Below are 55866 nucleotides of genomic sequence, written 5' to 3'. Positions count from 1 at the left end.
CTGAGCACGCCGTCACGAGAGGGGTAACCATGTCGGAGACCGAGGGCGCACAACTCTTCCGGGAAGCCTGGATCGCCGGTGTACACCGCCACTTCCCCGGTGAGCCCAAGCCCGGTTACGTGGCCCCGTGGGACGAGACCCCGCAGTGGGAGCGGGAGGCGGCGGGTGCGGTGGCCGCGCAGGTGCGTCAGTTCGTGAGCCTCAGCGACGGTGCCGCCGCTCGGCTGACCCGCGAGCAGAAGGGCCGTTTCGTCGCCATCTGCTGGACCGCCCAGATGTACAGGCACTTCACCGATCCCAAGCCCGGCTACGTGGCCGACTGGCCGCAACTCCCGGCCTGGCAGCAGGAGACGGACGCGGACATCTTCGAGTCGATCGAGAAGTCGGCGGGCTGACCAGCTTCGGCACCCCCCGCTTCACCCCGCGTGCAGCATCAGCCCGATCCCCACCACCAGCAGGCCCGCCGCCGCGATGCGCGGAGCGCCGAAGCGTTCCTTGAAGAAGAGGGCGCCGATGGCCGCGCCGACGATGATCGAGGATTCGCGGAGGGCGGCGACGGGGGCGAGGGGGGCGCGGGTCTGGGCCCACAGGACGAGGGCGTAGGCGGCGACGGAGAGGACCGCGCCGAGGAGGCCCAGCGTGGCGTACGGCTTGAGTTTGCGGACCATGTCGCCGCGGACGCGGTAGTACATGTACGCGGGGATGAAGACGCCCTGGACCGCCATCAGCCAGGCGATGTAGCCGAGCGGGGTCTCCGCGTGCCGTACGCCGACGCCGTCGAGGACGGTGTACACGGCGATGGTGAGCCCGGTTGCGACGGCGGCGCCGATGGCCTTCCAGTCCGGCCGCCGCCCGCGCAGCCCCCACAGACTCACCCCGGTCAGCCCGACGCAGGACACGGCGACCCCGGCCGCCGCCCACCCGCCGGGCACCTCGTGCGCGAACAGGGCGGCCAGCACGGTCACCACCAGCGGCGCGGTACCGCGTGCGATCGGGTACGCCTGCCCGAAGTCCCCGAGCCGGAAGGAGGTCATGAGCAGCGCGTAGTACGCGACATGCACCCCGGCGGAGACGAGCAGGTACGGCCAGGCGGGCCCGGCCGGCCGGGGCGCGAACAGCGCCATCACCAGACCGACGACCAGACCGCCCCCGGCGATCAGCGTGAACCCGGTCAGCTTGTCGCTGATCCGGTGGGCGATGGCGTTCCACCCGGCGTGGGTGAAGGCGGCCAGCAGGACTGCGGCGGTGACGAGCGGCGTCACCGGTCAGGACCAGTCGTCGTCATACCCGGCACGCTAACCGATCACTGCGTGGCCTGTACAAGGGATTCGGCCGGGGCCGCCCGGCCGTCATCACCCGAACAAACCCGGCCAGTTGCACGGAGTCACTGACCCGGGGGAGGCCACACCCCTAAGCTGCGGAGCATGAATGGGATCGAGGGCGCTCGACTGTTCCGGGAAGCCTGGATCGCGGGGGTCCGCCGCCACTTCCCCGGTGAGCCCGAGCCCGGCTTCGTCACCCCGTGGGAGGACGTGCCCGAGTGGCAGCGGGAGGTCTCCGGAATCGTCGCCTCCCGCATCCAGGGCCTGATGGAACTCAGCGAGGGCAACGCGGCCCGGCTCTCCCGCGAGCAGAAGGGCCGCTTCGTCGCCATCTGCTGGGCCACCGAGGTCAGCGACCAGCTCGACGAACCCGACCCCGCCGAGATCGCCGAATGGCCCGACCTCCCCCTGTGGCACCGGGAGACGGTGGCGGACGTGTTCGAGGCGCTGGAGAAGACTGCGTGACGACGGACGGCCGGTGAGGCAGAAGCCCCACCGGCCGTCCCCGTAAGGCACCGTCAGGCGCGGACCAGTTCGCGGTCCTCGTCCGGGTCGGCCTGCGTCTTCAGGCCCTCGCCCTCGACGTCCACGTTGGGCAGGACGCGGTCGAGCCAGGCGGGGAGCCACCAGGCGCGGCGGCCGAGGAGGGCCAGGACGGCCGGGACGATGGCCATGCGGACGACGAAGGCGTCGAAGAAGACGGCGATGGCCAGACCGAAGCCGATCATCTTGATCATCGCCTCGCTGGACCCGATGAAGCCGGAGAAGACGGCGATCATGATGACGGCGGCGGCGGTGACGACGCGGGCGCTGTAGCGGAAGCCGGTGACGACCGCCTGGCCGGGGTTCTCCCCATGGACGTACGCCTCACGCATCCGGGTCACCAGGAACACCTCGTAGTCCATGGCGAGTCCGAAGACCACGCCGACCATGAAGATCGGCATCATCGACATGACCGGCCCGGTCTGCTCGACGTTCATCAGGCCGGACAGCCAGCCCCACTGGAAGACCGCGACGACCGCGCCGAGGGCGGCGAGCACGCTGAGCAGGAAGCCGAGGGCCGCCTTCAGCGGGACCAGGATCGAGCGGAACACCACGATCAGCAGCAGGAAGGCGAGGCCGACGACCAGCGCGAGGTACGGCAGCAGCGCGTCGTTCAGCTTCTGCGACACGTCGATGTTCATCGCCGTGGCGCCCGTGACCAGCAGCTTCGCGTCCGTCGCGGAGGCGATGGACGCGCTCCTGCCCCGGATCGCGTGCACCAGGTCCTCGGTGGTGGCCGAGGACGGCTGGGACTTCGGTACGACGGTGATGATCGCGGTGTCGCCCGCCTTGTTCGGCGTCGGCGGGGTGACCGTGACGACGTCCTTCAGGCCCTTGATCTCATCGCCGACCTCGGCGAACGCGGCCTTCTTGTCGGCGCTGCCCTTGGCGTCGACGACGACCATCAGCGGGCCGTTGAAGCCGGGGCCGAAGCCGTCGGAGAGCAGGTCGTAGGCGCGGCGCTGGGTGGTGGAGACGGGCTGGGAGCCGTCGTCGGGCAGACCCAGTTCGAGCGAGGCGGCCGGGACGGCGGCGGCGCCGAGGCCGACCACGCCGAGCAGCAGCACCGTGACCGGGCGCCGGACCACGAAACTCGCCCACCGGGTGCCCATGTTGGGACGGCCGGCCTTCTTGGCCGCGCGTCCCCCGCCGAGCAGCTTGCTCTTCTCCCCGGCCGGCTTGACCGTACGGCCCGCGTAGCCGAGCAGCGCCGGGATCATGGTGAGCGCGATCAGCACCGCGATGGCGACCGTGCCCGCGGCGGCCACGCCCATCTTGGTCAGCATCGGGATGTTGACGACGGAGAGCCCGACCAGCGCGATGACGACGGTGAGGCCCGCGAAGACCACCGCCGAGCCCGCCGTACCCACGGCGCGGCCCGCGGCCTCCTCGCGGTCGCGGCCCTCGGCCAGTTCGGCGCGGTAGCGGGAGACGATGAAGAGGGCGTAGTCGATGCCGACCGCGAGGCCGATCATCGTGGCCAGGGTGGAGGTGGTGGAGCCGAGGTCCAGCGGGGTGGCGAGCGCGGTGATCGCGGAGACCCCGATGCCGACGCCGATGATCGCGGTGAGCAGCGGCAGCCCGGCCGCGATGAGCGAGCCGAAGGTGATGACGAGGACGACGGCCGCGATGGCGATGCCGATGACCTCGCTGGACCCGGTCTCGGGCGCGGCGGTGAGCGCGTCGCCGCCGATCTCGACGGTCAGCCCGGCGTCCCGCGCGTGCCCGGCGCTCTCCTTGAGGGCGTCGCGGGAGGAGTCCTCCAGCTCCATCCCGGAGACCTTGTACTTCACCGAGGCGTAGGCGATCGTGCCGTCCCGGCTGACCGCCTTGCCGGTGTACGGGTCGGCGACGGAGGCGACCTCGGAGCCGGAGCCCAGCTCCTTGACCGTCTTCTCGACGGTCGCCTTGTTGGCGGGGTCGGTCATCTTCTGGCCGTCGGGCGCGTGGAAGACGACGCGGGCGGTCGCGCCGTCGGCGCTCATGCCGGGGAAGCGCTGCTCCAGCAGGTCGAAGGCGCGCTGCGCCTCGGTGCCCGGGATGGAGAAGGACGAGTTCCCGGCGGGCGGCGCGGAGGCGGCGCCCACCCCGGCGAGGGTGAGCAGCGCGACCCACAGCAGGGCGACGAAGTGCCGTCGCCGGAAGGCGAATCGGCCGAGTTTGTACAGGTACGTGGCCACGAGGGCGTACTCCCGGTCAGGTCGTGGAGAGCATCTGGGCAGGATGGGTCAGCCCGGCGACGTGAGCGGTGACGTCAGGTGGTGGGCTTGCGGGGAGGGGTCGGTCAGGTGGTGGGGACGCCGAGAGCGGGGAGGATCACGGCGTCGATGTAGGAGCTGAGGAAGCCCTGGGTGGGAGGCTGCTCGTCGATGAGCGCCCGGGTGGCGAAGGCGCCGATCATCATGTGCACCACGAAGGGCAGCGCCGGGTTGTCCGGGGCCACTTCGCCCCGGTCCACGGCACGCCCGAGCATCCGGCTCAGCTCGGTGATCTCGGGCTCGATGACCTGCTCCCGGAAGGCTTGCAGCAGGTCCGGGTTGGTGTGGGTGGCCATGGCCAGGCCCCGCATGAGGGCACTGTTCTGCTCCATGGCGCAGTCGTCCTCGCGGTGCACGATCGCGAGGAAGTCCCCGCGCAGCGAGCCGGTGTCCACGTCGGAGATCCCGCCGGGTTTGCTGTGCCGGATCGCGCGGGCGACCAGTTCGGCCTTGCCGCCCCACTGGCGGTAGAGCGTGGCCTTGCTGGAGCGGGTGCGGGCGGCGACGGCGTCCATGGTGAGGGCGTCGTAGCCGACCTCGCGGAGCAGGTCGAGGACCGCCTCGTACAGCTCGGCAGCACGCTCGGGCGTGAGCCTGCTGCGACGCGCGGTGGCGGCGTCGGTCATCCGCCTCACCCTCTCCCGCTCATCCGGACGACGCGTACGGGACTCCGTACAGGACGACGGTACCCCGGCCGTCTACGAAACGAAACCGTTTCGTACTGCCGCTGGGCGTGTCCTGTGTCACTGGGCGCTGGGCCGCACGAGTTGCTGTGCCCCCCGCGCCGGAAAAGCATGGGTAGGTGAGCTATCTGCGGCTTCCCCACATCAGTGACGATCTGCTGTGCTTCGTGGCCGAGGACGACCTCTGGCTGGCGCCGCTGGACGAACCGGGCCGCCCCTGGCGGCTCACCGCGGACCGCACCAAGGCCGGACACCCCCGTTTCTCGCCCGACGGCAAGCAGATCGCCTTCACGAGCTGGCGCAGCCTGGTGCCCGAGATCCACCTGGTGGACGTGGCCGGCGGCCCGGCGCGGCAGTTGACGTACTGGGGCAGCGCCGACACCCAGGTGTGCGGCTGGACGCCCCCCGACCAGCACGGCAGGAGCGACATCCTGGCCGTCGCCTCGCACGGCCAGCCCTTCTCCTACTTCACCTGGGCCCACAAGGTCGGCACCGACGGCAGCCCCGGCGGGCGGCTGCCCTGGGGCCCGGTCGGGGACATCCAGGTCGCGGACACGGCCGGCGAGCACCAGACCCTCCTCCTCACCGGCACACCCCCGCACGAACCCGCGTCGTGGAAGCGGTACCGGGGCGGCGCGACGGGACGGCTGTGGCTGCAGGGACAGCGGCTGCTGGAGGACATCGACGGCCAGCTCTCCTCCCCGATGTTCGTCGCCGGACGCATCGCCTTCCTCTCCGACCACGAGGGCATCGGCAACCTGTACTCCGTCGCCCCCGACGGCACCGACCTGCGCCGCCACACCGACCACGACGCCTTCTACGCCCGGCACGCCGCGACCGACGGCGAGCGGGTGGTCTACCAGTGCGCCGGTGACATCTGGATCGTGGACGACCTCTCCCCCACCGGCACCCCGCGCAGGCTCGACATCGACCTGGGCGGCGCCGCCCCCGGCCGCCGTCCCTACCAGGTGCCCGCCGCGCACAACGTGGACGGCCTCTCCGTGGACGAGACCGGCCGGGCCAGCGCGGTGACCGTCCGGGGCAGCCTGTACTGGCTCACCCACCGCGACGGCCCGGCCCGCACCATCGCCGACACCCCCGGCGTCCGGGTCCGGCTGCCGGAGATGCTGGGCTCGACCGGGCAGCTCGCCTACATCACCGACGCCGAGGGCGACGACGCGATCGCCATCGCCCAGCTCCCCCGCGCCACCGGCGGCCGCGAGCCCCGGCTGCTCGGCGAGGGCAGGCTCGGCCGGGTACTGGAGCTGGTCTCCGACCCGGAGGGCGAACGGCTGGCGGTCGCCTCGCACGACGGCCGCCTGCTGCTGATCGACGTGGCGGAGGACGAAGAAGGCACAGAAAGCACCGAGGGGCGCGAACCCGGCACCGTCACCGAGCTGATCCGCTCCGACAACGGCCCCGTCCGCGACCTCGCCTTCTCCCCCGACGGCGCCTGGCTCACCTGGTCCCACCCCGGCATCGGCCGCTCGCTGCGCAAGATCAAGCTGGCCCGGATCAAGGACCGCATGGTCGTGGACGTCACCAACGGCCGCTTCGAGGACGAGAACCCGGTCTTCACCAGCGACGGCCGCTATCTCGCCTTCCTCTCCTGGCGCGGCTTCGACCCGGTGTACGACGTGCACACCGGCGACCTGTCCTTCCCGCTCGGCTGCCGCCCCTACCTGGTCCCGCTGAACTCGGCCACGCCCTCCCCCTTCGCGCTCAACCCCGAGGGGCGTCCGGCGGCGGGCGGACTCGATCCGCTGGAGACCGGCTCCGGCGAGGGCGGCACGGTGACCGTGGAGGTGGAGGGACTGGAGAACCGGGTCACGCCGTTCCCGGTGATGTCCTCCAAGTACTCGGCGCTGCGCCCGGTCGCGGGCGGCGGGCTGGTCTGGCTGCGCTGGCCGATCTCCGGTGCGCTGGGCGAGACCTTCGTCAACCCGGCCGACATCAGCGGCCGGCCCACGCTGGAGCACTTCAACCTCAGCAAGGCGAAGAAGACCGAACTGGTCGGCCACCTCGACTGGTTCGAGGTGAGCGGCGACGGCACCCGGCTGGTCGTGGTGGACGAGGGCGACCTGCGCGCGGTGCCCGCCACCGAGCCCGGCGACAGCGACAGCACGGTCTGGATAGACCTGCGCCGCATCCTGCACGAGGTGGACCCGGCCGCCGAGTGGCGCGGGGCCTACGCCGAGGGCGGTCGGCTCATCCGGGACTACTTCTGGGACCCCGGCATGTGCGGGATCGACTGGACCGCGATCCTGGAGCAGTACCGGCCGCTGGTCGAACGGGTCACGTCCCCCGACGAGTTCGCCGACCTGATGCGCGAAGTCCTCGGCGAACTGGGCACGTCGCACGCCTACGTCACCCCGGCCCGCCGCAACGAGGGCCCGCCGCACTACCAGCGCAGGCAGGGCCTGCTCGGCGCCAACTTCGTCTGCCGGGACGGGGCGTGGCTGGTCGCCCGCATCCTGGACGGCGACTCCTCCGACTCCCGCGCCCGCTCCCCGCTGGCCGGCACCGGCATCCGCGAGGGCTCCGTGCTGACCCATGTCAACGGGCGCCCGGTGGACCCGGTGACCGGGCCGTACCCGCTGCTCGCGGGTTCCGGGGGCACCACCGTCGACCTCACCTTCACCCCGCCGGCGGGCGAGCCGGGCCCCGCCCGCCGGGTGGCCGTGGTCCCGCTGACCGACGACCGCTCGCTGCGCTACCAGGACTGGGTGGCCAAACGGCGCGAGGTGGTACGGGAGTTGAGCGGCGGCAAGTGCGGCTATCTGCACATCCCCGACCTGGGCGGCTCCGGCTGGGCGCAGTTCAACCGCGATCTGCGCCTCGAGGTGTCCCGGCCCGCGCTGATCGTGGACGTGCGCGGCAACGCGGGCGGGCACATCAGCGAGCTGGTCATAGAGAAGCTGACCCGGACGATCCTCGGCTGGGACCTGACCCGCGACGCGGAGCCGGTGTCGTACGCCTCCAACGCCCCGCGCGGGCCGGTCGTGGCGCTCGCGGACGAGGCGACCTCCTCCGACGGCGACATGATCACCGCCGCCTTCAAGCTGCTCGGGCTCGGCCCGGTGGTGGGGCAGCGCACCTGGGGCGGGGTCGTCGGCATCACCGGCCGGCACCGGCTCGGGGACGGCACGGTGATCACGGTGCCGATGAACGCGGCCTGGTTCGACGAGTACGGCTGGTCCGTGGAGAACCGGGGCGTCACGCCCGACCTGGAGGCGCTGCGCACCCCGCTGGACTGGGCCGAGGGCCGCTACGCCCAGCTCGACGACGCGGTGGAGCTGGCGCTCGACATGCTCCGGACGACCCCCGCCGCGGTACCGCCCGACTACAGCGACGTACCGGACCGCTCGCGGCCGAAGCTGCCGCCGCGCGAAGAGGGGTGAGAGGGCAAAAAAAGAGGGCGGGACCTCCCGCCACTCTCAACATATAGCGCAAGGGGGGCCTTGCGGCAAGGCCCCCCTCATGCCGCAGAATCGCTCGCCGAGCCCAGAACCTGCGGAAATGAGTGATCCACTACATGTGTGCGCTGCTGTCCGAGCGTGATCCCGCACCGGAGTCCCGCGCGTTCGACCTCCCCGACCGGCTCGCCGCCAAGGCGGACCCGGCACTGATCGCCGCCGACGAGCGGCACTTCGCAAAGATCGCCGCGAGCCTGGAGCAGACCGTCGCCGAGCTGTCCGAGAGCCTGGACGCCCTGCGCCGGGCGCCCGGCGGGGTCGGCCGGGAGGTGCTGGAACGGGACCTGGAGATCCACCGGCTGACCGCCCGGCTGCGCGCCCTGCGCCGCTTCGGCCTCGACCTGTGCCTGGGCCGCATCGTGCACGACGGTGACGGCGAGGACGCGGCGCCGGTCTACATCGGCCGCCTCGGCCTCACCGACAGCACCGGCCGCCGGCTGCTGATCGACTGGCGCTCCCCCGCCGCCGAACCGTTCTTCGCCGCCACCCACGCCCAGCCGATGGGCCTGGCGAGCCGCCGCCGCTACCGCTGGACGCGCGGCCGGATCACCGACTACTGGGACGAGGTGTTCACCGCCGACGGCCTGGAGCACCACGCGGCGCTGGACGACCAGTCCGCGTTCATCGCCACCCTGGGCGCGACCCGCTCCGAGCGGATGCGGGACGTGCTCGCCACCATCCAGGCCGACCAGGACGCCATCATCCGCGCCTCGTCACGCGGCGCCCTCGTGGTGGACGGCGGCCCCGGCACCGGCAAGACCGTCGTCGCCCTGCACCGCTCCGCCTACCTCCTCCACTCCGACCCGCGCCTCGGACACCGCCGGGGCGGCGTCCTGTTCGTCGGCCCGCACCAGCCGTACCTGAACTACGTCGCCGACGTGCTGCCGAGCCTGGGCGAGGAGGGGGTGCGGACCTGCACCGTGCGGGACCTGGTCGCCGAGGGCGCCACGGCGGGCGTCGAGGCGGACCCGGAGGTGGCCCGGCTGAAGTCCTCGGCGGACCTGGTGAAGGGCATCGAGAAGGCGGTGCGCTTCTACGAGACCCCGCCCACCGGCCCCCTGACCGTCAGCACCCCGTGGGGCGAGCTGCACCTGACCGCCGCCGACTGGGCCGAGGCGTTCGAGGCGGCGGAGGCGGGCGTCCCGCACAACGAGGCGCGCGACCTGATCTGGGAGGCGCTCGTCACGATCCTCCACGACCAGCTCGACAAGGAGGTCCCGGCCACGCTCTTCCGCCGGGCCCTGGCCTCCGACGGCGAACTGACCGGCACCCTGCGCCGCGCCTGGCCCCTGCTGGAGGCCGCCGACCTGGTGGGCGACCTGTGGACGGTCCCGGCGTACCTGCGGATGTGCGCCCCCTGGCTCACCCCGGACGAGGTGCGCCTGCTGCGCCGCGCCGACCCGCAGGCGTGGACGCTGTCCGACCTGCCGCTGCTGGACGCGGCCCGGCAGCGGCTCGGGGACCCGGAGACCTCGCGGAAGAAGCGCCGCCAGGCCGCCACCATCGCCGTCGAACGGGAGCGGATGTCCGCCGTCATCGACAGCGTGCTCGCGGCCGACCCGGACGGCGAGGGCGCGGTGACCATGCTGCACGGGCAGGACCTCAAGGACAGCCTGATCGACGAGGGCGCACTGCCGGCCATCGAGGCGGACGCCCTGGCCGGGCCGTTCGCGCACATCGTGGTGGACGAGGCCCAGGAGCTGACCGACGCCGAGTGGCAGATGCTGCTGCTGCGCTGCCCGTCCCGGAGCTTCACCGTCGTGGGCGACCGCGCCCAGGCCCGGCACGGCTTCACCGAGTCGTGGGAGGAGCGGCTCGCGCGGGCCGGTCTCGGCCGGGTGAAGGTGGCCTCGCTGAGCATCAACTACCGCACCCCGGAAGAGGTGATGGCCGAGGCGGAGCCGGTGATCCGCGCCGCCCTCCCGGACGCCAACGTGCCGGTCTCGGTCCGGGCGAGCGGCATCCCGGTCACCTACGGCCCGGTGTCCGACCTGGACGCCGTGCTGCACGACTGGCTGGCGGAGAACGCCGAAGGGACCGCCTGTGTGATCGGCGATCCCGCGTTCAAGGAACGCCCCCGTGTCCGGTCGCTGACACCGGAGCTGGCGAAGGGGCTGGAGTTCGACCTGGTCGTGCTGGTGGACCCGGACGCCTTCGGCGACGGCATCGAGGGCGCGGTGGACCGCTATGTGGCGATGACCCGCGCGACTCAGCGGCTCGTCGTGCTGGGCGCCTAGCCGCGCCGGGGCGGGGCACCCGGACGTACCGGGTGCCCCGCCGCGTGGCTGCCGCCGGATCTACGCCGCGTCAGGCGGTGTGGTCCGGGTCGAAGCGGTCCTCGACGTCCCGCATGCCGCTCTCGGCGCGGTCACGCTGGGGCTGGCCGGCCCGCTCCTGGTGGTCGCGCCCCTGCGGGCCGCGCTGACCGGCCTTCCCGCGGGCCTGGCCGGCCTTCTCCTTGGCCTGCTCCTGCATCTTGCGGGACTTCTCCTGGAACTGGTCCTTCATACCCATGTGGGTTCACATCCCTGGTGAGAACGGTTGCGGCCCCGGTGGGGCCTCGACCAGATTCACACGGGCGAACACCCTCCGCATGTCGATCAGTTACGCTGTGTAGCGCGGGCCGCCTCGTCCGCCGCACCGCCCGCGCCGACCAGCCCGGACCGCATCCCGGTCAGCCGGTCCGCGTACCTGCGCATCTCGCGCTGGCCGACGGTGCCGATGAGCGCGGGGAGGTAGCCGCGTACGCCCTGCATGCCGCGCAGCCACCACTGTCCGTACACGTGGGACGACCGGCGCTCGATGCCGTCCACCAGCCGGTCGACGGCCGGGCCGAGCGGGTAGGTCTTGTTCGACGGCCACGGGAGCCGCTGCCTCAACTCCCGCATCACGTCGTCCTGGTCGGCGCCGCGCACCATGTCGGTGTCGGTCCAGGACAGATAGGCGACGCCCACCCGCACGCCCAGGTAGCCGACTTCGGCGCGCAGGCTGTGCGCGTACGCCTCCACGCCGGACTTGGAGGCGCAGTACGCCGTCATCATCGGCGCCGGGGTGATCGCGGCGAGGGAGGCGATCTGGAGCAGATAGCCGCGGCTCTCGGTGAGCACCGGCAGGAAGGCGCGGGCGGTGACGGCCGAACCGATGAGGTTGACCTCGATCACCCGCCGCCAGGCCTCCGGGTCGGAGTCGGCAAACGGACCGCCGGTCGCCACACCGGCGTTGGCCACCACGATGTCGACCTTGCCGAACCGCTCCTTCACCTCGGCGGCGACCCGGCCCATCGCCTCGTGGTCGGTGACATCGGCGTACCAGTACGCGCTCTCCCCGTACAGCCGCTCGGAGACGGCCTTCAGCTCGTCCTCCTCCAGGCCGACGAGCGCCACCTTGGCGCCGCGCGCGGAGAGTTTGCGGGCGAGCAGCTCGCCCACGCCGCGTGCCGCACCGGTGACGACGGCCACCTGTCCTTCGAGACCGACCCTGCTCATGCGCCCTCCTCCAGGGTGACGGGGACGCTCCCCGTGACGTACGTGGTGACGAGTTCCCGTATCCGGCCGGTCACCGCTTCCGGCGCCTCCACCGGGGTCATGTGCCCGATGCCGAACAGCTCGGTGAAACCGGCGCAGTTGGGCAGTTCCGCCACGAGCATGCGGGCGTGCGACGAGGGGGTGAGCCGGTCGGCGGTGCCGTGCAGCACGACGGTGGGCACGGTCAACTGCCGTACGCCGTGGTCGAGGTCGAGCCGGTCCAGCACCCCGCCCCAGGCGTGCCGGGCGTTGCGCGGACAGGCGTGCACGATCCGGGCGCAGGCGTCGACCAGGTGCGGGGCCGAACCGGGGCCCATGGTCGCGTACTTGAGGATCTTCTTCGCCAGCGGCGTGACCGGGCCGAGGGGCAGGGACGAGCCGAGGATGCGCCCGGTGAGCCAGGTGCGGACACGTCCGGCGGGCAGCGGCACCACGCGCGCCTCGGCGGTGAGCCGTCCGCTGCCGGTGCTGCACAGCAGCGCGGCGGCCGCGTGCTCCCGGAAGCGGGGGCGGCCCGAGGCGGACATGATCGTCATGCCGCCCATGGAGTGGCCGACGATCAGGGCGCGTTCACCGGGCGCCAGGGTGGCCGCGAGCACCGCTTCGAGGTCGTCGGCGAGCGCGTCGGTGGAACAGACGGGGCTGTACGGGCTCAGGCCGTGCCCGCGCTGGTCGTAGGCGATGACCCGGTGGTCGCGGGCCAGCTCCTCGATCTGCGCGGCCCAGAAGGCGGTGGAGCAGGTCCAGCCGTGGGAGAGGACGACCGGGGGCGCGTCCTCGGGGCCGTGCACCTCCACGTGCAGCCGGGCGCCGTTGGTGGAGGCGACTTCCAGGGTGCGGCTCATGCGGTGGCCTCGCTCGGGACGGCGGTCGGCTTCGTCTGCGCGGGCTTGCGCAGCACCTCGTACTCGGTGAGGTCCACGCGGCGGGTGGCCTGGCGGAACTCGCTGGTGGTGCCGGGCCAGACAGTGGTGTTGCGGCCGCTGGCGTCCAGGTACCAGCTCGTGCAGCCGCCGGTGTTCCAGACGGTGCGCTTCATCCGCTCCTGCACCCGCCGGTTCCAGCGGTCGACGGCGGCCGGGCGGGCGTCCAGCGCGGTGCGGCCGCCCAGGGTGTCGAGCTGGCGCATGTAGTCCGCCAGGTAGTTGAGCTGGGACTCGATCATCAGGATCATCGAGGAGTTGCCCAGGCCGGTGTTGGGCCCGATCACGCTCAGCCAGTTCGGGAACCCGGCCGCCGAACCGCCGCGCAGCGCCTCCATCCCGCCCTTCCACGCCTCGGCGAGCGTGACGCCCCCGACGCCGACCACACGCTCGGCGATGGGCATGTCGGTGACGTGGAAGCCGGTGCCGAAGATGATCGCGTCGACCTCGGTCTCGGTGCCGTCGGCGGCGACCACGGTGGAGCCCCGGACCTCGGTGACGCCGCTCGCGACCACGTCCACATTGGGCTGGGCGAGCGCCGGGTAGTACGCGCTGGACAGCAGGATGCGCTTGCAGCCGATGCGGTAGTCGGGGGTGAGCTTGGCGCGCAGGGCCGGGTCCTTGATGGCGCGGGCCATGTTGCGCTTGGCGAGCTGCTCGACCAGGCCGAGTTCGTCGGGGTGCTTGGTGAACGCCTGCACCTGGAGTTCCCGGATGCCCCAGAGCAGCCCGCGCCGCAGCCGCGCGGTGAAGGGCAGCGCCTGGTGCAGCTTGCGCTCGGCGGTGCCGATGGCCCGGTCCATGCGGGGCATCACCCAGGGCGGGGTGCGCTGGAAGACGGTGAGCTTGCCGACCTCGGGCTGGATCGAGGGGACGATCTGGATCGCGGAGGCGCCGGTGCCGACCATGGCGACGCGCTTGCCGCGCAGGTCGAAGTCGTGGTCCCAGCGGGCGGAGTGGAACACCCGGCCGGGGAACGAGTCCAGCCCCGGGATCTCGGGGATCTTCGGGTCGGACAGCGGGCCGGTGGCGGAGACCACCACGTCGGCGGTGAGCGAGCCGCTCGCGGTCTCGATGTGCCAGCGCAGCTCGTCGGCGTCCCAGCTCATCAGCTTGACCTCGGAGTCGAACCGCAGATGCGGGCGGAGCCCGAAGTCGTCGGTGACGCGCTCCAGGTAGGCCCGGATGTGCTCCTGCCCGGAGAAGGTGCGCGGCCAGTCCGGGTTGGGGGCGAAGGAAAAGGAGTACAGGTGCGACGGCACGTCGCAGGCGCAGCCGGGATAGCTGTTGTCCCGCCAGGTCCCGCCGACGCTGCCGGCCCGCTCCAGGACGACGAAGTCGGTGATCCCCTCCCGGCGCAGCCGCACGGCGGCCCCCAGCCCGCCGAACCCCGACCCGATCACCGCCACCCGTACATGCTCGTGCTCGGCCATCCCGACGCCTCCACGCATCCTCGGACTCTGCCAGTGAACACTGGCGCAATGGGACTGTAGAGCAGCTCCGTACTGAGCGGTAGGGGGCGCGGAAAGGAAAGTTACCGCCGGTACGCCATAGGCTGCGGGCGTGGCAGAAGACGGCGGACACAGCGGCGGGCAGGCCAGCGGGCGCGAGTACCGCATGGAGGAGCTGGCGCGTCTCGCCGGGATCACCGTGCGCACCCTGCGCTTCTACCGCGAGCGCAGACTGATCCCACCGCCCCGCCGCGAGGGCCGTATCGCCTGGTACGACGACCATCACCTGGCCCGGCTGCGCACCATCGCGGCGCTACTGGAGCGCGGGCACACCCTGAACGGCATAGCGGAGCTGGCGGAGGCGCTGGACAACGGCCGGGACGTGGCCGACGTGCTGGGCGTCGCCCCGCCCACCGAGGAGGAGCCGGTCCGGCTGACCCCGGAGGAGCTGGCGGCCCGCTTCGAGGGCGAGGTCACCCCGGAGAACCTGGCGGCCGCGATGAACCTCGGGTACGTCGGCACCGACGGCGACGAGATCGTCCACATCAGCCGCCGCCTGCTGGACGTCTCCTCGGCCCTGGTCCGCGAGGGCATCCCGCTGGCCGAGGTGCTGACGGCGGGCGCCCGGGTCCGCGAGCACGCGGACGCCCTCGCGGCGCTCTTCGTCGAGCTGATCCGGCGCCACGCCCCGGAGGACTCCCTGCACCGCCTGCGCCCGCTGGCCCGCAGCGTGGTGGAGGCGGAGCTGTCGCTGGCGATGGACCGGCGGCTGAGCAAGCTCGACTAGCGCCTGTCCGACGGATCAGGGTGCGGGGTGCGCGAGCGCAGCCGAGCGTGAGGGAGCCGGACGGGGTCTAGCGCTCGTACACCACCGTCACGGGCGCGTGGTCGGACCAGCGCTCGGCGTGGGTGGCGGCGCGCTCGACGTAGCCCTTGACCGCCTTCGCGGCGAGGCCGGGGGTGGCCATGTGGTAGTCGATGCGCCAGCCGGAGTCGTTGTCGAAGGCGCGGCCCCGGTAGGACCACCAGCTATAGGGGCCCTCGACATCGGGGTGCAGGGCGCGGACGACGTCCACGTAACCCCCGTCCTCGGCCGTGAGCACCCGGCTGAGCCACTCCCGCTCCTCGGGCAGGAAGCCGGAGTTCTTGACGTTGCCGCGCCAGTTCCTGAGGTCGGCCTGCTGGTGGGCGATGTTCCAGTCGCCGCAGATCAGGACCTCGCGGCCGTCGGCGGCGGCCCGCTCGCGCAGTTCCTTGAGGTGGGCGGAGAACTCGCCCATGAAGCGGACCTTCTCGTCCTGCCGCTCGGTGCCGACCTCGCCCGAGGGCAGGTACAGCGAGGCGACCGTCACACCGGGCAGGTCGGCCTCGGCATAGCGGCCCGAGCCGTCGAACTCCGCCGAGCCGAAGCCGACCCGGACCCGGTCGGGCTCACGGCGCGTGTACAGGGAGACGCCCGCGCGGCCCTTGGCGGCAGCGGGCGCGTGAATCACGTGCCAGCCGTCGGGCTGCCTTACGTGCTCCGGGAGTTGCTGCGGCTCGGCGCGCACCTCCTGGAGGCAGACCACGTCCGCGGAGGTCCGGTCCAGCCACTCCACGAAGCCCTTCTTGGCGGCGGCCCGCAGTCCGTTCACATTCACCGAGGTCACAGTCAGCACCAGGGCACGATACCGGCACACTGGTGGAGACCGACGCTCCTTCACCGCATAGAAGTACGATACCCAGCATGATTATACGTCGCGTTCGCTTCGACCACCCCGACGCCGTGAAGCTCAACGACGAGGTCCAGGCCGAGTACCACGTGCGCTACGGCGACGGCGGCGACGCCACCTCGCTCGACCCGGCCGACTTCGACCCGCCCAGAGGCGTGTACCTGATCGCCTACGACGACCGCGACCGCCCGGTCGCCACCGGCGGCTGGCGCAGCCAGGACCTGAACGACGAGGGCAACCAGGACGGCGACGCCGAACTGAAGCGCATGTTCGTCATCGCCCAGATGCGCGGCCACGGCCTGGCCCGCCGCATCCTCGCCGAACTGGAAGCGGACGCCCGCGCGGCCGGCCGCACCCGCATGGTCCTGGAAACCGGCACCGAACAGCCCGAGGCCATCGCCCTCTACACCTCCAGCGGCTACACCCCGTGCACCAAGTTCGGCTACTACCGCCACTACGAGAACAGCCTTTGCTATGCGAAGCCGCTCGGGGGGCCGGAGGCCACCAAGTAGCGCGTCACGGTCAATTCCGGCCTTGGACGGCCGTGTTGACCGGCCTGCCGGCCACCCCGTGGCCGGCACGGCCTGACACACGGAAAAGCCCGCAAACGACGAGACCCCGTCCGATCAGAAGATCGGACGGGGTCTCGTGAACTCTTTCCGAGCGGACTCGGAAGGAGCGTTACGTGGACCTGAGGGGATTTGAACCCCTGGCCCCCTCGATGCGAACGAGGTGCGCTACCGGACTGCGCCACAGGCCCTTGCAACGAGTGAAACTCTAGCATCCCGATCGGCGTGCTCGGAAATCCGCTCCGGGACTGGTCAGAGGCTCACTCGTTGGCGGCGCGCGGCCGGTCGCCGTCCTCGTACTGGTCGAACAGCGGGGTGCGGCCGCGCTCGCGGGAGCGGCGGGCGGAGGCGCTGCGCCGGGCGTCGCCCCGCGCGTCCTCCGGGCGCTCCTCGGCCGGCGCCGGATCGGCCGCCGGGACCTCGGGGCGCTGGTCGGGGGTGACGGCGCTGGAGCGGGCCGAGCTCCAGGTGCCGGGGGCGCCCAGATCCACGTCGGCGGTGGCACGCGGGGCGACCGGCGCGGTCACGTACGTGGGCAGCGGCACCGGCACCGGGTCCCAGCTCTCGCCGTGGCCGGGGCGGCGCTGCCGCTCGCGCTGCTGGTCCACCCACTCGGCGTGGTCGGTCTGCTCGACCAGGGCGCGCCGGTCGGCGGCGAGGGCGGCGGACAGAGCGGGGTCGGTGTGCGGCCCCGTTCCCTCCTCCGGCTCGTCGGCGACGACGGCCGCCTCGGCGGCCGCACGGCGGCGCGGCTGACGGGCCCGCTCCCGCAGCCGGGCGGCCGCGTCCTCGGCGCTCCTGCGGTCCATCTGGAAGGCGAACCGGCGCCGTTCCTGCCGGCGCAGATAACCGATGTACGCGCTGAGCAGCACGGCCGGCACGGCGGGCACCCAGAGGAGGCCCAGGCCCCCGACCGCGGCGGCGATCGCGCCGACGGTGAAGGCGAGGAACAGCAGCACGGTGGTGCGCCGCCTGCGGGCGAGCACCTTCGTGCGCTGGGCGCGCGCCGCGGCCGCCTGCGCCGAGGGCGCGCGCCGGGCGGGGACGTGTCCGGGTTCGGGTGCCTGGGGGGTGCGGGACGGATGCGCCTGCGCGGAGGGCGACTTGGGCGCCACGGCGGGCACCTCCTCGCGCGGGGCTTCCGCCCGTACCTGCCGCTCGGGCTCGGTGTCCGCCCGGACCTGACGGCGCGTCGGAGGCACGGCGAAGTCCCGGACGTCCACCGAGTCGGTGGCGACGTCCGGGTCACCGGCGTCCGGCTCCCCCTCCTGGGTGGAGCGCGCCCGCAGGTCCTTGGCGTACCGGCGCTCCATTCCCGCCCTTCCGGACAGCAGCCGGATGGCGGTGCTGAAGCGTTCCGTCGGACGGGCCTCGTTCAGCTCGTCCTGCCTACGGAGCCACATCGGCACCAAGTAGGCGGCCCAGGCCCCGACGATGACTGCGTAGATGAGGCCGCTGCTGCTCACGACTCACACGGTAGAGGGGTTTCCCCGAGGCCATCCGCCAATTGAGCCGGTGTGTCGCACGATCTGGCTGATATTTCCAGCTTTTTTTGCGACCGATGCGATCAACGGACCGTCGAAGGGGGGAATTGAATGCCCGGAGACGGACCGAAGACGGTCGCCTTGGGCATTAATTCGAACAGGTATTCAATTTCCGGTGCTGTTCGCATTCCCCGGCTGTCCGGGCCGCGCCGCGCGCGTGCGCCGCCAGCGGTCGACCAGGCCGCCGGGGACCTCCTCGGCGGTGAGCGCGTAGACCATGTGGTCCCGCCAGGCGCCGTCGATGTGGAGATAGCGCGGCCGCAGGCCCTCCTCGCGGAAGCCGAGCTTCTCCACCACGCGCCGGCTGGGCCGGTTCTCCGGGCGGATGCAGACCTCCAGCCGGTGCAGCCCCACCGCGCGGAAGCAGTGGTCGGACACGAGCGCGACGGCGGTCGGCATGACCCCGCGCCCGGCGACCGACTGGTCCACCCAGTAGCCGATGTGCCCGGAGCACATGGAGCCCCAGGTGATCCCGGCGACCGTGAGCTGGCCGACCAGGCGCCCCTGGTACTCGATGACGAACGGCAGCATCCGGCCCGCCGTGGCCTCCGAGCGCAGGTGCCGGATCATCTGGCGGTAGGTGGGCCGGTGCGTGATCGGCCCGCTGGGGGTGGGCGGCGGGATGGTCGCCTCCCAGGGGCGCAGCCAGTCCCGGTTGCGCCGGTTGACCTCGCGCCAGGCGCGCTGGTCGCGCACCCTTATCGGCCGCAGGACGACATCGCCGTCCACCAGCACCACGGGCCAGGATCTGCCGGTCAGCTCGCACCCCCGGCGCCCGCGTGGCCCGGTGCGTCGGGCCGGGGGTGATCACCGCCGCGGATCTGGTCGACGGCGTGCGTCAGCAGCGGCTCCAGCACGGCGAGCCCGTCGCGCACCCCGCCGCTGGAACCCGGCAGGTTCACGATCAGCGTGCCGCCCGCCACCCCGGCCAGGCCCCGCGAGAGCGCGGCGGTGGGCACCTTCTCGCGCCCGTACGCCCGGATCGCCTCGGCGATGCCCGGTACCTCGTACTCGAGGACGGCGCGGGTGGCCTCGGGGGTGCGGTCGGTGGGCGAGATGCCGGTGCCGCCGGTGGTGACGACCGCGTCGTACCCGGCCGCCACGGCCGCGCGCAGGGCGGCCTCGACCGGGTCGCCGTCCGGGACCACCTGCGGGCCGTCCACGGTGAAGCCGAGGCGGGTGAGGCCCTCGGCGACGGCGGGGCCGCCCTTGTCGGCGTAGACGCCCGCGGAGGCGCGGTTGGAGGCGGTGACGACCAGCGCGCGGTACGGGGTGCCGGTCACGCCCGGCTCCAGTGACCGGACTTGCCGCCCGTCTTCTCCTCCACCCGCACGTCGGTGATGACGGCGCCCTTGTCGACCGCCTTCACCATGTCGACCACGGTGAGCGCGGCGACGGAGACCGCGGTGAGGGCCTCCATCTCCACGCCGGTGCGGTCGGTGGTCTTCACGGTGGCCAGGATCTCCACGCCCTCGTCCGTGACGGCGAGGTCCAGCGTCACACCGGACACCGACAGCGGGTGGCACAGCGGGATCAGGTCCGGGGTGCGCTTGGCGCCCATGATGCCCGCGATCCGGGCGGTGGCCAGGGCGTCGCCCTTGGGCACCCCCTCGCCGCGCAGCAGCTCGACCACGCGCGGGGACACGAGCACCCAGCCGCTGGCACGGGCGGTGCGCGCGGTCACTTCCTTCCCGGATACGTCGACCATGCGGGCCGCGCCCGCCTCGTCGATGTGCGTCAGTCGGTCGTGCGTACTCATGGTGTGCGGTGCTTCCCGTTCACGGCCCGCCGGCGCGGGCGATGCGCGGGCCTCCTGTGCGCGCCACGGTACCGCCAAGTCGGCTCGGACACCGGGCCGGGACCTCTCACCGCCCCGCGCCGGGCGGTGCGGGTCAGCCGAGCAGGACGACCTCGACCTCGGTGCCGGGCGCCGCCTCCGTCGTGTCCTCGGGGAGCACGATCAGCGCGTTGGCGTGGGCCAGCGCGGCGATCAGATGGGAGCCGCTGCCGCCGACCGGGGTGACCTCGCCGTCCTCGTAGTTGCCCCGCAGGAACTGGCGGCGGCCCTCGGGCGAGCGCAGCGGCTCGTCCACCGTGAGGGTGGCCCGGGTGCGCGGCCGGTGGATGTCCGGCAGGCCCATCAGGGCGCGGATGGCGGGGCGGACGAACAGCTCGAAGGAGACGTACGACGACACCGGGTTGCCGGGCAGGGCCAGCAGCGGGGTGTGGTCGGGGCCCACCGCGCCGAAGCCCTGGGGCTTGCCGGGCTGCATGGCGAGCTTGCGGAAGTCGACCCCGCCGCCCTCCTCCTCGCCGACCTCGGTGAGCGCCTCCTTGACCACGTCGTACGCGCCGACGCTGACCCCGCCGGTGGTGACCAGCAGGTCGGCGCGGACCAACTGGTCCTCGATGGTGGAGCGCAGCACGTCCGCGTCGTCCGCGACCGCGCCGACCCGGTAGGCGATGGCGCCCGCATCACGGGCGGCGGCGGTGAGGGCGAAGCTGTTGGAGTCGAAGATCTGACCGTGCGCCAACGGCTCGCCCGGCTGCACGAGTTCACTGCCGGTGGACATCACGACGACGCGCGGGCGCGGGCGTACCCGGACCGTGCCCCGGCCGATCGCGGCGAGCAGCGCGATCTGGGACGGCCCGAGGACCGTACCCGCGGCCAGCGCCCGGTCACCGGCGCGCACGTCGCTGCCGCTGGGCCGGACATGGGCCCCCGTCCCGGCGGGGCGGAAGATCCGGACCTGGCCCTCGGCGCCCTCGGGCGCCTGGGCGCGGGCGCGCATCCCGCTCGCCGGGCCGCCGCCGAGCCCGGCGTCCGTCCACTCGACGGGGACGACGGCCTCGGCGCCGGGCGGCAGCGGAGCGCCGGTCATGATGCGCGCCGCCTGACCGGGGCCGACCTGGACCGGGGCGGCGTCACCGGCGGCGACGTCACCGACCACGTCCAGGACCGCCGGGTACTCCTCGCTCGCACCGGTCACGTCCGTGACCCGTACCGCGTAACCGTCCATGGAGCTGTTGTCGAAGGGCGGCAGGGACACCGGCACCATGACGTCGTCGACCAGCGCGCAGCCCTGCGCGTCGGGGAGCTGGAGCTCGATGGGGTCGAGCGGGCGGACGGTGCTGAGAATGTCCTCCAGGTGCTCGTCCACCGACCACACGTGGTCCGGTCCGACGGGACGGTTCGCGGCGGTGCTCAACGTTCCTGCATCTCCTCGGCGACGAAACTGCGCAGCCAGGTCCTGAAGTCCGGGCCCAGGTCCTCACGTTCGCACGCGAGACGGACAATGGCACGCAGGTAGTCGGCACGGTCGCCGGTGTCATAGCGACGGCCCTTGAAGACGACGCCGTGCACCGGGCCGCCGACCTTCTCGTCCTCCGCGAGCTGCTGGAGGGCGTCGGTGAGCTGGATCTCGCCGCCCCGGCCGGGCTCGGTCTTGCGCAGTATGTCGAAGACGTGGGGGTCGAGGACGTAGCGGCCGATGATCGCGTAGTTCGACGGGGCGTCCGCGGGGTCGGGCTTCTCGACCAGACCGGTGATCTTGACGACGTCGCTGTCGTCGGTGGCCTCGACGGCGGCGCAGCCGTAGAGGTGGATCTGCTCCGGGGCGACCTCCATCAGCGCGATCACGCTGCCCCCGTGCTGCTCCTGGATGTCGATCATGCGCTGGAGCAGCGGGTCGCGGGGGTCGATCAGGTCGTCGCCGAGGAGGACCGCGAAGGGCTCGTGGCCGACGTGCGGGGCGGCACAGAGCACGGCGTGGCCGAGGCCCCTCGGGTCGCCCTGGCGTACGTAGTGCATGGTCGCCAGGTCGCTGGACTCCTGGACCTTGGCGAGGCGCTCGGCGTCGCCCTTCTTGCCGAGGGCCGACTCCAGCTCGTAATTGCGGTCGAAGTGGTCTTCGAGGGGGCGCTTGTTGCGTCCGGTGACCATCAGCACGTCCTCAAGGCCGGCCGACACCGCTTCCTCGACGACGTACTGGATCGCCGGCTTGTCCACGACCGGCAGCATCTCCTTGGGAGTGGCCTTCGTGGCGGGCAGGAAACGCGTGCCGAGCCCGGCTGCCGGAATGACAGCCTTGCTGATCCTGGGGTGCGACTGAGTCATGCGCGCCACTCTAACCGCTGTCCTTTGCACAGAATCCCCTGCTCCGCTTAGGTGAACGTGATAGGGGGAGAACGACAGAAAGCCGGGACGATCTGTGAAACACGACGGACCTTCCGCCGCTCCCGACAAACGGGACCTGCGCCGCGAACTCCTCGCTGCGAGAAGGGAATTGGGGCCCCGGGAACGCGCGGAATCGGGGGCCGCACTCGCCGCGCACGCACTCCTGCTGCCCGAACTCGCCGGGGCCCGCACGGTCGCCGCGTACGTCTCCGTGGGCACCGAGCCCGGCACCGCCGAGCTGCTGGAGGCGCTGCGCCTCAGGGGCACCCGCGTGCTCCTCCCCGTGCTGCTCCCCGACGACGACCTCGACTGGGGCCCGTACACCGGACCCGGCTCGCTGGCGGCGGTCCGGCACGGCGGGCGGATGGAGCTGGCCGAGCCCGCCGGGCCGCGCCTCGGGCCCGGCGCGGTGACGGAGGCGGACGTGGTGCTGCTGCCGGGCCTCGCGGTGGACGGGCGCGGAATGCGGCTGGGGCGCGGCGGGGGGTCGTACGACCGGGTGCTCGCGCGCCTGGAGCGCGCGGGCGCGCGGCCGGCGCTCGTGGTGCTGCTGTACGACACCGAGGTGGTCGCGCACGTCCCCGCCGAGGCGCACGACCGACCGGTGCACGCCGTGGTGACCCCGACCGGCGTACGCCGTTTCACGCACCCCTGAGCGCCCCTGAGCGCCCCTGAGCGCCCCGGAGACAGGACCCCTGAGACGGCCGAAGGCCCTCCACGTGCACGCGTGGAGGGCCTTCGGCTTCGTACGGCTTACGGCCGCAGACTCAGCGTGTCCTTCGTGCTGCCGTCCACCGACTCGGCCGAGAAGGACCAGGGCAGCAGATCGCCGTCGGCCCACTTGTCGGTCTGGTCGGTGTAGTGGGCGTTGAAGGCGTGCCCGGAGGCACCGCTGAGGTTGATCCAGCGGGACTTGTCGAGGTCCGCCAGGTTGACGACCATCCGCATGGACGGCACCCACACCACGCCGTAGCCCCCGGCGGCGTTCCAGCCGGTCGCGTTGACGGTGGCCTCGCCGCCGCTGAGCTTCCAGGGGCCGCGGTTGAGCGCGTACTGGAGCAGCTCCGGGCCCTGGAGGCCGAGGGTCTGGTTCTTCAGGAACAGCCGGTGCAGGCGGCCCCAGCTCCAGGTGTCGATGTCCTTGCCGAGCTTGGCGGTCAGCTCCCAGCGGGCGTCGATCATGGCGCGGGTGAACAGCTCGTCGCGGTTGTGCGCGGCCGGGCGGTTGCCCGACTTGGGCGCCTGCCACCACTGGCTGTCCGGCTTGTCCATGAGCGTGCGCACGACCTCGAACCAGCGGTCGCCGCCGTCGGGCTGCGCCTGGTCGGCGTCCCGCTGGCCGCACTCGCGGACCTTGCTCCGGTCGTCCAGCGGACCGGTGCTGCCCGCGCGCTCCACCCACAGGCACTGGTTCTTGGCGCGCAGCTCCTTGGGGAGCTTGTCGCCGAAGCCGAGCTTGAGGATGTTGCGCCACACGGCGTTGAAGTAGGCGGCCGCGGCCGAGTCGGCGTCCTGGGTGTAGTCCCAGCCCTCCAGCAGCTTCTGCGCCTTGCGGACCTCGGGGTCGTCCAGGTCCAGCTTCATCAGCTTGGGCACCAGCAGCTTGGCGATCTCGCTGCTGTTGTCGAGCTGCATCTGGCGCATGTCGTCGGTGGAGACCTTGCCGCCGTCCTTGATCTTGGACTCGATCAGGTCGGCGATGCGCTGGCTGCGGGTGCCGTAGCCCCAGTCGGTGGTGAGGGTGTACGGGTACGCGTCCTTGTCCACCACGGCCTGGTTGGCGGTGACGATGTAGCCGCGCTTCGGGTTGTACTCGTAGGGCAGCTCGTCCTGGTCCAGGAAGCCGGTCCAGCGGTACTTGGAGTCCCAGCCCGGCGCCGGCACCGAGCCGTCGTCGCCCGTGGACCGGGTGGGGATCTTGCCCGGCAGGGTGTAGCCGATGTTCTCGGAGTCGGCGTAGATCAGGTTCTGGGACGGCACGTCGAAGAGCGCGGCGGCCTTGCGGAAGCCGGTCCAGTCGGACGCCTTGTCCATGGCGAACACGGCGTCCATGGAGGTGCCGGGGTCGAGCGCGGTCCAGCGCAGCGCGATGCCGTAGCCGTCGCCGCGGTCGGGGGCGGCGGTGTCGACGCCGGCCTTGCGGCCGACCTCCACCAGCTCGCCGTCGCGGTCGGAGAGCAGCGGCATGCCGTCGGCGGTCTGGCGTACGACGATCTTCTTGGACGCGCCGCCCGCGACCTTGATGGTCTCCTCGCGGGTGCGGAAGGGGCGGACCTTGCCGTCGTAGAGGTACCCGTCGCCGGAGATCTTCTCCAGGTAGAGGTCACTGACGTCGACGCCGGAGTTGGTCATGCCCCAGGCGATGCTGCCGTTGTGGCCGATGACCACACCGGGCATGCCCGCGAAGGTGTAGCCCGCCACGTCGTACTGGCACTTGCTGGAGACGTTCCGGCAGTGCAGGCCCATCTGGTACCAGACCGAGGGCAGCGACGCGGAGAGGTGCGGGTCGTTGGCGAGCAGCGGCTTGCCGGTGATGGTGTGGGCGCCGGAGACGACCCAGGAGTTGGAGCCGATGCCCTGGCCGTTGACGCCTACGGCGGTGGGGAGGTCGTCGAGGACCTTGGTGAGGCCGGTGAGCTGGCCGGTGAGGCCGGTGCCCGTGCCCGTGCCGCCGACGGTGCCGGTCGTGCCCTGGGTGCCCTGGGTGCCCTGCGTGCCGGTGCCCGTGCCGCCCGTCGTCCCGGCGGTGCCCTGCGTGCCCGTGCCGGTCCCCGAGGGGGCGCCGTCCTGCTGGAAGGTCTTGCTCAGCGCGCTGTACTGGCCCTCGCGCACGATCGGCTTGTTCCGGGCGTAGGGGTAGTCCGGGTACAGCTCGCGGATCTGCTGCGGCGTCAGGCGGCTGGTCATCAGGGCGCGGTCGGTCTCGTCGCGCATGTTGCCGCGCAGGTCCCAGGCCATGGCCTTCAGCCACGCGACGGAGTCGACCGGGGTCCAGTCGGCGGGCTTGTAGTCGTTGGTGAAGCCCAGGGCCGCGTACTCCAGGGAGATGTCCTGGCCGTCCTTGCCCTTGAGGTAGGCGTTGACCCCCTTGGCGTACGCCTGGAGGTACTTCTTCGCGGAGGCCGACAGCTTGGTGTCGTACTCCTGCTTCGCCACCCGGTCCCAGCCCAGGGTGCGCAGGAACGCGTCGTTCTTGACCTGGCTCTTGCCGAACATCTCCGACAGGCGGCCGGAGGTGAGATGGCGGCGCACGTCCATCTCGTAGAACCGGTCCTGCGCCTGTACGTAGCCCTGCGCCATGAACAGGTCGGCGTCGGAGGAGGCGTAGATCTGCGGGATGCCGTAGCCGTCGCGCTTGACGTCGACGGGGCCGGAGAGGCCCTCGAGCGTGACCGATCCCTTGGTCTGCGGGAAGGAGGCACGCACGGTGCTGATGGACCAGAACGCCCCGAAGGCTATGCCTCCGATGAGGGCCAGGACCAGCAGAATCACGACAAGTCGGGCTTTGCGCCCCTTCTTCCTGCCGGACGTGCCGGGCTTGTCACCCGATGTGGCGGTGGTGTTGGGGGGCATCGCTGTCCTTGCTGTCCTCACGCGAGCGGCAGGCGGGGCTGTGACTTTGAATGAGCGCTGGAGCAACCATAGGCGCAGGCCCCGGAACCACTTGACGCGGAGTCGGGAACCAGCGCGCACGGGCGTTCGATCTTGCCAACCCGAGCGTCAAGGAAGCGTCAAGAGTTAGGTAAGGTAACGAAGTAGTCGGGTGCGGTCCGCCGCCCCTCGGTGTCTTGTGTACGCGAAGCCCACGTGCGCCCCCGCGCGGGCCGATGAAGGGATGCGCCGCTGACTGTCGAACACCTCAACCAGCTCCTGTTCGCCTGCTCCCTGGTCCTCCTGGTCGCGGTCGCGGCCGTGCGGATCTCCTCGCGCAGCGGGCTCCCCAGCCTGCTCGTCTACCTCGGGATCGGCGTCCTCATGGGCACCGACGGCGTGGGGAACATCCACTTCGACAACGCCGAGATGACCCAGGTCATCGGGTACGCGGCCCTGGTCGTGATCCTGGCCGAGGGCGGTCTCGGCACGAAGTGGAAGGAAGTGCGGCCGGCCCTGCCGGCCGCCTCCGTGCTGGCGACGGTGGGTGTCGCGGTGAGCGTGGGCGCGACCGCGGCGGGCGCGCACTATCTGGTCGGGCTGGAGTGGCGGCAGGCGTTCATCATCGGCGCGGTGGTGTCCTCGACGGACGCGGCGGCCGTGTTCTCGGTCCTGCGCCGGATTCCGCTCCCCTCGCGCGTGACGGGCACGCTGGAGGCGGAGTCCGGCTTCAACGACGCCCCGGTGGTCATCCTGGTCGTGGCCTTCTGCCAGGCCGGTCCGGTCGAGCACTGGTACATCCTGCTGGCCGAGATCCTGCTGGAGCTGGCCATCGGCGCCGCCCTGGGTCTCGCGGTGGGCTTCCTCGGCTCCTGGGCGCTCCGCCACGTCGCCCTGCCGGCCTCCGGTCTCTACCCGATCGCCGTCATGGCCATCGCCGTCACCGCGTACGCGGCCGGTGCGCTGGCTCACGGCAGTGGCTTCCTCGCCGTCTATCTGGCGTCGATGGTGCTGGGCAACGCCAAGCTGCCGCACTGGCCGGCCACCCGCGGGTTCGCGGAGGGGCTGGGCTGGATCGCGCAGATCGGCATGTTCGTCCTGCTCGGCCTGCTGGTGACCCCGCACGAGCTGGGCGACGACGTGGTGCCCGCGCTGATCATCGGACTGGTGCTGACCATGGCGGCGCGTCCGCTGAGCGTGGTGCTGAGCCTGACCCCGTTCCGGGTGCCGTGGCAGGAGCAGGCGCTGATGTCCTGGGCGGGGCTGCGCGGCGCGGTCCCCATCATCCTGGCGACCATTCCCATGGTGAGCGGGATCGAGGGCAGCCGTCGTCTCTTCAACATCGTCTTCGTACTGGTCGTCGTCTACACCCTGGTCCAGGGCCCGACCCTGCCCTGGCTGGCCCGCAAGCTGCGGCTCGGCGAGGAGGGCGAGGCGTCCGACCTCGGCATCGAGTCGGCGCCGCTGGAGCGGCTGCGCGGCCATCTGCTCTCGCTCACCATCCCGGACGACTCCCGGATGAACGGCGTGGAGGTGGGCGAGCTGCGGCTGCCGCCGGGCGCCGCCGTCACGCTGGTCGTCCGGGACGGCAAGTCGTTCGTGCCCTCCCCCACGACCGTCCTGCGGCACGGGGACGAGCTGCTGGTGGTCGCCACCGACCCGGTCCGCGACCAGGCCGAGCGCCGGCTGCGCGCGGTCACCCAGGGCGGCAAGCTGGCCGACTGGCTCGGTACGGGCGGCGGCCGGGCGCACCGGCACTGAGGGTGCCGGTTCTCACAGGTCCGGCGGCGGGGGCCGCCTGTACGATCAGGGCATCTGATCGAACCAACTCTGTCCGATTCGTCTGACGCAGAGCTGGCGCGACCGTATGGCGGCCGGACCCTTCCACCGGTATCTACCGCAGTTCCGCGCGCAAGAGGACGGCTCTCGGTGCCCCCCGCACGGGCGCGCTACCAGGCGGAAGAGAGGCACGGGCCGTGGCATCCACGGTCACCACCGAGCGGTCGGCACGTCCGGGTTACGGACAACTGCTGCGCACGAAGGGCGCGTGGACCTTCCTGGTCCCCGGCTTCGCGGCACGCCAGCCGTTCGCCATGCTCACCATCTCCATCGTGCTGCTGGTGCGGCACACCACCGGCTCGTACGGCGCGGCCGGTGCCGCGGCGGCCGTCACCGGCGTCTCCATGGCCCTGTTCGCCCCGTACAGCGGCCGTCTCGCGGACCGGTACGGCCAGCGGGCGGTACTGATGCCCGGGGTCGTCCTGCACGCGGCGGCCGGGCTCACCCTGACGGCGCTCGCGCTGGCGCACGCCCCCCTGTGGGCGCTGTTCGCGGCGGCGGTGCCGACCGGTGCCTCGGTCCCGCAGGTCGGCCCGATGGTCCGGGCCCGCTGGGGCACGCGGCTGAAGGGCTCGGCGCTGATGAGCACGGCGGCGGCCTTCGAGTCCGTCACCGACGAGCTGACCTTCGTCGTCGGCCCGTTGCTGGCGACCGCCCTGTGCACCGCCGTCACCCCCTCGGCCGGACTGGTCACGGAGGCCGCGCTGACCCTGATCGGCGGCCTGGTGTTCGCCGCCCAGCGGGGCACGCAGCCGCCGGTGCCGCCGCGCGGCGCGGAGACGGAGGACGCCGCGCACGCGCACGTGTCCGCCCTTCGGGTGCCCGGCGTACGGGTGCTGATCGTGGCGTTCCTCGGCATCGGCTCGGTCTTCGGCGGCATGCAGGTCTCACTGGCCGCGTTCACGGAGTCCATCGGCAAGCCCGGTCTGAACGGCGTCCTCTACGGCGTCTTCGCCGCCGGAAACATGCTTTCCGGCGTGGTCTGCGGCGCGGTCGCCTGGAAGTCGTCGCCCCGGCGCCGGCTGACGGTCGGGTACGCGGCGCTCGCGCTGGCCACCTCCGCGCTGTGGACGGCGCACTCGGTGCCGCTGCTGGCCGGTCTCGGCCTGCTGGTCGGCATGTGCATCGCGCCTGCCCTGATCACGGGGTACACCCTGGTCGAGGACCTGGTGCCTGCAGGTGCCCGGACGGAGGCGTTCACCTGGCTGACGGGCGCGGTCGCGCTGGGCCAGGCGGCCGCCGTCACGGTGGCGGGACAATGGGAGGACCGGCTGTGGGACGGCGCCGGGTTCCTGGTCCCGATGGCCGGGACCGTACCGGCGCTGGCGACGATTCTCGCCCTGCGTTCCCTGCTGGTGGCGCGGGCCCGGACCCGTACCGTGGCGCGTGGCGTCGGTCACCGCGAGCCGGTCACGGTGGACTGATCCACGGGAATGCGTCACTATGGAGCATCGTTAGCACTCATTGAGTGAGAGTGCCAGGAGGAAGACAGTGCCGACCTACCAGTACCAGTGCAAGGACTGCGGCGAGGGCCTTGAAGCGGTGCAGAAGTTCACCGACGACGCCCTGACCGAGTGCCCCAACTGCGGTGGCCCCTTGAAGAAGGTGTTCTCCGCCGTCGGCATTGTCTTCAAGGGCTCCGGCTTCTACCGCAACGATTCGCGCGGTGCGTCGTCGAGCAGCAGCCCGGCCGCGAAGCCGTCTTCGACGTCCTCGGACTCGAAGCCCTCGTCTTCGTCGTCCTCCTCGTCGTCTTCTTCGACGTCTTCGTCGTCGTCTTCTTCGACGTCGTCCTCGGCCGGCTCCGCCGCCTAGGAACCCCGCCTTCCCGGACCCTGCCGTCATCCGACGGCGGGGTCTTCGGCGTGCGTGCGCGCGGATGCTCCTGGTGGCCGGTTTCGGGGGCCCGTTAGGGTGCTGGGCATGGCGAACGCAGAGATCGGCGTAATCGGCGGCTCGGGCTTCTACTCCTTCCTGGACGACGTGACCGAGGTCCAGGTGGACACCCCCTACGGGGCGCCCTCCGACTCCGTCTTCGTGGGCGAGGTAGCGGGCCGCCGGGTGGCCTTCCTGCCCCGGCACGGGCGCGGGCACCATCTTCCGCCGCACCGCATCAACTACCGGGCCAACCTGTGGGCGCTGCGTTCGCTGGGCGTCCGGCAGGTCCTCGGACCGTGCGCGGTGGGCGGGCTCCGGCCGGAGTTCGGGCCGGGCACGCTGCTGGTGCCGGACCAGATGGTCGACCGCACCAAGGCGCGGCAGCAGACGTTCTTCGACGGCTTCCCGCTGCCGGACGGCACGGTGCCCAACGTGGTGCACGTGTCGCTGGCCGACCCGTACTGCCCGACCGGGCGGAGCGTCGCGCTGAAGGCGGCCCGCGGGCGGGACTGGACCCCGGTCGACGGCGGCACGCTGGTCGTGGTGGAGGGGCCGCGCTTCTCCACCCGCGCCGAGTCGCTGTGGCACCAGGCGCAGGGCTGGTCGGTGGTGGGGATGACCGGGCATCCGGAGGCGGCGCTCGCCCGTGAGCTGGAGCTCTGCTACACCTCGCTGACCCTGGTCACCGACCTCGACGCGGGCGCGGAGACGGGTGAGGGGGTGTCCCACGACGAGGTGCTGCGGGTGTTCGCGGCGAACGTGGACCGGCTGCGGGGCGTGCTGTTCGACGCGGTGGCGGGGCTGCCGGGCACGGAGGAGCGGGACTGTCTGTGCGTGGGGGCGCTCGGGGGGATGGAGCCGGGGATTTCGCTGCCGTAGCTGTCCTGCGGTGAGGTTGCTTCCCCGTTCGGGTGACGGAGTTTTCCACAACCGGTGGGTAGTCCACGGGCTCCGGCGGGGTTCGGCGGGACGGGTCATCGTGGGGATCGCAGAGCGTTCCCTCGTCACAGGTGGTGATCCCGATGTCCGTGCACCCGAACACCGTTCCCGCTCCCGCTTTCCGTGTGCCACGCCCGCTGGGGACCGATGCCCCGGCGACCCGTGAGGTCCCCTTCTTCCCACCCCTGCGGGTGCGGGGCGGTGGTGGACCGGTGGGGCGGCTGGCGCGGTACCGGGGCCGGGCGGTCGCCGCCGGGCTGGCGGTGACGGCGGCGGCGCTGGTCGCGGCCGGCCCCCGCTCCCCCGGCGGCGGCACTCCGTCCGCCGAGCGGCCCCGAGGGCACCCGGCCGCCGATCCGGTACGCGCGCAGGCACCCGGTGAGCTGGTGCGGGCACCGGTGCGTATCGCGGATGCGGCCACGGTGCGGCTGCTGCGTCCCGGTGACCGGGTGGACGTGGTCGCGGCCGGGGAGCGGCCGGCGGATGGCGGGACGGCGCGGGTACTGGCGCGCGGGGCCCGGGTGGTGCGGCTGCCGGAGCCGCTGGAGGGGGCTTCGGGGGACGGTTCGGCGGTGGGCGCCGGTGAGGGAAGCGTCACGGAGGGGGCGCTGGTCGTCCTGGCGGTACCGCGTGCCACGGCGGCCCGGCTGGTGGGGGCCGATCCCATGGCCAGGCTGGCGGTGACGCTGTGGTGAGCCTTGTCGGCGGCATCGCCGGAAGCGCGCGGTCAAGTCGCTCGATCGAGCGACGGGATTGGACAGGGTGGCCGCACCTTGACGTAGGTTGCGGAGCGCTCTGTTCCCCAGCCTGTGCACATGACGAGGAGTCTCACCGAGGTGAACGCGAAGAAGGAAGCGGTCAGCATCCTGGACGGCTTCAAAGCCTTCCTGATGCGTGGCAACGTCATCGACCTGGCGGTCGCGGTGGTCATCGGCGCCGCCTTCACCAGCATCGTGAACTCGGTGGTGAAGGGTGTCATCAACCCGCTGGTCGGCGCGATCGGCACGAAGAACCTGGATCACTACAGCTACTGCCTGAAGGACCCCTGCAGGCCGGGAGCGGACGGCAGCGCCGAGGGCGGCGTGCAGATCCTCTGGGGCTCGGTGGCCGGTGCCGCGCTGAACTTCGTGATCACCGCCGCGGTGGTGTACTTCCTGATGGTCCTGCCTATGTCGAAGTACCTGGCGCGCCAGGAGGCCCGCAAGCAGGCCCGCACCGGCAAGAGCGAGCCGGAGCCGATCCCGGTGACCGAGCTGGAGGTCCTCCAGGACATCCGCGATCTGCTGGTCGCCCAGCGCACGGGCACCGTGGACGGCGTGGTCAAGCAGCAGCGCCCGGCCGGGCCGGACGTCCGCTAGCGGGAGCCCTTCGTACCGCTCAGAGGTGGTGGGGCGGCTTCTCGTCGAGGAAGCGCCTGAGGTCGGCGGCGCTGTCGCCGGACGGGCGCTCGCCCCACCCCCGGTCAGTGTCGTCCGAGGACTGCTGGTTCAGCGGGTCGTCGAAGACGAGCGCGGCCTTCGGGTCGCGCGGCTCGGGTGCGGGGGCGTCACTCATGCCTCCAGGGTACGGTCCGCCGCCCGGCACACTTCGGCGCCCGCCGAACGGTCCCGTTCCTAGGCTCGCCCCCATGAGCAGTCACACGGCGATCGAGCCGAGCATCCTCTATTTCGGCACCCCGGTGGTGCTGCTGTCCACGGAGAACGAGGACGGCACCTTCAACCTCGCCCCCATGTCCTCGGCCTGGGCTTTGGGCCGCACGGTCGTCCTCGGCCTGGGCCGCGAGGGCCAGACCGCCCGCAACCTGCACGCCCGCCCCGACCTGGTCATCAACCTCCCCGCCCCGCACCAGTGGCAGGCGGTGGAACGCCTGGCGCCCCTGACCGGCCGCGACCCGGTCCCCGCGGCCAAGGCGGCGGGCTGTCGCTTCGAACCGGCCAAGTTCGCCGCGGCGGGTCTGCGCGAAGAGCCCTCCCACATCGTCCGCCCACCCCGCGCGGCCGAGTGCCCCCTCCACCTGGAGGCCCGCGCCGAACACATCCGCCCCGACCTGTCCGGCGACTGCGTCATCGTCGAGACGACGGTCCTCAAGGTCCACGCGGCCGTCGACCTGGTGGTCCCCGGCACCCAGCACATAGACCCCGCCGCCTGGAGCCCGCTGATCTACAACTTCCGCCACTACTTCGGCCTGGGCCCGGAACTGGGCAGCTCCTATCGGACGGAGACTCCGCGCGCGGCCGGCGTCGGCCGAGGGGCGGTGGGAAGACTGCCGGTATGACGACGGCTGGTGCGCTGACGGACGTGGCCGGGGTGCGGGTCGGGCATGCCGGGCGGTGGGGCGGGGGGTGGCTCAGCGGGGTGAGTGTGGTGCTCGCGCCGGAGGGCGGGGCCGTGGCCGCCGTGGACGTGCGGGGCGGCGGGCCCGGCACCAAGGAGACCGACGCGCTGGACCCGCGCAATGTGGTGCGACGGGTGGACGCGGTCGTACTGGCCGGGGGCAGCGCGTACGGGCTGGATGCCGCTTCCGGGGTGATGGCGTGGCTGGAGGAGCGGGGACGCGGTGTGCGGGTGGGGCCCGAGGCGGGGCATGTGGTGCCGGTCGTCCCCGCCGCCTGCCTCTTCGATCTGGGCCGGGGCGGGGACTTCCGGGCCCGTCCCGGCGCGGCGATGGGACGGGCCGCGGTGGAGGCGGCGGCAGCGAGCGCGCCGGGCGGGCCGGTGGCGGAGGGGTGCGTGGGGGCCGGGATCGGGGCGGTCGCCGGGCGTCTCAAGGGCGGGGTCGGGACCGCGAGCACGGTGCTGGACTCCGGGATCACCGTGGCCGCGCTGGTGGTGGTGAACTCCGCCGGGGACGTACTGGATGACGAAACGGGGGTGCTGTACGGGGAGTTGTTCGATGGGCCGGTGGCGTATCCGGAGCCGGGGGTGCGGGAGGCCGCGCGGCGGCGGCTGGCGGAGGTCGCCGCGCGGAACCCTCCCCCGCCGCTGAACACCACGCTCGCCGTGGTGGCCACGGACGCCGGCCTCAGCAAGGCGCAGGCGCAGAGGGTGGCCGGTACCGCGCACGACGGCATCGCGCGCGCCGTCCGCCCCGTGCACCTGCTGAACGACGGCGACACGGTGTTCACCCTGGCCACCGGAGCCCGCCCGCTGGGCCCGGAGCCGACCGCGCTGAACGCCGTCCTGGCCGCCGGCGCGGACCTGGTGACCCGCGCCGTCACCCGCGCCGTGCGCGCCGCGCGCCCGGTGTCGGAGCCGGGCGGGGCATGGCCGTCGTACGAGGAGTTGTACGCGACGTGAGGAGGGGAGGGAGGGGTGGGGAGGGGCGGGGAGGGGGGAAGAGAGGGGAGGGAGGCGGGGTAGGGGAGGAAGAGGCGTAAGGGGCCGGAAAAGCCTTGGCCCGTACGGCATTTCGGCCCCCGATCGGGAACTCTTCGGCCGTGCCCGGCGTTTACTCCAGTACGTTTCTCGGTTCCCGGACACGAGGTCCGACCGAGGGGCTACGGTATGCACCCACCAGGTGACATGCAGCGACGCCGGGAGACACCTTGAGCGTTCCGTACGAGACGGCGGAGTACGAGTCCGCCCAGTCGCCCGAGTCTCCGGAGGAGCACCTCGCGCGACTCCTCGGCCGTGCCCTGAACTCGTTCGAGCTGCCCGACGAGGTGATAAGAGAGCTGGACTGCGCGCTGGCGCACGACAGTTCGCTGCACTCCGCGCATCACAGCGCCGGCCTGCACCGCGAGACGTACCGGCACACCTGGCTGCTCGCGGACGGCTCGGCGGTCACCCTCTGGGAGCTGGCGCACAACACGGCGCCGGGCGCGGAGCCGCAGCACGAGGTGTACCTCGACGAGGAGGAGCTGCACACCGCCACGACCCGGCTGGCCCTGCCGTACGACACCTCGGACTTCGAGCTGCCGGTGCTGACCGAGCTGGGTGCCGTGCCCGAGCCCCGGCACGCGTATGTGGCCGACAACTCCCCCGACCACGCCCGCAGGCTGCTGCGCCGGGCGGAGAACCCGGACCGCCCCGGCAAGGAGCTGGCGGCGCTGCTGGCCACGGCGGAGGCGCATGAGATCACCCAGGCGTTCGGCCGTCCGGGCAGGACCGCGCGGGCCGGGGTGAGCTTTGCGCTGTACGAGCACGCGTTCCTGCTGCGGGACGGGCGGGAGATCTCCCTGTGGGAGGTCGAGCACACCGCGACCCCCGACGGCCGGCACATGTGCGAGGTGTACACCACCCCGGACGCGGCCCGCGCCGCCATGGAGCACCGCGCGGCCCGGCACGGCTGACGCCCCCTCGACGCACCGCGCGGCCCGGCACGGCTGACGCCCCCTCGACGCACCGCGCGGCCCGGCACGGCTGACGCCTCCTCGACGCACCGCGTCCTCCCGGCGACTTCACCGAGGGGACGCGGCCGTGGGGACGGGGCCTGAGACGCTCAGGCGGCGACCGGCTGCTTGCTCCCCTTCTCCCCCGCCGCAGCGCTCTCCGCGGACCCGGCGGCCGGAGTGCCCTGGGCGGGCTTGCGCATGCCCTTGAGGACGATCACCAGGGCGGTACTGACGCAGACGCCCGCGGCGATGGCGACGAGGTAGAGGAACGGGTTGCCGATCAGCGGGACCACGAAGATTCCGCCGTGCGGGGCGCGCAGCGTGGCGCCGAACATCATCGACAGTGCGCCGGTGACCGCGCCGCCCGCCATCGCGGACGGGATGACCCGGAGCGGGTCGGCCGCGGCGAACGGGATCGCGCCCTCGGAGATGAAGGAGGCGCCCAGCACCCAGGCGGCCTTGCCGTTCTCGCGCTCGGCCGGGGTGAAGAGCTTGCCGCGTACGGTCGTGGCCAGGGCCATCGCCAGCGGCGGGACCATGCCGGCCGCCATCACCGCGGCCATGATCTTCATCGCGGAGTCACTGGGGGCGGCCACGGCGATGCCGGCGGTGGCGAAGGTGTAGGCCACCTTGTTGACCGGGCCGCCCAGGTCGAAGCACATCATCAGGCCGAGCAGGGCGCCGAGCAGGACCGCGTTGGTGCCGGTGAGGCCGCTGAGCCAGTCGGTCATGCCCTTCTGGGCGGCGGCGATGGGCTTGCCGATCACCACGAACATCAGGAAGCCGACGACCGCCGAGGAGATCAGCGGGATCACCACCACCGGCATGATGCCGCGCATGGCCGCCGGTATGTTCACCCGCTGGATCGCCAGCACCACACCACCGGCGATCAGACCGGCCGCGAGGCCGCCGAGGAAGCCCGCGTTGATGCTGAGCGAGATCGCGCCGCCGACGAAGCCGGGGACGAGGCCGGGCCGGTCGGCCATGCCGTAGGCGATGTACCCGGCGAGCACCGGAACCAGGAAGTTGAAGGCCATGCCGCCGATCTGGAACAGCAGCGCGCCCCAACTGTCGGCCTGGGTCCACACGAAGTGGTCCATGACGGAGGGCGCCTTGTTGACCGTCCAGCCGCCGATGGCGAAGCCCAGAGCGATCAGCAGACCGCCCGCGGCGACGAATGGCACCATGTAACTGACGCCGGACATCAACCATTTGCGAAGTTTTGTCCCGTACCCCTCCGTGGATTCGCCCGCGCGGTCCACGGGGGTGGCGGCCGCGTCGGCAGGGGCGGTCCGCTCGCCGCGTTCCGCCTTGGCGCGGACCTCGGAGATGAGTTCGGCGGGGCGGTTGATGCCCGCCTTCACGCCGACGTCCACCGTGGGCTTGCCGGCGAAACGGTCCTTCTCGCGCACCGGCACGTCGTGGGCGAAGACCACGCCGTCCGCCGCAGCGATCACCGCCGGGTCGAGCCGGGTGAACCCCGCCGAGCCCTGCGTCTCGACGGTCACCTCGACGCCCGCCTCCCGGCCGGCGTTCTCCAGCGACTCGGCGGCCATGTACGTGTGGGCGATGCCGGTCGGGCAGGAGGTGACGGCGACGATGCGGAAGGGGCGCTCGTCCGAGGACTCCGGCGCCTTGGGGGTCGTACTGCCCGCCGCGGCTCCGGCGGAGGCCGCCGCCGGAGCCGCGGCGGTGTCTGTCGCCCCCGCGGCAGAGGCATCCCCGGCAGAAGCACCGTCAGCGGCCGCGCGCTCCGCGGCCTCCGCAGGTGTCACGTCACCCCGCACCAGTGCCGCCGCCGTCTCCGCGTCAAAGACTCCCCGCAGGGCGTCCGTGAACTCGGGGTTCATGAGCTGCCGGGCCAGTGAGGAGAGGATCGTGAGGTGGGCGTCGTCCGCCCCGGCCGGGGCCGCGATAAGGAAGATCAGGTCGGCCGGGCCGTCCGCCGCGCCGAAGTCGATCCCGGCCGCGCTGCGCCCGAAGGCGAGGGTCGGCTCGGTGACGTGCTCGCTGCGGCAGTGCGGGATGCCGATGCCGCCGTCGAGACCGGTCGGCATCTGGGCCTCGCGGGCGGCCACGTCGGCGAGGAAGCCGTCCAGGTCGGTCACCCGCCCCTTGGCCACCATGCGCTCGGCGAGGGCACGCGCCGCCGCTTCCTTGTTCTCGGCGGACAGGTCGAGGTCGACCAGGTCCGCGGTGATCATCTCGCTCATCGCGGGCTCCTTTGCTCGCGTATCGCCCTGCTGTGTGGGGTGGGCGCACCATGAATGGGGACGTGGGGGCGGGGACAACCAGGTTGTCCGTACAGGCCGTTCATGACACCGGCTCCGTCAGCGCCCGGTCGACCGGCACGTCCGAGGTGACCGTGACCGAGGCGGGGTCCAGATCGGCGGGCGTCGGCATGACGCTGCCCGGCAACCGCACAGCGGCCGCACCGTGTGCCACGGCGGAGGCGAGGGCGTCGGGCCCGCTGCCCCCGGCGATCAGGAACCCGGCGAGGGAGGAGTCCCCCGCGCCGACGTTGCTGCGCACGGCGGCCACGCGGGCGGTGCCGAACCAGGCGCCCTCGTCGTCCACCAGCAACTGCCCGTCGGCGCCCAGGCTGGCCAGGACCGCGCGGGCACCCATGGCCCGCAGTTCCTCGGCCGCCTTCACCGCGTCGCCCACCGTGGACAGCGGGCGGCCGACGGCGGCGGACAGTTCCTCGGCGTTGGGCTTGACCACGTCGGGCCGGGCCCGCAGCGCCTCCAGCAGAGCGGGCCCCGAGGTGTCCAGCGCGATGCGGGCGCCGCCGGAGTGGGCGCGGGAGACGACATCGGCGTACCAGGACGGGGCGAGACCCCGCGGGAGGCTGCCGCAGCAGGCGATCCAGTCGGCGTCGGCCGAATGCGTGCGCACGGCGCCGAGGAGCGACTCCTCCTCGGCCGGGGTCAGTTCCGGACCCGGCGCGTTGATCTTCGTCAGGACGCCGTCCGCCTCCGCCAGCGCGATGTTGGACCGGGTGGCCCCGGCGACCGGCACGGGCGCGACCTCGATGCCCTGGGCGTCCAGCAGCTCCGCGATCAGGGCGCCGGGCGCGCCGCCGAGGGGCAGGACGGCGAGGGTGCGCCTGCCGGCTGCGGCGACGGCGCGGGAGACGTTGACGCCCTTGCCACCGGGGTCCATCCGCTCGCCGGAGGCGCGGATGACCTCGCCGCGCTCCAGGACGGGAACCTCGTAGGTGCGGTCCAGGGACGGGTTGGGGGTGACGGTGAGGATCATGCGCGTACTACTTCCGTGCCGCCGCGCTCGATGACGGCCGCGTCTTCGGGGCTGAGCCCGCTGTCGGTGATCAGCAGGTCCACGTCGCTCAGGTCGCCGAAGCGGGCGAAGTGCTCCTGGCCGTGCTTGGCGGAGTCCGCGAGCAGGACGACCCGGCGGGCGGCGGCGACGGCCGCGCGCTTGACGGCGGCCTCGGCGAGGTCGGGGGTGGTCAGACCGTGCTCGGCGGAGAAGCCGTTGGCGGCGACGAAGGCCACGTCGGCGCGGATCTCGCCGTAGGCGCGCAGGGCCCAGGCGTCGACGGCGGCGCGGGTGCGGTTGCGCACCCGGCCGCCGACGAGGTGGAGCTGGAGGCCGGGGTGGTCCGCGAGGCGGGCGGCGATCGGCAGGCTGTGGGTGACGGCGGTGAGCGTCGCCTCCAGCGGGATCGCGGCGGCCAGCCGGGCCACGGTGGTGCCCGCGTCGAGGATGACCGTGCCGTCGACGGGGAGTTCCGCGAGCGCGGCCTTGGCGATGCGGTCCTTCTCGTCGGCGGCGGTGGACTCGCGCTCGCTGAGGTCGGGCTCGAAGTCGAGGCGGCCGGCCGGGATGGCGCCGCCGTGCACCCGGCGGACCAGGCCCGCGCGGTCGAGGGCCTTCAGATCACGGCGGATGGTCTCCGCCGTCACCTGGAACACCTCGGCCAGCGACAGCACGTCCACCCGGCCGCCGTCACGGGCGAGCCGCAGGATCTCCTGCTGACGCTCCGGTGCGTACATGTCCGCCTGCCTCCGAACCTCGGCCCACCGTCCCGGCTTGTGCCCGAACGTGTGGTTTCTCTGCGAGGCTACGCCCGAGTTTCCGGAAAGTAAACGGGCTCGGGCTTCATTCGGACATGAACGGAACTTCAGCAGACGGGCCCGGACGCGGGTGCGGACGGGGCCGCGGACCCGCTCAGACCGTCGCCGGCTCCCGCGCCGCCACCGGCTCGTCCCCGCCCTCCACATGCTGTGCGGGCCGCTTGGGCAGCGCCGCCATCAGCAGGAAGATCAGCGCCATGACCCCGGCCACCCACCACAGCGCGTGCTGGAAGGCGTTCACGAAGGCCGGGCCGACCTGCGCCGGAGCCAGCCGGTCCGCGATCTGCCCGAAGAAGACGACGGACACCAGGCCGAGCCCGAGCGCGTTGCCCATCTGCTGCACGGTGTTGAGCAGACCGGAGGCCGATCCGGCGTGCTCGCGCGGCACCTCGGAGAGGATCGCGTCGGTCAGCGGGGCCACGATCAGACCCATGCCGGCGCCCATCACGACCAGCGGGAGCGCCATCTGCCAGGAGGCGATGGCCATGCCGTACCGGTCGGCCTCCCAGATGTAGAGGAGCACGCCGAGCCCCATGGTCAGGGCGCCGGCCTGGAGCACCTTGCGGCCGAAGCGCGGCACGAGGAACTGCACCGACAGCGCGGCGGCCGTCGACACCGCGAGCGAGAAGGGCACCCCCGTCAGCCCGGCGCGCAGCGCGCTCCAGCCGAGGCCGATCTGCATGTACAGCGTCCAGACCAGGAAGAAGACACCGAGCGCGAGCCCGAACACGGTCTGTACGGCGATCCCGGCGGCGAAGCTGCGCACCCGGAACAGGGACAGCTCGACCAGCGGGGAGCCGTCGCGGGCCGCCTTGCGCCGCTCGTAGGCGACCAGTGCGGCGAAGACCGGCAGCGAGCCCGCCATCAGCAGGTGGCCCCAGAGCGGCCAGCCCAGTTCGCGGCCTCGGGTGAGCGGGTAGAGCAGCATCAGCAGGCCCAGGGTGACCAGGGCGACGCCGACGAGGTCCAGCTTGAGGGCGCGCGGTGCGCGGGACTCGGTGATGTAGCGGCGGCCGAGCAGCACGGCGGCGATGCCGACGGGCAGGTTGATCAGGAAGATGGGCCGCCACTCCAAGCCGAACAGGTTCCACTCGGTGAGCAGGGCGCCGAGCAGCGGGCCGGAGACCGCGCCGAGGCCGACGACCCCGCCGAACAGGCCGAACACCTTGCCGCGTTCATGGGCGGGGAAGGTGGCGTGCACGATGGAGAGCACCTGCGGGACCATCATCGCGGCCATGCCGCCCTGGAGGACGCGGGCCGCGACCAGCATCGCCGGGTCGATGGCGAAGCCGCACAGCGCCGAGGCGATCGTGAAGCCGCCGACGCCGAGCAGGAACAGCCGCCTGCGGCCGTGGATGTCACCGAGCCGGCCGCCGGTGATCAGACCTGCCGCGAACGCCAGCGCGTACCCCGCGGTGATCCACTGGATCTGGCCGAACGAGGCGCCCTCGTCCCGCTGGATGGAGGGGATGGCTATGTTCACGATCGTCACGTCGACGAGGTCCATGAAGGCCGCGGTCATCACGATGGCGAGCGCGATCCAGCGGCGCCGGTCCGCGCCGGAGGTCTGTTCCGTTGAGGTCATGTCCGCCACGCTAGTGACCCACTAGGACAGGACGTGTCCTAGATGTGCGGCATGCTCGAACGCATGACGACGGACACCCCGGCCCGGCTGCTGACGCTCCTGTCCCTCCTCCAGACCCCGCGCGAATGGCCCGGCGGTGAGCTGGCCGGCCGGCTGGGGGTCTCCCGCCGTACGGTCCGGCGCGACATCGACCGGCTGCGCGAGCTGGGCTACCCGGTGCAGGCCAGCAAGGGCGCGGAGGGCGGGTACCGGCTGGTGGCGGGCAAGGCGATGCCGCCGCTGGTGCTGGACGACGAGGAGGCCGTCGCCATCGCGGTCGGGCTGCGCGCGGGCGCCGGGCACGCGGTGGAGGGAGTGGACGAGGCGTCGGTGCGGGCGCTGGCCAAGCTGGAGCAGGTGCTCCCGGCCCGGCTGCGCCGCCAGGTGGCCACCCTCCAGGCCGCGACCACCCCGCTGACCAGCGGCGACGGTCCGTCCATCGCACCGGAGACGCTGACCGTGATCGCGTCCACCATCGCCGGCCACGAGCGGCTCCGCTTCGCCTACCGCGCCGGGGACGGCAGCGACTCGCGCCGGCTGACCGAGCCGTACCGGCTGGTGTCCACCGGGCGGCGCTGGTACCTCGTCGCCTACGACCTCGACCGCGAGGACTGGCGCACCTTCCGGGTGGACCGGGTCGGCGACCCCTTCGCCACCGGCGCCCGCTTCACCCCGCGCGAGCTGCCCTCCGGCGACGCGGCGGAGTATCTGCGCCGCTCGATCCAACGGCGCAACGAGACCTGGGAGTTCACCGTCCGCTTCGCCGCCCCGGCCGAGCGGATCGCCGCCCGTGTCCCCCACTGGTTCGGCGCCCCCGAGCCGGACGGCCCGGACCACTGCCTCCTGCATGGCACCACCGGCGACCCGGTGGAGTGGCTGGCGGTCCGGCTGGCGATGACGGGACACGAGTTCACCGTGCGGGGTCCGGACGTACTGGCCGGTGCGGTACGGGAGTTGGGGGCGCGGCTGCTGCGTGCCGGGGGCGCCTGAGCGGGAGGCTGCTCAGCGAGAGCGAACTCGGGGGCGGCAACGGCTCGTTGGCCGGGCCGGCCCGGAACGACTGGAGCGGGTGGGCAACCATGCGCCGGCAGGCCGCGCGCCCGGCGCACCAGGGCCGCCGGCACCCGCCCGGCCCCCGCCCGGCCCGCACCCGCGCCTTCGCCTGCACCGGTCCGCCGTACCGTCCGGGAAGGCCCCCGGCCGGTCAGTCCTGCGGCGCGCCCCAGGCGAAGTCGCCCAGGGCCACCAGGTTGCCGATGGCGAGGGCGGCGGGGCCGGACGGCCCGGTGGGGGCGGACTCGGTGAGGGCCCAGGTCTCCACGGCCACGCGGACGGCCGCGCCCGCGACGGCGGCGGCGAAGCGGAGGTGGGGGGTGGCGGCAACGTTGTCGGCGTCGTCCTGGGCGGGCGTCAGCCGCGCGGCCAGCGCCTCCGCGAGTTCCGTCTCCGACGCCTGGCAGACCTCCGCCCAGACCTTGCCGAGCGCCGGGCTGGTGTGGGCCATGCGGATCAGGGTGCGGGCCCACTCCCAGGCGGACACGGAGACACCGACGCCGGGAGCGAGGGTGCGGTCGACGGCGTGCCGGAGGGCCTCGGGGAGGGTGAGGTGGGCCGGGGCGGCGCGCACGGCCTCGGTCCAGAGCTGGGCGCCGGCCGCGTACAGCGGGGCCACCGCCTCCTCCTTGGAGGCGAAGTAGCGGTAGAAGGTGCGCGGGGCGATGCCCGCCGCGTGCGCGATGTCCTCGGCGCGGGTGGCCCGCAGGCCCTGCCGTACGAAGAGGGTCGCGGCGGCGCGGGCGATCTCCATACGGGTCTCGGCCTTCCGGCGCTCGGTCAGGGAAGCAGCCGGAGAAGCCGGGTAGGAACGCCTTTGAGCGGTGGTGCCGGTGTTGCCGGTGTTACGGGTGGTACGGGGCGTGCTCATCTCGGCAGGCTATGCCCCTGTGGCAGAATCTGCCATTCGGCGGGTCACCCCGTGGTTCAGGTGCGGGGTGACCCGCTTTCCCATGCCCGGACCCTGAGCGCGAAGGCACGAAAAAGCCGGGCCCCGGCGCCGGGGGGGGATGGCGCCGGAGCCCGGCCGGGAAGTCCCGACGCCGGGGGGGATGACGTCGGAACTGGTCCGTGGGCCCGCCCCCGGAGGGGCGGGCCTTACGTGGCGGTGGGGACGCCGCGCGGTATTCGGTGGGAGTGCGGCCCCCGGAGCCTGGACTCCGGTGCCCGCAAGGGTTGTTCCCGCGCCCGGAGGCGTTGAAGCGACGGGACCGCGCCATGTTGGCACCGCATTCCGCCACCGCGCGTGACCCACCCCCCGGGGTCCTACGCCGCCGCGTCGAACCCCGTGTCGTGGGCGAGCTTCTTCAGCTCCAGCAGGGCGTGCTTCTCTATCTGCCGGATGCGCTCGCGGGTCAGTCCGTGCTCCTTGCCGACCTCGGTGAGCGTCCGCTCGCGGCCGTCCTCGATGCCGTACCGCATCTTGATGATCGACGCGGTGCGCTCGTCCAGGCGGCCGATCAGGTCGTCCAGCTCCTCGCGGCGCAGCAGGCTGAGCACCGACTGCTCGGGCGAGACCGCGGAGGTGTCCTCCAGCAGGTCGCCGAACTGGGTCTCGCCCTCGTCGTCCACCGACATGTTCAGCGAGACCGGGTCACGGGACCAGTCGAGCACGTCGGTGACGCGCTCCGGCGTGGAGCCCAGCTCGGCCGCGATCTCCGCGGGCTCCGGGTCCCGGCCGTGCTCCCGGTTGAACTCGCGCTGCACCCGGCGGATACGGCCCAGCTCCTCCACAAGGTGGACGGGGAGCCGGATGGTGCGGGACTGGTCGGCGATCGAGCGGGTGATGGCCTGGCGAATCCACCAGGTCGCGTACGTGGAGAACTTGAAGCCCTTGCGGTAGTCGAACTTCTCGACCGCGCGCACCAGGCCCGCGTTCCCCTCCTGGATCAGGTCGAGCAGGGGCAGGCCGCTGCGCGGGTAGCGCCGGGCGACGGCCACGACCAGGCGGAGGTTGGAGCGGATGAAGACGTCCTTGGCCCGCTCGCCCGCCTCGAACAGCTCCTCCAGCTCTTCGCGGGTCGCCTCGGTGCCGGTCTCCTCCTGGCCGTCGAGGACCTGGCGCGCGAACACGCCGGCCTCGATGGTCTGGGACAGCTCGACCTCCTTGGCGGCGTCGAGCAGGGGCGTACGCGCGATCTCGTCGAGGTACATGCCGACCAGGTCGCGGTCGGCGATCTCGCCGCCGCGCACGCGGACGCTGCTTGCCGAGTCGGCCGTCTGTCCCCCAGAGCCCGGAGCCTGGGAGGTGCCCCCATTGGCGGACTTACGACGGGCGACGGCGCGGGTTGCCATGCGTGCTCCCTTGCGGTGGTGGCTGGCAGGTGGTCCTGGCGAACGCTCGGCACTCCGGACCCTCCCTCGGGACTCTCCTCGGGTGCCCTGCATCCGTGGGAAACAACGACTGGAATCCGGACAGAATTCCCAACCGACCCCTCGATTTTTCTGATCATGCAGTACCCTGTCTCGCCACAGAGGGGGTCCATATGGCGCCGAACGGTACGGAAGTGCAGGTCAGGCCGGGAACTGAGGCCGATCTCGACGCTCTGACCGCGCTCTACAACCACTATGTGACTGAGACGGCCATCACATTCGACCTGACCCCGTTCACCCCCGTGGAGCGCCGCCCGTGGCTGCTCTCCCACCCGGAAGACGGCCCGCACCGCCTCCTGGTTGCCACGGACCCGGATTCCCGTCGCGTCCTCGGCTACGCCACCTCCGGCCCCCACCGCCCCAAGGCCGCGTACGCCCCCTCGGTGGAGACCTCGGTCTACCTGGCCCCGGACGCGACCGGCCGGGGCATGGGCACCCTGCTCTACGACGCCCTCTTCACCGCACTGGCCGGGGAGGACGTGCACCGGGCCTTCGCCGGCATCACCCAGCCGAACGAGGCGTCGGTCAAGCTGCACGAGCGCTTCGGCTTCCGGCACCTGGGCACCTTCGGCGAGGTCGGCCGCAAATTCGGCCGCTACTGGGACGTGGCCTGGTACCAGAAGGACCTGAGGTCCGGCTGAGCCACCGGCTCGGTCCGGGCCGGCCCGGACGCCTCAGCCGAACTGCACGGACCGCTTGGCGAGCCCCATCCAGAACCCGTCGATCACCGACTTGTGCGCGTCCGCGCCGGCCGCGCCGAGCGTGACGAACAGTGGCGCGAAATGTTCGGTCCGCGGGTGGGCGAGCTTCCCGGCCGGGGCCTTGGTCTCGAAGTCCAGCAGCGCGTCCCAGTCCCCCGCGTCCAGCGCGGCCCGGCCCCAGTCGTCGAACTCCTCGGACCAGCCCGGCACACCGCCGGCGTGCCGGAGCGCGGCCAGGTTGTGGGTGAAGAAGCCGGAGCCGACGATCAGCACACCCTCGTCACGCAGCGGCGCGAGCCTGCGGCCGAGGTCCATCAGCCGGGCCGGGTCGAGGGTGGGCAGGGAGACCTGGAGGACGGGGATGTCGGCCTCGGGGAACATCTCGACGAGCGGGACGTAGGCGCCGTGGTCGAGTCCCCGGTCCGGGATGTCCTGGACGGGGGTGCCGGGGGCACGCAGCAGCTTGCGCACGGATTCGGCCAGTTCGGGGGCGCCGGGGGCGTCGTACCGTACGCGGTAGTAGTGCTCGGGGAAGCCCCAGAAGTCGTAGACGAGCGGGGCGGTGTGGGTGGCGCCGAGGGCGAGGGGGGCCTCCTCCCAGTGGGCGGAGACCATCAGGATCGCCCTGGGGCGGGGCAGTCCCGCGGCCCAGGCGGCGAGCTGGCCGGGCCAGACGGGGTCGTCGGCGAGCGGCGGGGCGCCATGACTGAGATAGAGAGCGGGCATGCGGTCCGGAGCGGACGGCTCGGCGGTGTGGTGCATGACGGCTCCTCCCTGGGGGACCTCAGCCATGGACGCCGAGGCTTTGCTTTAACTCTCAAGCATTACTCGGCCAGGTTACGCCCGACTAGTTCAAGTTTCAAGAAGGTGGCTCGTACAGTGGGAGACATGAACTCGGCATCCACCCCGGCAGCGGCGCCGGCACCCGGACACCGCTGGCTCACCGACGACGAGCAGCGCGTCTGGCGGGCGTATCTGCACGCGACCACGCTGCTGGAGGACCACCTCGACCGGCAGCTCCAGCGCGACGCGGGCATGCCGCACATCTACTACGGCCTCCTCGTCGGCCTCGCCGAGGCCCCGCGCCGCAGACTGCGGATGACCGAGCTGGCCCGGAAGTCGAAGATCACCCGCTCCCGGCTCTCGCACGCGATCGCCCGGCTGGAGAAGAGCGGCTGGGTGCGCCGCGAGGACTGCCCCTCGGACAAGCGCGGCCAGTTCGCGGTGCTCACCGAGGAGGGCGCCGAGGTGCTGCGCCGTACCGCGCCGGGCCATGTCACCGCCGTACGGCAGGCGCTGTTCGACCGGCTGAGCCCGGCGCAGCAGAAGGCCCTCGGCGAGATCATGGAGATCGTCGCCGAGGGCCTTCAGCCGAGCGAGGCGGGTGCGGACCTGCCCTGGCTCCGCTGAGTCCCGCTGGGGGCAGTGCTAGTGGGCGACCACCGGCACCGGGATCTCGTCCTCGGCACCGTCACCGGAGGCCATCTTGACGGCGCCCGGCTTGCCCGCGTTGACCATGGTGAACGCGATCAGCGAGGCGACCGCCAGGATGCCGACGGCGAACCAGATGGCCGTGCTGTACCCGTGCACCATGGCCTGGAGCTTGACCAACTGCTGCTGCGGCACCGCGGTCGCGGACGCGATGTGGTCCTTGACGTACGAGGTGGTCGCGGACGCGGCGATGGTGTTCAGCAGGGCGGTGCCGATCGCGCCGCCGACCTGCTGCGAGGTGTTGACCATGGCGGAGGCGACACCCGCGTCGCGGGGCTCGACGCCCTGGGTCGCCAGCGACATCGCCGGCATGAAGGCCGTACCCATGCCGAGGCCGAGCAGCACCATCGCGGGCAGCAGCAGGGCGGCGTAGGAGGAACCGATCTCGAGCTGGGTCAGCAGCAGCATGCCGAGCGCGGCGAGCGCGAAGCCGGGGCCCATCAGCAGCCGGGCCGGGACCCGGATCATCAGGCGGGCGCCGATCTGGGTGGAGCCGGTGATCATGCCCGCGACCATCGGCAGGAACGCGAAGCCGGTCTTGACCGGGGAGTAGCCCTTCACGACCTGGAGGTAGTAGGTCAGGAAGAGGAACAGGCCGAACATGCCGATGATGGCGAGGCCGAGGGAGAGGTAGATGCCGCCCCGGCTGCGGTCGGCGACCACGCGCAGCGGCAGCAGCGGCGCCTTGACCCGCTGCTCGACCAGGACGAACGCCAGCAGCAGCACCACGGAGGCGACGAACATCGAGATGGTGACCGCGTCGCTCCAGCCGTCGGACTCGGCGCGGGTGAAGCCGTACACCAGGGAGACCAGGCCGAGCGTGGAGAGGACCACGCCGGGGATGTCGAGCGGGGAGCGGTTGCGGCCGCCCTCGGGCTCCCGGATCACGAACCAGGCACCGGCCGCGGCGACGATGGCGAACGGCACGTTGACGAAGAAGGTCCAGCGCCAGTCGAGGTACTCGGTGAGGAAGCCGCCGAGGATCAGGCCGACGGCACCGCCGCCGCCCGCGATGGCGCCGTAGATGCCGAACGCCTTGGCGCGCTCCTTGGCGTCGGTGAACATCACGGCCAGCAGGGACAGCGCGGCCGGGGCGAGCAGGGCGCCGAAGACACCCTGGAGGGCGCGGGCGCCGAACATCATCACGCCGGTGGTGGCGGCGCCGCCGAGCGCGGAGGCCGCGGCGAAACCGGCGAGGCCGAGCAGGAAGGCGCGCTTGCGGCCCCACAGGTCGGCGATGCGGCCGCCGAAGAGCAGCAGACCGCCGAAGGCGAGCGCGTAGGCGGTGACGACCCACTGCCGGTTGCCGTCGGATATGCCGAGGTCCTGCTGGGCGGAGGGCAGGGCGATGTTCACGATGGTGGCGTCGAGGACGACCATGAGCTGGGCCAGCGCGATGAAGACGAGCGCCTTCCAGCGGTTGGCGTCGCCGCCGGGCGCGGCGGCCACCGGCGGCTTGGTGACTGTTTCGGACATGGGGGTACCCCGTTCGGGACTTCGGTCGGACGTATCGGACATGCGGGGCACGGTCGTACGGCTCGCGTACGCGCACAGGGCGTGCGGGGCCCCACCGGCTCGCCCTCGTTGGCGGCCGGGTGGCTTTTCAGGTGATTTCCGGGGCGCGGGCCCGGCGGATTCGTGAGTGGGATTCGGTCGGTCAGGTCAGGACTGGCGGAGATCCTCCATGGTCACGGCCGTACCGGGCAGGACGGAGCGGGCCGGGGCCCGCAGCCCGTCGAGGAAGAGTTGCAGGTGGCGGTGGACGAACCGGTCGGCGTCGAGGCAGGCGGTACCGGCCGGGGGCCGGCTGAGCTGGGCGGCGGCGACCATCAGGTCACCGACACCGACGTCGGTACGGAGCTGGCCGGCCGCCTTGGCGCGGTCCATGACCTCGGCGATCAGCGCCTCCACCCGTTCCCGCGCCGCCTCCAGGTCGGGGTGGTTGCGGTCGAAGGTGCTGGAGACCATCGGACACAGCGCGCTGATCCGCTCCTCGGCGGCGGCGTGCGCGAAGCGCTCCAGCGCGGCGAAGGCGTCGCCGGTCTCGGCCAGGGCGCACTTGGCGGCCTCGGCCGTGCGGTCCATGACGGAGCACAGGACCTCCCGGACCAGGGCGTCCCGGTCGGGAAAGTTGCGGTACAGGGTGGCGTTGCCGACGCCCGCGCGGCGGGCGATCTCGTCCAGCGGCACCTGGGGGCCGTGCTCGACGAACATCTCCCGTGCCGCGGTGATGATCCGCTCCCGGTTGCGGAGCGCGTCGGCACGGGGCCGGGGCGACGCCCTGCGGGCGGAGGGTGCGGTGCGCACGGCGGACACGGCGGGCTCCCCATCTGTACGGAGTGGACTCTTGGCTTCCGCTGATCCGGGGAGAAGCTCCCCGTTTTCGCGGACACAGGTCTAAACGGGGAAGCCCTCCCCGCTTATTTCCCGGTTCTCATGTGACCTGGGTCACACCTGGGCCGGAGAGCCGGCGATGCCCGCTCGCCCGGCCTTTTCACCCCCAACCGTAGGCGATTCACCCCTGCTCCTGCCGAAATCCCACGATCGGTCTCCCCCAGCGCGCGACCCCGGCTCCGGCGACTCAGGGTGAGCCCAAGGGCGCAGCCGGTTCACGGGGGCTGCCGTGGAGCGGGAGGTCCATGCATGCAGCCGCAGTCGCCCCGCCGCATACGCTCGCGCCGGATACGCCCGCGCCGCGTTGCCGCCCTCGCCTCGGTGACCGTGCTGACCTTCGCGGTCAGCACCTCGGCCGGGTCCGGGCAGCTCACGGCGCGCACCACCGCCGGGCCGAACGGGCTGATACGCACCGCCGCCCTGGCCCCCTGCATGATCCAGGGAGCGTCCGAGGTCCAGATGACCGAGGGCTTCCCCACCTCCACCGGCTACTCCCGCTCCACCGGCACCGTCCACGCCCTGACCCTGATGGTCGACTTCCCGGACACCCCCGGCGAGGGCAAGGCGATGGACCGCTTCCACGAGTTCTTCCCGAAGACCCAGGAATGGTTCGCCAAGGCGTCGTACGGCCGGCTCGACTACCGCGCCGAGACCCCGATCACCTCCTGGCTGCGGATGCCGAAGCCGTTCAAGGACTACGGCATAGAGCGCGGCGCCCCCTTCGACCCCGGCTACCGGCAACTGGTGCGGGACATCGTCTCCGCCGCCGACCCGGACGTGGACTTCCGCTCGTACGACCTGCTGAACGTGCTGGTCACCCCGAACGCCGGCCCCTCCGCCCTGGACACGGTCCTCTCCGTCACCTTCGCCGGCAACGGCGAGGCCCCGGTGGCCGACGGCACCCCGGTGGCCAACGCGTCCTTCGTCTACTCCCGCCAGGACGACGGCTCGGGCGCGTACGCGGACACGGGGTACCGGGTGCTGCCGCACGAGAACGGGCACACCTTCGGGCTGCCGGACCTGTACACGCAGGAGGGGGGCAGCGCGGTCGGGCACTGGGACATCATGAGCGAGGACTGGGGGGCCAACAACGACCTGCTGGGCTGGCACAAGTGGAAGCTGGGCTGGCTCCCGGCGTCCCAGGTGAGCTGCGCGACGGCGGCGGGGAGCGCGGACTACACCCTCTCCCCGCTCTCGCAGAAGTCCGGGGCGAAGCTGGTACTGGTCCCGCTGGACAACCGCACCGCGTACGCGCTGGAACTCCGCACCCAGGGCGGCAACGACGAGGCCGTCTGCAAGCCCGGCATCCTCGTCTACAAGGTCGACGCCTCCGTCGACACCGGCCGCGGCCCCATCACCGTCCACGACGCCCACCGCGACACCGGCGGCTGCACCCACAGCCCCAACGTCCACGCCGAACTCTCCGACGCCCCCTTCTCCCCCGGAGAAACCTTCAAGGACCCCTCGTCCGGCATCACGATCCACGTGGCGAGCGCCGGGCTCGACGGTCGCTACCGGGTACGGGTGACGCGCACGCACGCGGCGAAGGGCACGACGGCAGCGGCGGGACCGGTCCGGCCGGACCACGGCTGACCGGCCAAGTCCCGTCGACCGGCCACCCCTTCACCACCCCGGCCCCGCACACCCACCACCCCACCCCCGATCCGCTACCCTGTCAGGGGCAGCCACCAGGTGGCCGCCACACCCCGCCTTCGTAGCTCAGGGGATAGAGCACCGCTCTCCTAAAGCGGGTGTCGCAGGTTCGAATCCTGCCGGGGGCACAACGCGTTACGCCGCTGACCTGGGGTTTCTTCCCCAGGGAGGCGCTCTATTCGGCCTCGGACTCCTCGTCCGGGGCCGTTTGCGTGAGCGGTGCGTGAGCGGACGGAGAGTTGATCTCCGAAATTCCTCCCAACGGATCAGCATCATCCGGCACGGGCTCCGGGTCGGGATGCTTCGCGTCGTCGGGCTCTTCCGCCGCTTCGGAGGCGGTGTTTTCTGAGGTCGCGCGGGCGCGTGGGACGAGCCGGGCTGCGGCCTCGGCGATCGCCAGGTCCGCTTCGGGGAGCAGGCTCATGTAGGTGTCGGCCGTGATGGTGATCGAGGAGTGGCCGAGCATCTCCTGGATGTCCTTCAGGTCGGCCCCGGCCGCGTGGGCGAGGGTCGCGGCGCCGTGGCGGAGGTCGTGGAGCCGGACCGGCGGGAGGCCGATCTCCTCGTACAGCTCGATGAACCGCCCTGTGACGTTGGCGGGGTGGAGCATCTCACCGTTCTCCTTGGCGGAGACCCGCCCCCGTGGCCGCAACAATGATTTCTCGCGGCAGCGGAACACGGAGCATCGCTCTTCAGAGCAGGTCAGCGCAGTCTATGCAGCTAAAACGCCCCTCCTTTGCCCGCAAACTCGAAATAATTGGCGCCTGCCGACAAAACCTAGGGGGGAACGTGGCTCAGCTCGAACTCGAAGTGCTCACGGATGATGCGCCCGAGGCAGCCGCCTTCGAGGCGTACTGGCGACTCAACGAGGACGGTGAGACGTGGGCGCAGACCGTCACTGCCATCCGCGCGGAGTACGGGCTGAAGCCGCAGCAGATGACCCGCATCGCCCAGCAGGCGGGCACGGCCTACCTGACCGACTTGTTGTGCGAGTCCTGCGAGGACCCCTACGCCGTGTCCAGCCGCAGTGATCTCACTCAAGCCCTCCGTTTCGAAAGCTGGAAGTGCCCGAGCTGCCACGAACGCGAAGTGGAAGAGCAGGCCGCACGGGCTAAGGAACAGAAGGCACGGCGCCGTGCCGAGGTCTACGAGCAGTACCCCGTCCTGAACCGTCCCGACTTGGAGCCCGCCGACCTCACTCTTTTCGAGGCCATCGCTCTGCATACCCTTTTTAGCGACCCGGCAGTCGAAGACGCCGGGCTGACGTCTCCCACCGACATCTGGCCGAAGGAGCGCCGCTGGGCTCCTGAGCAGCTTCGGTATGACTTCGAGCGTGGGCTCCTGAAGGCTGTGCCGCGCCTGATCAAAGTGCACCCGGACTCGCACCTCGACGCCTTCGCCCTGGACGACGACGGGGAACTCAGCGATTCCTTCTACCTCGGCCGCGTCAGCTACTACCTCATGGGCCAGGCCGACAAGCTCACTGATCGGCACCCCCGCCTCCTCCAAGCTCTGAACCGCGCCTTCCGGGAAGGCCCGTGGCCGACCTCCTGGGCGGGCCAGTGGCGCGAGCTATGGGACGAACTGGTGCTGGCGGACGCACAGGGCTACCTCGCGATGAAGCTCGGCGAGCACCACCTTGAGATGAACCAGGGCGAGGGAACCCGCACCGCCCTCCGAGACGCCCTGAGCACCTTCAGCCTCGGCCAGGTCTTCAACTTCATCTACCGGGCGGCCAAGGACTCCGCCGCCTACTACCAGCGTGGCGGAGTGAACAAGCGGCAAGCCGCCAACAGCACCGTCGGGCGTATCAGCGCCAGCGCCGACAGGGCCCGCGCCAACGGCTGGGACGTCAAGCCCTTCGGTCGGCCCTGGAATCTCCCTCTCTCGGCCATCGGGGAGACGTTCTTCAGCAAGGTGATGTGGCAGCCAGACATGATGCAGGTGGCATCCCGCGACGCGCAGGTCCCCTTGCACGCCTGGCCCGCTGAAAACGCCGCCGAGGGCACAGAGGACGAGGGCTCCGAGGAAGTACCGCACCCGGTGCCTGGCATCGATGAGGAAGGCACCTGGATCGACCTCGGCAAGACTCCTGGTGCCACTCCGTGGCCGGACGTCAACGACCTCCTGAAGCTGGAGCCTGGGACGGTCACCGCGATCGTGTCCGTGCCAACTGCCGGTCGCTCGACAATGGCGCTGAACATCGCGCTGCACAATGCCACAGCCGAACGACTCACGGTCTTCAGCACCTGCGAGATCAACTCCGACACGATCGAGCGGAAGCTCGTCAGCGCCACCTGCGGAGCAGATCTGCGATACCCCGCCGACACGGTGGACTTCGACTCCGTGCGTAGCCGCGCATCAGAGTCCTCAGTCAGGGTGCCAGGCTGGCACACCCCGACCATCGGGCTCCCGCTCGAACAGGTCTTCCGGGAAGCCGCAACTACGGTCATCCCACCGCAGCGTGGTCGCCTTGCCCTGTGGGTGGTCGACACGATCCAGAGCTACAGCGAGCTGGACGAGGAGGGCTTGGCATTGAGCATGGACGTGGCACGCCGCATTGCGGAGGAACACAACCTCGCGGTTCTGATCACAGCCCGTGCGTTGAGCGAAGGGCCTGACGAGCCGCTCGAACTGCGACATGTCCCGACGCCTATCGCACGCGGCGCCAACACCATCGTTGAACTACATCGCGACGGGGTCTACTGGACCAACCTGCCCGACGCCGACTCAGCCACCGTGCGGGCTTTGAAGGTCGGAGGTAAGCAGTGCAAGGAATCCGTCTCTCTGAAATTCGAGGCGCCCTTCTGCCGTTTCGTCCGAACTGACAGGTGACCAAGCCCCCAGGAGACCTTCAGCGGTGCTGGCCCACGGCACACCGGGGCGCCCCAGTCGGGTGAATCAGCGTGGCCGTGCGCGAACCACAGGGCAGTCCGTGGGCGCCCCAACTCGGAGCGCCCATGGACTGCAGCACTGTCCCTCATCGACTACTGATCGATGGGGGCAACCTCGGGCACTATGAGCAGTGTCCTGGCGCTGCACCAACAGACACCTGGTCGCTGCCGCCGATCACGCGCCTGGCCGAAATCCCCCCTGAGCGCAGGGGGGAGTGCTCGCTGCCAGGGCCTATGCGCAGTCGCTTGGCGGCAGCCCGCAGGGCCTGCTCGCTGAACCGCGGCAAGCACAGCCGGCCTACTCATCCAAGTGCTGTAGTGGGATGGGCGCATCGAAGACGTCGACGACGAACTCCGAGGATCCGTTGCCCTCGAAGTCGACATCGCGGTCGCTGTGAAGCAACGTATGGATCCTTACCCAACGCCCCTCGGCACTCGCGTCCTCCGCCATATTTAGCGCGCTTCGAACGGGGCCGATGCCGCCAGTCAGCCGCTTACTCGTCCAGGTTTGCAGGAGCTTCACTTCTGCGGGAAGTGCCCATGTACGCGGCTCGGCGCTGGCTGGCACGGAAACCTCGTCACTGAGCAATTGCACAACCCAGTCGACGTCTCCATCGCTGCCGCGCTCGTTCGACATGCGAATGCCGAGCCCGATCATGTACGCGCCCTCAAGGTACTCCTCGAGTTCGTCATCGTTATCGCTGAAATAGACAGCGGGGCGAACCACGTCAATCGGCCCGAAGCCAGTGAAGGCTCCAAGCATCGGTGCGCACTTGTTCTTGAGATATTGCTGCGCGGCCATACGCACCGGCTTCGGGACTCGATCCAGCACCACTCCGAGAGACGCCTCGTCTCGGTCGGCCAGGAAGCAGTTGAGTGCATCGACCAGTTCCCCGGTCAGATGGAGATCGCCCGCTCCCAGCGTAGTGACCGCCTCCAACTCTTCGCGAGGGCCTTTGGCAAGGGCGAATACTCTGCTCCGCCCAGGACTCGTGTGTGCGATGAACGAATGAATCATTTCCTGTCTCACATCACGTCTCAGAGGCGGCACCAGCACGAACACGCGCGGATACCGCCACAAGTAAGGGGAAACCTGCCGATCAACGTGTCGTCTGAGCTACATGCTCGTTCGCATGGCCAAAGGCGGGTTGCTGTCAGACCCGGCACCTCAGCCCGGGTCCGCATGGCTAGCGGCAGGCTACCCGGGCGCAGGCGTGGTGACAATGGCGCACAAAGTCGTGAAGTAGGCGCAGACAGTGCCAGGGCGTCTTCAACGGTCGACGGATCAAGTAGCGCAAACCGCCAGGGCCACGCAGGTATGCGGCAGCGCCAATGAACCACTGTCACGCACGCTCCTCCTCGCTGCGTGATCGCAGTTCAGAAAGCCCCTTCGTCGAGATCCGCCTCATGCCAGGATCACCTGAGGCCCTGGTACTTGGCGGCCAGTCGGTCTAACACCACCAGCCCGAAGGAGCAGCATGGAACCCCGCAGCGCAACTGCTGTCGGCAGGGACTTCCCATACACCGCGAAGACCCTGTGCTACATCGAAGTCACCAAGGACGGCACGGTGTCCCAGGGCGTTGATGCCGGCGCTTACGCGCGAGCTCGCAGCGGGGAGTCGCGACTGTTCGCCGTATGGCCGGGGCCCTGGCGAAGCGACCTGTTCGTCATCGACGACCTCGACGAGTATGCCCGCGCACACGGGCTCCTTCACGATCAGCAGCGCACCGGGCTCGCTGACCACGAGCACGCCGTCCGCTGGACGCTGGACCCCAGCGAGAAGAAGCCGATGGGCAGCTACATCACTGTCCGCGTCCATCTGGACTGCGGATGCACCATCAATGACCTCGACGCGTTCGCCAAGCAGATGCGCGCCCAGCAAGGATGGGACATCGCCACGACTGGCGGGTGGGGTGGGAGTACCACATCAGGAACCTACATGCGCGTGCGTCGCAAGAGTCTGAACTCCTGACCGGCCTCGCGTGCGTGCGCGATGCGTGAGCGGACGGTCCAGCACAGGGCCTCACGAGCCGGATGGGGTACGACGCCGCAGGGCGCTGATCAGGCAGAACAGCGCCCTGCGGCAGAGTGGAACACCACCCGGCAAGGATCCAATGCCACTCCTAAAGCGGGTGTCGCAGGTTCGAATCCTGCCGGGGGCACCAACCGCAAGGCCCCGGACCGATCTTGGTCCGGGGCCTTTGTCGTCAGCGGTAGACGGGTGCGGCTCAGGCGGCGTGCGGGGTGAAGGTGACTCGGGAGTCGTCCTCGTCGATGGCGACGTTCAGAGTGCCGTCCAGCGCCTTGGCCAGGCGTCGCAGCAGGGGGAGGGTCGGGACTGTGTCGCCGCCCTCCATTCGGGATACCTGAGGCTGTGTCATGCCCGCTCGCCCGGCCAGTTCGGTCTGGGACAGGCCGAGCTCGATGCGCCGGTCGTAGACCGCCTGTCCGAGGTCGCCGGCCAGCCGGGCGTCGACGTACTCCTGGTCGTACTCCACCTCCTCGCCCGCGAGCTGTCGGGCTCGGCGCGTCTTCCACGTGCTGTGATTCATCAGCCCTCCTTGCGCCGATCGTAAGTGTGCTCGGCCCGGCCGTGCTCGGCCTCGCAGACCTTCTGTGCCTGCTGGGCCCGCTCGACTTCCACCGCCTCCCGCATTCTCGTCTTGCGGAACACGGTGAGCAGAACGATTCGACGGCCGGGAGCAAGCCAGTACGGGATGCGCACAGCCTCACCGTCCAGCTCGAAGCGCAGCTCGCGCAGCTTGCCGCCCAGGTGCCGTGAGTACGGCTCTCCCAGCGTCGTCGGCTCATCCAAGAGA

General features: G+C 71.7%; 52 protein-coding genes and 2 tRNA genes (2 of these 54 cut by a window edge). 24 read left to right on the top strand and 30 right to left on the bottom strand.

Annotated elements, in window-relative coordinates; translation table 11 throughout:
- Together ACZ3HQ_RS17370 and ACZ3HQ_RS17365 are read left to right on the top strand one after the other, a co-directional pair.
- On the top strand, positions 1–27 hold the end of the coding sequence (locus ACZ3HQ_RS17370) for a helix-turn-helix domain-containing protein (RefSeq protein ID WP_467511749.1). 1239 nt of this gene lie to the left of the window's left edge; the window shows 27 of its 1266 coding nt (coding positions 1240–1266); the start codon falls outside the window, past its left edge; the stop codon is at positions 25–27.
- Positions 28–29: 2 nt separating this feature from the next.
- Positions 30–395, top strand: coding sequence for a hypothetical protein (locus ACZ3HQ_RS17365; protein ID WP_467511747.1), 366 nt, complete (start codon positions 30–32; stop codon positions 393–395).
- Between the two features lie 21 nt (positions 396–416).
- Here the strand turns inward: ACZ3HQ_RS17365 and ACZ3HQ_RS17360 are convergent, their stop codons facing one another.
- Positions 417–1262, bottom strand: coding sequence for an EamA family transporter (locus tag ACZ3HQ_RS17360; protein WP_467511745.1), 846 nt, complete (start codon positions 1260–1262; stop codon positions 417–419).
- A gap of 162 nt (positions 1263–1424) precedes the next feature.
- Between ACZ3HQ_RS17360 and ACZ3HQ_RS17355 the strand changes: the two genes are divergently transcribed.
- Positions 1425–1787 (top strand): hypothetical protein, encoded by a 363-nt coding sequence (locus tag ACZ3HQ_RS17355; RefSeq protein ID WP_467511743.1) that lies wholly within the window; start codon positions 1425–1427, stop codon positions 1785–1787.
- A 53-nt stretch (positions 1788–1840) separates the two neighbouring features.
- Here the strand turns inward: ACZ3HQ_RS17355 and ACZ3HQ_RS17350 are convergent, their stop codons facing one another.
- Together ACZ3HQ_RS17350 and ACZ3HQ_RS17345 are read right to left on the bottom strand one after the other, a co-directional pair.
- On the bottom strand, positions 1841–4045 hold the full coding sequence (locus ACZ3HQ_RS17350; protein WP_467511741.1) for an MMPL family transporter: 2205 nt from the start codon (positions 4043–4045) through the stop codon (positions 1841–1843).
- 104 nt (positions 4046–4149) lie between these two features.
- Entirely contained in the window at positions 4150–4749 is a 600-nt protein-coding gene (locus ACZ3HQ_RS17345; RefSeq protein ID WP_467511739.1) for a TetR/AcrR family transcriptional regulator, read from the bottom strand.
- Between the two features lie 176 nt (positions 4750–4925).
- On the opposite strand from ACZ3HQ_RS17345, the gene ACZ3HQ_RS17340 reads away from it, so the two are divergent.
- A complete protein-coding gene (locus ACZ3HQ_RS17340) occupies positions 4926–8207 on the top strand; it encodes a S41 family peptidase (RefSeq protein WP_467511737.1) in 3282 nt (1093 codons plus the stop codon).
- A 134-nt stretch (positions 8208–8341) separates the two neighbouring features.
- Positions 8342–10519: an RNA polymerase recycling motor ATPase HelR gene (gene helR, locus ACZ3HQ_RS17335; RefSeq protein WP_467512027.1), complete on the top strand. Its 2178-nt coding sequence runs from the start codon at positions 8342–8344 to the stop codon at positions 10517–10519.
- A gap of 70 nt (positions 10520–10589) precedes the next feature.
- Here the strand turns inward: helR and ACZ3HQ_RS17330 are convergent, their stop codons facing one another.
- From ACZ3HQ_RS17330 to ACZ3HQ_RS17315, 4 genes are all read right to left on the bottom strand, one after another.
- On the bottom strand, positions 10590–10796 hold the full coding sequence (locus tag ACZ3HQ_RS17330; RefSeq protein WP_467511735.1) for a hypothetical protein: 207 nt from the start codon (positions 10794–10796) through the stop codon (positions 10590–10592).
- 86 nt (positions 10797–10882) lie between these two features.
- Positions 10883–11767 carry an SDR family oxidoreductase gene (locus ACZ3HQ_RS17325; protein WP_467511733.1) on the bottom strand — a complete coding sequence of 295 codons (885 nt, stop codon included), beginning with the start codon at positions 11765–11767 and terminating at the stop codon, positions 10883–10885.
- Complete coding sequence (locus ACZ3HQ_RS17320) at positions 11764–12651, bottom strand: alpha/beta fold hydrolase (RefSeq protein WP_467511731.1); 888 nt, start codon at positions 12649–12651, stop codon at positions 11764–11766. Before ACZ3HQ_RS17320 ends, ACZ3HQ_RS17325 begins: the two co-directional genes overlap by 4 nt.
- The gene (locus ACZ3HQ_RS17315; RefSeq protein ID WP_467511729.1) at positions 12648–14162 is read right to left on the bottom strand and encodes a flavin-containing monooxygenase; all 1515 of its coding nucleotides are present in this window, start codon (positions 14160–14162) and stop codon (positions 12648–12650) included. Before ACZ3HQ_RS17315 ends, ACZ3HQ_RS17320 begins: the two co-directional genes overlap by 4 nt.
- Before the next feature lie 184 nt (positions 14163–14346).
- On the opposite strand from ACZ3HQ_RS17315, the gene ACZ3HQ_RS17310 reads away from it, so the two are divergent.
- Entirely contained in the window at positions 14347–14967 is a 621-nt protein-coding gene (locus tag ACZ3HQ_RS17310) for a MerR family transcriptional regulator (RefSeq protein ID WP_467512025.1), read from the top strand.
- Between the two features lie 67 nt (positions 14968–15034).
- Here the strand turns inward: ACZ3HQ_RS17310 and ACZ3HQ_RS17305 are convergent, their stop codons facing one another.
- Positions 15035–15838, bottom strand: coding sequence for an exodeoxyribonuclease III (locus tag ACZ3HQ_RS17305; protein ID WP_467511727.1), 804 nt, complete (start codon positions 15836–15838; stop codon positions 15035–15037).
- Between the two features lie 68 nt (positions 15839–15906).
- Here ACZ3HQ_RS17305 and ACZ3HQ_RS17300 point away from each other — a divergent pair, with 68 nt between their 5' ends.
- Positions 15907–16404, top strand: a complete 498-nt coding sequence (locus tag ACZ3HQ_RS17300) for a GNAT family N-acetyltransferase (protein WP_467511725.1) — start codon at positions 15907–15909, stop codon at positions 16402–16404.
- 174 nt (positions 16405–16578) lie between these two features.
- Here ACZ3HQ_RS17300 and ACZ3HQ_RS17295 read toward each other — a convergent pair.
- The 7 genes from ACZ3HQ_RS17295 to galU all read right to left on the bottom strand — a co-directional run bounded on the left by ACZ3HQ_RS17295 (position 16579) and on the right by galU (position 22122).
- A tRNA-Ala gene (locus ACZ3HQ_RS17295) sits at positions 16579–16652 on the bottom strand.
- 69 nt (positions 16653–16721) lie between these two features.
- The gene (gene sepX / locus ACZ3HQ_RS17290; RefSeq protein ID WP_467511723.1) at positions 16722–17927 is read right to left on the bottom strand and encodes a divisome protein SepX/GlpR; all 1206 of its coding nucleotides are present in this window, start codon (positions 17925–17927) and stop codon (positions 16722–16724) included.
- A 183-nt stretch (positions 17928–18110) separates the two neighbouring features.
- Positions 18111–18743, bottom strand: a complete 633-nt coding sequence (locus ACZ3HQ_RS17285; protein WP_467511721.1) for a GNAT family N-acetyltransferase — start codon at positions 18741–18743, stop codon at positions 18111–18113.
- A gap of 17 nt (positions 18744–18760) precedes the next feature.
- A complete protein-coding gene (locus ACZ3HQ_RS17280; RefSeq protein WP_356424128.1) occupies positions 18761–19288 on the bottom strand; it encodes a MogA/MoaB family molybdenum cofactor biosynthesis protein in 528 nt (175 codons plus the stop codon).
- Positions 19285–19764, bottom strand: a complete 480-nt coding sequence (gene moaC / locus ACZ3HQ_RS17275; RefSeq protein ID WP_467511718.1) for a cyclic pyranopterin monophosphate synthase MoaC — start codon at positions 19762–19764, stop codon at positions 19285–19287. The genes ACZ3HQ_RS17280 and moaC overlap by 4 nt, the downstream gene beginning before the upstream one ends.
- A 133-nt stretch (positions 19765–19897) precedes the next feature.
- A complete protein-coding gene (gene glp / locus ACZ3HQ_RS17270; protein ID WP_467511716.1) occupies positions 19898–21214 on the bottom strand; it encodes a molybdotransferase-like divisome protein Glp in 1317 nt (438 codons plus the stop codon).
- Positions 21211–22122 carry a UTP--glucose-1-phosphate uridylyltransferase GalU gene (gene galU, locus ACZ3HQ_RS17265; protein ID WP_467511714.1) on the bottom strand — a complete coding sequence of 304 codons (912 nt, stop codon included), beginning with the start codon at positions 22120–22122 and terminating at the stop codon, positions 21211–21213. The genes glp and galU overlap by 4 nt, the downstream gene beginning before the upstream one ends.
- Before the next feature lie 94 nt (positions 22123–22216).
- On the opposite strand from galU, the gene ACZ3HQ_RS17260 reads away from it, so the two are divergent.
- Positions 22217–22837: a 5-formyltetrahydrofolate cyclo-ligase gene (locus ACZ3HQ_RS17260; protein WP_467511712.1), complete on the top strand. Its 621-nt coding sequence runs from the start codon at positions 22217–22219 to the stop codon at positions 22835–22837.
- A gap of 98 nt (positions 22838–22935) precedes the next feature.
- Here ACZ3HQ_RS17260 and ACZ3HQ_RS17255 read toward each other — a convergent pair whose 3' ends face one another.
- Positions 22936–25755, bottom strand: a complete 2820-nt coding sequence (locus ACZ3HQ_RS17255) for a penicillin acylase family protein (protein WP_467511710.1) — start codon at positions 25753–25755, stop codon at positions 22936–22938.
- A 270-nt stretch (positions 25756–26025) separates the two neighbouring features.
- Here ACZ3HQ_RS17255 and ACZ3HQ_RS17250 point away from each other — a divergent pair, with 270 nt between their 5' ends.
- From ACZ3HQ_RS17250 to mscL, 6 genes are all read left to right on the top strand, one after another.
- On the top strand, positions 26026–27534 hold the full coding sequence (locus ACZ3HQ_RS17250) for a potassium/proton antiporter (RefSeq protein ID WP_467512023.1): 1509 nt from the start codon (positions 26026–26028) through the stop codon (positions 27532–27534).
- 215 nt (positions 27535–27749) lie between these two features.
- Entirely contained in the window at positions 27750–29036 is a 1287-nt protein-coding gene (locus tag ACZ3HQ_RS17245; protein ID WP_467511708.1) for an MFS transporter, read from the top strand.
- A gap of 67 nt (positions 29037–29103) precedes the next feature.
- Complete coding sequence (locus ACZ3HQ_RS17240; RefSeq protein WP_467511706.1) at positions 29104–29427, top strand: FmdB family zinc ribbon protein; 324 nt, start codon at positions 29104–29106, stop codon at positions 29425–29427.
- Positions 29428–29535: 108 nt separating this feature from the next.
- A complete protein-coding gene (locus ACZ3HQ_RS17235; RefSeq protein WP_467511704.1) occupies positions 29536–30369 on the top strand; it encodes an S-methyl-5'-thioadenosine phosphorylase in 834 nt (277 codons plus the stop codon).
- Positions 30370–30512: 143 nt separating this feature from the next.
- Positions 30513–31124 carry an RcpC/CpaB family pilus assembly protein gene (locus tag ACZ3HQ_RS17230; protein ID WP_467511702.1) on the top strand — a complete coding sequence of 204 codons (612 nt, stop codon included), beginning with the start codon at positions 30513–30515 and terminating at the stop codon, positions 31122–31124.
- Between the two features lie 120 nt (positions 31125–31244).
- Positions 31245–31787 carry a large conductance mechanosensitive channel protein MscL gene (gene mscL, locus ACZ3HQ_RS17225; RefSeq protein WP_467511700.1) on the top strand — a complete coding sequence of 181 codons (543 nt, stop codon included), beginning with the start codon at positions 31245–31247 and terminating at the stop codon, positions 31785–31787.
- A 19-nt stretch (positions 31788–31806) separates the two neighbouring features.
- On the opposite strand, the gene ACZ3HQ_RS17220 is transcribed toward mscL, so the two are convergent.
- Complete coding sequence (locus tag ACZ3HQ_RS17220; protein WP_165507345.1) at positions 31807–31983, bottom strand: hypothetical protein; 177 nt, start codon at positions 31981–31983, stop codon at positions 31807–31809.
- Positions 31984–32056: 73 nt separating this feature from the next.
- Between ACZ3HQ_RS17220 and ACZ3HQ_RS17215 the strand changes: the two genes are divergently transcribed.
- The 3 genes from ACZ3HQ_RS17215 to ACZ3HQ_RS17205 all read left to right on the top strand — a co-directional run bounded on the left by ACZ3HQ_RS17215 (position 32057) and on the right by ACZ3HQ_RS17205 (position 34721).
- Positions 32057–32704, top strand: coding sequence for a flavin reductase family protein (locus ACZ3HQ_RS17215; RefSeq protein ID WP_467511697.1), 648 nt, complete (start codon positions 32057–32059; stop codon positions 32702–32704).
- Positions 32701–33726, top strand: a complete 1026-nt coding sequence (locus ACZ3HQ_RS17210) for a P1 family peptidase (protein WP_467511695.1) — start codon at positions 32701–32703, stop codon at positions 33724–33726. The genes ACZ3HQ_RS17215 and ACZ3HQ_RS17210 overlap by 4 nt, the downstream gene beginning before the upstream one ends.
- 248 nt (positions 33727–33974) lie before the next feature.
- A complete protein-coding gene (locus ACZ3HQ_RS17205; protein ID WP_467511693.1) occupies positions 33975–34721 on the top strand; it encodes a DUF6227 family protein in 747 nt (248 codons plus the stop codon).
- A 149-nt stretch (positions 34722–34870) separates the two neighbouring features.
- On the opposite strand, the gene ACZ3HQ_RS17200 is transcribed toward ACZ3HQ_RS17205, so the two are convergent.
- The 4 genes from ACZ3HQ_RS17200 to ACZ3HQ_RS17185 all read right to left on the bottom strand — a co-directional run bounded on the left by ACZ3HQ_RS17200 (position 34871) and on the right by ACZ3HQ_RS17185 (position 40448).
- A complete protein-coding gene (locus ACZ3HQ_RS17200; RefSeq protein ID WP_467511691.1) occupies positions 34871–36976 on the bottom strand; it encodes a PTS fructose transporter subunit IIABC in 2106 nt (701 codons plus the stop codon).
- Between the two features lie 100 nt (positions 36977–37076).
- Positions 37077–38024: a 1-phosphofructokinase gene (gene pfkB / locus ACZ3HQ_RS17195; RefSeq protein ID WP_467511689.1), complete on the bottom strand. Its 948-nt coding sequence runs from the start codon at positions 38022–38024 to the stop codon at positions 37077–37079.
- Entirely contained in the window at positions 38021–38782 is a 762-nt protein-coding gene (locus tag ACZ3HQ_RS17190; protein WP_135787710.1) for a DeoR/GlpR family DNA-binding transcription regulator, read from the bottom strand. Before ACZ3HQ_RS17190 ends, pfkB begins: the two co-directional genes overlap by 4 nt.
- Positions 38783–38957: 175 nt before the next feature.
- The gene (locus ACZ3HQ_RS17185; RefSeq protein ID WP_467511687.1) at positions 38958–40448 is read right to left on the bottom strand and encodes an MFS transporter; all 1491 of its coding nucleotides are present in this window, start codon (positions 40446–40448) and stop codon (positions 38958–38960) included.
- A gap of 63 nt (positions 40449–40511) precedes the next feature.
- On the opposite strand from ACZ3HQ_RS17185, the gene ACZ3HQ_RS17180 reads away from it, so the two are divergent.
- The gene (locus ACZ3HQ_RS17180; RefSeq protein WP_467511685.1) at positions 40512–41477 is read left to right on the top strand and encodes a helix-turn-helix transcriptional regulator; all 966 of its coding nucleotides are present in this window, start codon (positions 40512–40514) and stop codon (positions 41475–41477) included.
- A 214-nt stretch (positions 41478–41691) separates the two neighbouring features.
- On the opposite strand, the gene ACZ3HQ_RS17175 is transcribed toward ACZ3HQ_RS17180, so the two are convergent.
- A complete protein-coding gene (locus ACZ3HQ_RS17175) occupies positions 41692–42294 on the bottom strand; it encodes a TetR/AcrR family transcriptional regulator (protein ID WP_467512022.1) in 603 nt (200 codons plus the stop codon).
- A 512-nt stretch (positions 42295–42806) separates the two neighbouring features.
- Complete coding sequence (locus ACZ3HQ_RS17170) at positions 42807–43835, bottom strand: sigma-70 family RNA polymerase sigma factor (protein WP_467511683.1); 1029 nt, start codon at positions 43833–43835, stop codon at positions 42807–42809.
- 191 nt (positions 43836–44026) lie between these two features.
- Between ACZ3HQ_RS17170 and ACZ3HQ_RS17165 the strand changes: the two genes are divergently transcribed.
- Complete coding sequence (locus ACZ3HQ_RS17165; protein WP_467511681.1) at positions 44027–44554, top strand: GNAT family N-acetyltransferase; 528 nt, start codon at positions 44027–44029, stop codon at positions 44552–44554.
- 33 nt (positions 44555–44587) lie between these two features.
- Here ACZ3HQ_RS17165 and ACZ3HQ_RS17160 read toward each other — a convergent pair whose 3' ends face one another.
- The gene (locus ACZ3HQ_RS17160; protein WP_467511679.1) at positions 44588–45376 is read right to left on the bottom strand and encodes a dioxygenase family protein; all 789 of its coding nucleotides are present in this window, start codon (positions 45374–45376) and stop codon (positions 44588–44590) included.
- Between the two features lie 126 nt (positions 45377–45502).
- Between ACZ3HQ_RS17160 and ACZ3HQ_RS17155 the strand changes: the two genes are divergently transcribed.
- Positions 45503–46024 (top strand): MarR family winged helix-turn-helix transcriptional regulator, encoded by a 522-nt coding sequence (locus tag ACZ3HQ_RS17155; protein WP_467511677.1) that lies wholly within the window; start codon positions 45503–45505, stop codon positions 46022–46024.
- An 18-nt stretch (positions 46025–46042) separates the two neighbouring features.
- On the opposite strand, the gene ACZ3HQ_RS17150 is transcribed toward ACZ3HQ_RS17155, so the two are convergent.
- A complete protein-coding gene (locus ACZ3HQ_RS17150; RefSeq protein ID WP_467511675.1) occupies positions 46043–47581 on the bottom strand; it encodes an MFS transporter in 1539 nt (512 codons plus the stop codon).
- A gap of 186 nt (positions 47582–47767) precedes the next feature.
- The gene (locus tag ACZ3HQ_RS17145; RefSeq protein WP_467512020.1) at positions 47768–48412 is read right to left on the bottom strand and encodes a TetR/AcrR family transcriptional regulator; all 645 of its coding nucleotides are present in this window, start codon (positions 48410–48412) and stop codon (positions 47768–47770) included.
- A 336-nt stretch (positions 48413–48748) separates the two neighbouring features.
- On the opposite strand from ACZ3HQ_RS17145, the gene ACZ3HQ_RS17140 reads away from it, so the two are divergent.
- Together ACZ3HQ_RS17140 and ACZ3HQ_RS17135 are read left to right on the top strand one after the other, a co-directional pair.
- Positions 48749–50092: a M6 family metalloprotease domain-containing protein gene (locus ACZ3HQ_RS17140; protein WP_467511673.1), complete on the top strand. Its 1344-nt coding sequence runs from the start codon at positions 48749–48751 to the stop codon at positions 50090–50092.
- A gap of 115 nt (positions 50093–50207) precedes the next feature.
- Positions 50208–50280 (top strand) — tRNA-Arg (locus ACZ3HQ_RS17135).
- 47 nt (positions 50281–50327) lie between these two features.
- Here the strand turns inward: ACZ3HQ_RS17135 and ACZ3HQ_RS17130 are convergent.
- On the bottom strand, positions 50328–50762 hold the full coding sequence (locus ACZ3HQ_RS17130) for a tyrosine-type recombinase/integrase (RefSeq protein WP_467511672.1): 435 nt from the start codon (positions 50760–50762) through the stop codon (positions 50328–50330).
- Positions 50763–50941: 179 nt separating this feature from the next.
- Here ACZ3HQ_RS17130 and ACZ3HQ_RS17125 point away from each other — a divergent pair, with 179 nt between their 5' ends.
- A complete protein-coding gene (locus ACZ3HQ_RS17125; RefSeq protein ID WP_467511670.1) occupies positions 50942–52987 on the top strand; it encodes a hypothetical protein in 2046 nt (681 codons plus the stop codon).
- A 357-nt stretch (positions 52988–53344) separates the two neighbouring features.
- On the opposite strand, the gene ACZ3HQ_RS17120 is transcribed toward ACZ3HQ_RS17125, so the two are convergent.
- The gene (locus ACZ3HQ_RS17120) at positions 53345–54109 is read right to left on the bottom strand and encodes a hypothetical protein (RefSeq protein ID WP_467511668.1); all 765 of its coding nucleotides are present in this window, start codon (positions 54107–54109) and stop codon (positions 53345–53347) included.
- 415 nt (positions 54110–54524) lie between these two features.
- Here ACZ3HQ_RS17120 and ACZ3HQ_RS17115 point away from each other — a divergent pair, with 415 nt between their 5' ends.
- Positions 54525–55019: a hypothetical protein gene (locus ACZ3HQ_RS17115; RefSeq protein WP_467511666.1), complete on the top strand. Its 495-nt coding sequence runs from the start codon at positions 54525–54527 to the stop codon at positions 55017–55019.
- A gap of 256 nt (positions 55020–55275) precedes the next feature.
- Here the strand turns inward: ACZ3HQ_RS17115 and ACZ3HQ_RS17110 are convergent, their stop codons facing one another.
- Positions 55276–55599, bottom strand: coding sequence for a helix-turn-helix domain-containing protein (locus ACZ3HQ_RS17110; RefSeq protein ID WP_467511664.1), 324 nt, complete (start codon positions 55597–55599; stop codon positions 55276–55278).
- On the bottom strand, positions 55599–55866 hold the 3' portion of the coding sequence (locus ACZ3HQ_RS17105; protein WP_467511662.1) for a type II toxin-antitoxin system RelE/ParE family toxin. It continues 101 nt past the right edge of the window; only the last 268 of its 369 coding nucleotides appear in the window; its start codon lies off the right edge, out of view; the stop codon is at positions 55599–55601. The genes ACZ3HQ_RS17110 and ACZ3HQ_RS17105 overlap by 1 nt, the downstream gene beginning before the upstream one ends.

It is taken from the genome of Streptomyces sp. NPDC018263 (assembly GCF_055562575.1).
The sequence above is the reverse complement of the archived record's forward strand: the minus strand, read 5'-3'. Positions and strand labels throughout refer to the sequence as shown.

Coding starts and splice junctions, on each gene's coding strand:
- ACZ3HQ_RS17365 (WP_467511747.1), top strand. CDS start 30: ATGTCGGAGACCGAGGGCGCACAACTCTTCCGGGAAGCCTGGATCGCC.
- ACZ3HQ_RS17355 (WP_467511743.1), top strand. CDS start 1,425: ATGAATGGGATCGAGGGCGCTCGACTGTTCCGGGAAGCCTGGATCGCG.
- ACZ3HQ_RS17345 (WP_467511739.1), bottom strand. CDS start 4,749: ATGACCGACGCCGCCACCGCGCGTCGCAGCAGGCTCACGCCCGAGCGT.
- helR (WP_467512027.1), top strand. CDS start 8,342: ATGTGTGCGCTGCTGTCCGAGCGTGATCCCGCACCGGAGTCCCGCGCG.
- ACZ3HQ_RS17330 (WP_467511735.1), bottom strand. CDS start 10,796: ATGGGTATGAAGGACCAGTTCCAGGAGAAGTCCCGCAAGATGCAGGAG.
- ACZ3HQ_RS17325 (WP_467511733.1), bottom strand. CDS start 11,767: ATGAGCAGGGTCGGTCTCGAAGGACAGGTGGCCGTCGTCACCGGTGCG.
- ACZ3HQ_RS17320 (WP_467511731.1), bottom strand. CDS start 12,651: ATGAGCCGCACCCTGGAAGTCGCCTCCACCAACGGCGCCCGGCTGCAC.
- ACZ3HQ_RS17315 (WP_467511729.1), bottom strand. CDS start 14,162: ATGGCCGAGCACGAGCATGTACGGGTGGCGGTGATCGGGTCGGGGTTC.
- ACZ3HQ_RS17310 (WP_467512025.1), top strand. CDS start 14,347: ATGGAGGAGCTGGCGCGTCTCGCCGGGATCACCGTGCGCACCCTGCGC.
- ACZ3HQ_RS17300 (WP_467511725.1), top strand. CDS start 15,907: ATGATTATACGTCGCGTTCGCTTCGACCACCCCGACGCCGTGAAGCTC.
- moaC (WP_467511718.1), bottom strand. CDS start 19,764: ATGAGTACGCACGACCGACTGACGCACATCGACGAGGCGGGCGCGGCC.
- galU (WP_467511714.1), bottom strand. CDS start 22,122: ATGACTCAGTCGCACCCCAGGATCAGCAAGGCTGTCATTCCGGCAGCC.
- ACZ3HQ_RS17255 (WP_467511710.1), bottom strand. CDS start 25,755: ATGCCCCCCAACACCACCGCCACATCGGGTGACAAGCCCGGCACGTCC.
- ACZ3HQ_RS17235 (WP_467511704.1), top strand. CDS start 29,536: ATGGCGAACGCAGAGATCGGCGTAATCGGCGGCTCGGGCTTCTACTCC.
- ACZ3HQ_RS17230 (WP_467511702.1), top strand. CDS start 30,513: ATGTCCGTGCACCCGAACACCGTTCCCGCTCCCGCTTTCCGTGTGCCA.
- mscL (WP_467511700.1), top strand. CDS start 31,245: ATGACGAGGAGTCTCACCGAGGTGAACGCGAAGAAGGAAGCGGTCAGC.
- ACZ3HQ_RS17220 (WP_165507345.1), bottom strand. CDS start 31,983: ATGAGTGACGCCCCCGCACCCGAGCCGCGCGACCCGAAGGCCGCGCTC.
- ACZ3HQ_RS17215 (WP_467511697.1), top strand. CDS start 32,057: ATGAGCAGTCACACGGCGATCGAGCCGAGCATCCTCTATTTCGGCACC.
- ACZ3HQ_RS17210 (WP_467511695.1), top strand. CDS start 32,701: ATGACGACGGCTGGTGCGCTGACGGACGTGGCCGGGGTGCGGGTCGGG.
- ACZ3HQ_RS17200 (WP_467511691.1), bottom strand. CDS start 36,976: ATGAGCGAGATGATCACCGCGGACCTGGTCGACCTCGACCTGTCCGCC.
- pfkB (WP_467511689.1), bottom strand. CDS start 38,024: ATGATCCTCACCGTCACCCCCAACCCGTCCCTGGACCGCACCTACGAG.
- ACZ3HQ_RS17190 (WP_135787710.1), bottom strand. CDS start 38,782: ATGTACGCACCGGAGCGTCAGCAGGAGATCCTGCGGCTCGCCCGTGAC.
- ACZ3HQ_RS17185 (WP_467511687.1), bottom strand. CDS start 40,448: ATGACCTCAACGGAACAGACCTCCGGCGCGGACCGGCGCCGCTGGATC.
- ACZ3HQ_RS17180 (WP_467511685.1), top strand. CDS start 40,512: ATGACGACGGACACCCCGGCCCGGCTGCTGACGCTCCTGTCCCTCCTC.
- ACZ3HQ_RS17175 (WP_467512022.1), bottom strand. CDS start 42,294: ATGGAGATCGCCCGCGCCGCCGCGACCCTCTTCGTACGGCAGGGCCTG.
- ACZ3HQ_RS17170 (WP_467511683.1), bottom strand. CDS start 43,835: ATGGCAACCCGCGCCGTCGCCCGTCGTAAGTCCGCCAATGGGGGCACC.
- ACZ3HQ_RS17165 (WP_467511681.1), top strand. CDS start 44,027: ATGGCGCCGAACGGTACGGAAGTGCAGGTCAGGCCGGGAACTGAGGCC.
- ACZ3HQ_RS17160 (WP_467511679.1), bottom strand. CDS start 45,376: ATGCACCACACCGCCGAGCCGTCCGCTCCGGACCGCATGCCCGCTCTC.
- ACZ3HQ_RS17155 (WP_467511677.1), top strand. CDS start 45,503: ATGAACTCGGCATCCACCCCGGCAGCGGCGCCGGCACCCGGACACCGC.
- ACZ3HQ_RS17150 (WP_467511675.1), bottom strand. CDS start 47,581: ATGTCCGAAACAGTCACCAAGCCGCCGGTGGCCGCCGCGCCCGGCGGC.
- ACZ3HQ_RS17140 (WP_467511673.1), top strand. CDS start 48,749: ATGCAGCCGCAGTCGCCCCGCCGCATACGCTCGCGCCGGATACGCCCG.
- ACZ3HQ_RS17130 (WP_467511672.1), bottom strand. CDS start 50,762: ATGCTCCACCCCGCCAACGTCACAGGGCGGTTCATCGAGCTGTACGAG.
- ACZ3HQ_RS17115 (WP_467511666.1), top strand. CDS start 54,525: ATGGAACCCCGCAGCGCAACTGCTGTCGGCAGGGACTTCCCATACACC.
- ACZ3HQ_RS17110 (WP_467511664.1), bottom strand. CDS start 55,599: ATGAATCACAGCACGTGGAAGACGCGCCGAGCCCGACAGCTCGCGGGC.